The organism is Campylobacter iguaniorum (assembly GCF_000736415.1).
Taxonomy (GTDB): domain Bacteria; phylum Campylobacterota; class Campylobacteria; order Campylobacterales; family Campylobacteraceae; genus Campylobacter; species Campylobacter iguaniorum.
Genome location: NZ_CP009043.1, coordinates 575,510 through 633,180 on the forward strand (window position 1 = coordinate 575,510; position 57,671 = coordinate 633,180).

The 57,671-nt window shown below is 34.7% G+C and carries 54 protein-coding genes and 1 pseudogene (2 of these 55 running past the window's edge); 35 read left to right on the forward strand and 20 right to left on the reverse strand.

All coding sequences use genetic code 11. The features are described from left to right. The 7 genes from cas7b to CIG1485E_RS02980 form a co-directional block, all read left to right on the forward strand. Positions 1–169, forward strand: partial view of a type I-B CRISPR-associated protein Cas7/Csh2 gene (gene cas7b, locus CIG1485E_RS02950; RefSeq protein WP_038453547.1) — the 3' portion only. Its footprint begins 752 nt before the window's first position; only the last 169 of its 921 coding nucleotides appear in the window; its start codon lies off the left edge, out of view; its stop codon occupies positions 167–169. Further along, a complete protein-coding gene (gene cas5, locus CIG1485E_RS02955; protein WP_038453549.1) occupies positions 166–882 on the forward strand; it encodes a CRISPR-associated protein Cas5 in 717 nt (238 codons plus the stop codon). Before cas7b ends, cas5 begins: the two co-directional genes overlap by 4 nt. Continuing rightward, positions 875–3,019, forward strand: a complete 2,145-nt coding sequence (gene cas3, locus CIG1485E_RS02960) for a CRISPR-associated helicase Cas3' (protein ID WP_038453553.1) — start codon at positions 875–877, stop codon at positions 3,017–3,019. Before cas5 ends, cas3 begins: the two co-directional genes overlap by 8 nt. Before the next feature lie 5 nt (positions 3,020–3,024). Further along, positions 3,025–3,522, forward strand: a complete 498-nt coding sequence (locus CIG1485E_RS02965) for a Dna2/Cas4 domain-containing protein (RefSeq protein ID WP_038455539.1) — start codon at positions 3,025–3,027, stop codon at positions 3,520–3,522. A 20-nt stretch (positions 3,523–3,542) separates the two neighbouring features. Then, the gene (gene cas2 / locus CIG1485E_RS02970) at positions 3,543–3,821 is read left to right on the forward strand and encodes a CRISPR-associated endonuclease Cas2 (RefSeq protein ID WP_038453556.1); all 279 of its coding nucleotides are present in this window, start codon (positions 3,543–3,545) and stop codon (positions 3,819–3,821) included. Positions 3,822–3,828: 7 nt separating this feature from the next. After that, positions 3,829–4,827, forward strand: coding sequence for a CRISPR-associated endonuclease Cas1 (cas1, locus tag CIG1485E_RS02975; protein WP_200876044.1), 999 nt, complete (start codon positions 3,829–3,831; stop codon positions 4,825–4,827). A gap of 325 nt (positions 4,828–5,152) precedes the next feature. Then, complete coding sequence (locus tag CIG1485E_RS02980; protein ID WP_038453562.1) at positions 5,153–5,542, forward strand: YbgC/FadM family acyl-CoA thioesterase; 390 nt, start codon at positions 5,153–5,155, stop codon at positions 5,540–5,542. On the opposite strand, the gene CIG1485E_RS02985 is transcribed toward CIG1485E_RS02980, so the two are convergent. The 5 genes from CIG1485E_RS02985 to CIG1485E_RS03005 all read right to left on the reverse strand — a co-directional run bounded on the left by CIG1485E_RS02985 (position 5,485) and on the right by CIG1485E_RS03005 (position 9,551). Further along, the gene (locus CIG1485E_RS02985; RefSeq protein WP_038453564.1) at positions 5,485–6,720 is read right to left on the reverse strand and encodes a hypothetical protein; all 1,236 of its coding nucleotides are present in this window, start codon (positions 6,718–6,720) and stop codon (positions 5,485–5,487) included. The genes CIG1485E_RS02980 and CIG1485E_RS02985 overlap by 58 nt on opposite strands. Next, complete coding sequence (locus CIG1485E_RS02990; protein WP_038453567.1) at positions 6,717–7,346, reverse strand: uracil-DNA glycosylase family protein; 630 nt, start codon at positions 7,344–7,346, stop codon at positions 6,717–6,719. The genes CIG1485E_RS02985 and CIG1485E_RS02990 overlap by 4 nt, the downstream gene beginning before the upstream one ends. A 37-nt stretch (positions 7,347–7,383) precedes the next feature. After that, positions 7,384–7,857: a GNAT family N-acetyltransferase gene (locus CIG1485E_RS02995; protein ID WP_038453569.1), complete on the reverse strand. Its 474-nt coding sequence runs from the start codon at positions 7,855–7,857 to the stop codon at positions 7,384–7,386. A 62-nt stretch (positions 7,858–7,919) separates the two neighbouring features. Next, the gene (locus tag CIG1485E_RS03000) at positions 7,920–9,203 is read right to left on the reverse strand and encodes an ammonium transporter (protein ID WP_038453572.1); all 1,284 of its coding nucleotides are present in this window, start codon (positions 9,201–9,203) and stop codon (positions 7,920–7,922) included. A gap of 9 nt (positions 9,204–9,212) precedes the next feature. Further along, the gene (locus tag CIG1485E_RS03005) at positions 9,213–9,551 is read right to left on the reverse strand and encodes a P-II family nitrogen regulator (protein ID WP_038453575.1); all 339 of its coding nucleotides are present in this window, start codon (positions 9,549–9,551) and stop codon (positions 9,213–9,215) included. 184 nt (positions 9,552–9,735) lie between these two features. Here CIG1485E_RS03005 and rpmH point away from each other — a divergent pair, with 184 nt between their 5' ends. The 14 genes and pseudogenes from rpmH (at position 9,736) to CIG1485E_RS09690 (ending at position 22,544) form a co-directional block, all read left to right on the forward strand. After that, positions 9,736–9,870 (forward strand): 50S ribosomal protein L34, encoded by a 135-nt coding sequence (gene rpmH / locus CIG1485E_RS03010; RefSeq protein WP_038453578.1) that lies wholly within the window; start codon positions 9,736–9,738, stop codon positions 9,868–9,870. Between the two features lie 18 nt (positions 9,871–9,888). Next, positions 9,889–10,221 carry a ribonuclease P protein component gene (rnpA, locus tag CIG1485E_RS03015; protein WP_081867128.1) on the forward strand — a complete coding sequence of 111 codons (333 nt, stop codon included), beginning with the start codon at positions 9,889–9,891 and terminating at the stop codon, positions 10,219–10,221. Next, positions 10,218–10,556 (forward strand): membrane protein insertion efficiency factor YidD, encoded by a 339-nt coding sequence (yidD, locus tag CIG1485E_RS03020; RefSeq protein ID WP_038453579.1) that lies wholly within the window; start codon positions 10,218–10,220, stop codon positions 10,554–10,556. Before rnpA ends, yidD begins: the two co-directional genes overlap by 4 nt. Then, positions 10,556–12,127, forward strand: a complete 1,572-nt coding sequence (yidC, locus tag CIG1485E_RS03025; RefSeq protein WP_038453582.1) for a membrane protein insertase YidC — start codon at positions 10,556–10,558, stop codon at positions 12,125–12,127. Before yidD ends, yidC begins: the two co-directional genes overlap by 1 nt. Then, a complete protein-coding gene (locus tag CIG1485E_RS03030; RefSeq protein ID WP_038453585.1) occupies positions 12,117–13,031 on the forward strand; it encodes a Jag N-terminal domain-containing protein in 915 nt (304 codons plus the stop codon). The genes yidC and CIG1485E_RS03030 overlap by 11 nt, the downstream gene beginning before the upstream one ends. After that, the gene (mnmE, locus tag CIG1485E_RS03035) at positions 13,028–14,341 is read left to right on the forward strand and encodes a tRNA uridine-5-carboxymethylaminomethyl(34) synthesis GTPase MnmE (RefSeq protein WP_038453588.1); all 1,314 of its coding nucleotides are present in this window, start codon (positions 13,028–13,030) and stop codon (positions 14,339–14,341) included. The genes CIG1485E_RS03030 and mnmE overlap by 4 nt, the downstream gene beginning before the upstream one ends. Positions 14,342–14,358: 17 nt before the next feature. Then, positions 14,359–16,548 (forward strand): phosphoribosylformylglycinamidine synthase subunit PurL, encoded by a 2,190-nt coding sequence (gene purL, locus CIG1485E_RS03040; protein WP_038453590.1) that lies wholly within the window; start codon positions 14,359–14,361, stop codon positions 16,546–16,548. Further along, a complete protein-coding gene (locus tag CIG1485E_RS03045; protein ID WP_038453593.1) occupies positions 16,548–17,270 on the forward strand; it encodes a DnaJ domain-containing protein in 723 nt (240 codons plus the stop codon). The genes purL and CIG1485E_RS03045 overlap by 1 nt, the downstream gene beginning before the upstream one ends. Next, a complete protein-coding gene (purH, locus tag CIG1485E_RS03050; RefSeq protein ID WP_038453596.1) occupies positions 17,267–18,799 on the forward strand; it encodes a bifunctional phosphoribosylaminoimidazolecarboxamide formyltransferase/IMP cyclohydrolase in 1,533 nt (510 codons plus the stop codon). The genes CIG1485E_RS03045 and purH overlap by 4 nt, the downstream gene beginning before the upstream one ends. Before the next feature lie 231 nt (positions 18,800–19,030). After that, complete coding sequence (locus tag CIG1485E_RS03055) at positions 19,031–19,393, forward strand: hypothetical protein (RefSeq protein ID WP_038453598.1); 363 nt, start codon at positions 19,031–19,033, stop codon at positions 19,391–19,393. A 9-nt stretch (positions 19,394–19,402) separates the two neighbouring features. Continuing rightward, the gene (locus CIG1485E_RS03060) at positions 19,403–20,587 is read left to right on the forward strand and encodes a hypothetical protein (protein ID WP_038453600.1); all 1,185 of its coding nucleotides are present in this window, start codon (positions 19,403–19,405) and stop codon (positions 20,585–20,587) included. Then, entirely contained in the window at positions 20,577–20,858 is a 282-nt protein-coding gene (locus CIG1485E_RS03065) for a metal-sulfur cluster assembly factor (RefSeq protein WP_038453602.1), read from the forward strand. The genes CIG1485E_RS03060 and CIG1485E_RS03065 overlap by 11 nt, the downstream gene beginning before the upstream one ends. A 621-nt stretch (positions 20,859–21,479) precedes the next feature. Continuing rightward, a pseudogene (locus tag CIG1485E_RS09685) lies at positions 21,480–21,686 on the forward strand (HAMP domain-containing protein); the annotation flags it as partial. A 24-nt stretch (positions 21,687–21,710) separates the two neighbouring features. After that, positions 21,711–22,544, forward strand: coding sequence for a methyl-accepting chemotaxis protein (locus tag CIG1485E_RS09690; RefSeq protein WP_407637582.1), 834 nt, complete (start codon positions 21,711–21,713; stop codon positions 22,542–22,544). A gap of 25 nt (positions 22,545–22,569) precedes the next feature. Here CIG1485E_RS09690 and CIG1485E_RS03075 read toward each other — a convergent pair whose 3' ends face one another. Both CIG1485E_RS03075 and CIG1485E_RS03080 read right to left on the reverse strand, forming a co-directional pair. After that, positions 22,570–23,721, reverse strand: coding sequence for a BaiN/RdsA family NAD(P)/FAD-dependent oxidoreductase (locus CIG1485E_RS03075; protein ID WP_235183857.1), 1,152 nt, complete (start codon positions 23,719–23,721; stop codon positions 22,570–22,572). A gap of 18 nt (positions 23,722–23,739) precedes the next feature. Then, positions 23,740–24,612 carry a D-amino-acid transaminase gene (locus tag CIG1485E_RS03080; protein ID WP_038453607.1) on the reverse strand — a complete coding sequence of 291 codons (873 nt, stop codon included), beginning with the start codon at positions 24,610–24,612 and terminating at the stop codon, positions 23,740–23,742. A 95-nt stretch (positions 24,613–24,707) separates the two neighbouring features. On the opposite strand from CIG1485E_RS03080, the gene CIG1485E_RS03085 reads away from it, so the two are divergent. From CIG1485E_RS03085 to CIG1485E_RS03095, 3 genes are all read left to right on the forward strand, one after another. Beyond that, positions 24,708–25,214: a hypothetical protein gene (locus tag CIG1485E_RS03085; RefSeq protein WP_038453609.1), complete on the forward strand. Its 507-nt coding sequence runs from the start codon at positions 24,708–24,710 to the stop codon at positions 25,212–25,214. 260 nt (positions 25,215–25,474) lie between these two features. Continuing rightward, positions 25,475–25,657 carry a hypothetical protein gene (locus CIG1485E_RS09405; RefSeq protein WP_038453612.1) on the forward strand — a complete coding sequence of 61 codons (183 nt, stop codon included), beginning with the start codon at positions 25,475–25,477 and terminating at the stop codon, positions 25,655–25,657. Further along, positions 25,599–28,991 carry an autotransporter outer membrane beta-barrel domain-containing protein gene (locus CIG1485E_RS03095; RefSeq protein WP_158336106.1) on the forward strand — a complete coding sequence of 1,131 codons (3,393 nt, stop codon included), beginning with the start codon at positions 25,599–25,601 and terminating at the stop codon, positions 28,989–28,991. Before CIG1485E_RS09405 ends, CIG1485E_RS03095 begins: the two co-directional genes overlap by 59 nt. Here the strand turns inward: CIG1485E_RS03095 and CIG1485E_RS03100 are convergent. From CIG1485E_RS03100 to rsmH, 3 genes are read right to left on the reverse strand one after another with little or no spacing between them, the layout of a single operon-like run. After that, complete coding sequence (locus CIG1485E_RS03100) at positions 28,988–30,931, reverse strand: FUSC family protein (RefSeq protein ID WP_038453617.1); 1,944 nt, start codon at positions 30,929–30,931, stop codon at positions 28,988–28,990. The two genes, CIG1485E_RS03095 and CIG1485E_RS03100, sit on opposite strands and share 4 nt — an antisense overlap. Beyond that, complete coding sequence (locus CIG1485E_RS03105; protein WP_038453619.1) at positions 30,932–31,213, reverse strand: hypothetical protein; 282 nt, start codon at positions 31,211–31,213, stop codon at positions 30,932–30,934. After that, positions 31,210–32,133 carry a 16S rRNA (cytosine(1402)-N(4))-methyltransferase RsmH gene (gene rsmH / locus CIG1485E_RS03110; protein ID WP_038453621.1) on the reverse strand — a complete coding sequence of 308 codons (924 nt, stop codon included), beginning with the start codon at positions 32,131–32,133 and terminating at the stop codon, positions 31,210–31,212. Before rsmH ends, CIG1485E_RS03105 begins: the two co-directional genes overlap by 4 nt. Before the next feature lie 118 nt (positions 32,134–32,251). On the opposite strand from rsmH, the gene CIG1485E_RS03115 reads away from it, so the two are divergent. From CIG1485E_RS03115 to ftsZ, 4 genes are all read left to right on the forward strand, one after another. After that, positions 32,252–32,827, forward strand: coding sequence for a class II aldolase and adducin N-terminal domain-containing protein (locus CIG1485E_RS03115; protein ID WP_038453623.1), 576 nt, complete (start codon positions 32,252–32,254; stop codon positions 32,825–32,827). A 141-nt stretch (positions 32,828–32,968) separates the two neighbouring features. Then, the gene (locus tag CIG1485E_RS03120; protein ID WP_038453625.1) at positions 32,969–34,426 is read left to right on the forward strand and encodes a peptidylprolyl isomerase; all 1,458 of its coding nucleotides are present in this window, start codon (positions 32,969–32,971) and stop codon (positions 34,424–34,426) included. A 5-nt stretch (positions 34,427–34,431) separates the two neighbouring features. After that, positions 34,432–35,868 carry a cell division protein FtsA gene (gene ftsA, locus CIG1485E_RS03125; RefSeq protein ID WP_038453627.1) on the forward strand — a complete coding sequence of 479 codons (1,437 nt, stop codon included), beginning with the start codon at positions 34,432–34,434 and terminating at the stop codon, positions 35,866–35,868. A gap of 12 nt (positions 35,869–35,880) precedes the next feature. Then, positions 35,881–37,029 carry a cell division protein FtsZ gene (gene ftsZ, locus CIG1485E_RS03130; protein ID WP_038453629.1) on the forward strand — a complete coding sequence of 383 codons (1,149 nt, stop codon included), beginning with the start codon at positions 35,881–35,883 and terminating at the stop codon, positions 37,027–37,029. Here the strand turns inward: ftsZ and CIG1485E_RS03135 are convergent. After that, positions 37,016–38,959 carry a bifunctional C40 family peptidase/M15 family metallopeptidase gene (locus CIG1485E_RS03135; protein ID WP_038453631.1) on the reverse strand — a complete coding sequence of 648 codons (1,944 nt, stop codon included), beginning with the start codon at positions 38,957–38,959 and terminating at the stop codon, positions 37,016–37,018. The genes ftsZ and CIG1485E_RS03135 overlap by 14 nt on opposite strands. Positions 38,960–39,010: 51 nt before the next feature. On the opposite strand from CIG1485E_RS03135, the gene CIG1485E_RS03140 reads away from it, so the two are divergent. Both CIG1485E_RS03140 and CIG1485E_RS03145 read left to right on the forward strand, forming a co-directional pair. Continuing rightward, entirely contained in the window at positions 39,011–40,315 is a 1,305-nt protein-coding gene (locus CIG1485E_RS03140) for an ATP-dependent DNA helicase (RefSeq protein ID WP_038453633.1), read from the forward strand. Next, on the forward strand, positions 40,312–40,773 hold the full coding sequence (locus CIG1485E_RS03145; RefSeq protein WP_038453635.1) for a hypothetical protein: 462 nt from the start codon (positions 40,312–40,314) through the stop codon (positions 40,771–40,773). The genes CIG1485E_RS03140 and CIG1485E_RS03145 overlap by 4 nt, the downstream gene beginning before the upstream one ends. Here the strand turns inward: CIG1485E_RS03145 and lolA are convergent. Continuing rightward, the gene (gene lolA, locus CIG1485E_RS03150) at positions 40,770–41,285 is read right to left on the reverse strand and encodes a LolA-like outer membrane lipoprotein chaperone (protein WP_038453637.1); all 516 of its coding nucleotides are present in this window, start codon (positions 41,283–41,285) and stop codon (positions 40,770–40,772) included. The genes CIG1485E_RS03145 and lolA overlap by 4 nt on opposite strands. 133 nt (positions 41,286–41,418) lie before the next feature. Between lolA and secA the strand changes: the two genes are divergently transcribed. Together secA and CIG1485E_RS03160 are read left to right on the forward strand one after the other, a co-directional pair. Further along, positions 41,419–43,980: a preprotein translocase subunit SecA gene (gene secA, locus CIG1485E_RS03155; protein WP_038453639.1), complete on the forward strand. Its 2,562-nt coding sequence runs from the start codon at positions 41,419–41,421 to the stop codon at positions 43,978–43,980. Then, positions 43,981–45,165 carry an ABC transporter permease gene (locus CIG1485E_RS03160; protein ID WP_038453641.1) on the forward strand — a complete coding sequence of 395 codons (1,185 nt, stop codon included), beginning with the start codon at positions 43,981–43,983 and terminating at the stop codon, positions 45,163–45,165. It abuts the gene before it with no gap. Between the two features lie 2 nt (positions 45,166–45,167). On the opposite strand, the gene CIG1485E_RS03165 is transcribed toward CIG1485E_RS03160, so the two are convergent. From CIG1485E_RS03165 to mqnE, 6 genes are read right to left on the reverse strand one after another with little or no spacing between them, the layout of a single operon-like run. Then, complete coding sequence (locus CIG1485E_RS03165; RefSeq protein WP_038453644.1) at positions 45,168–45,800, reverse strand: prepilin-type N-terminal cleavage/methylation domain-containing protein; 633 nt, start codon at positions 45,798–45,800, stop codon at positions 45,168–45,170. 21 nt (positions 45,801–45,821) lie between these two features. Then, positions 45,822–47,021, reverse strand: a complete 1,200-nt coding sequence (locus CIG1485E_RS03170) for a membrane protein (RefSeq protein WP_038453645.1) — start codon at positions 47,019–47,021, stop codon at positions 45,822–45,824. After that, positions 47,002–48,150 carry an MFS transporter gene (locus CIG1485E_RS03175; protein ID WP_038453647.1) on the reverse strand — a complete coding sequence of 383 codons (1,149 nt, stop codon included), beginning with the start codon at positions 48,148–48,150 and terminating at the stop codon, positions 47,002–47,004. The genes CIG1485E_RS03170 and CIG1485E_RS03175 overlap by 20 nt, the downstream gene beginning before the upstream one ends. Before the next feature lie 10 nt (positions 48,151–48,160). Then, positions 48,161–48,601 carry a phosphoribosyltransferase gene (locus CIG1485E_RS03180; RefSeq protein ID WP_038453650.1) on the reverse strand — a complete coding sequence of 147 codons (441 nt, stop codon included), beginning with the start codon at positions 48,599–48,601 and terminating at the stop codon, positions 48,161–48,163. Between the two features lie 8 nt (positions 48,602–48,609). Continuing rightward, entirely contained in the window at positions 48,610–49,941 is a 1,332-nt protein-coding gene (locus tag CIG1485E_RS03185; RefSeq protein ID WP_038453652.1) for an NCS2 family permease, read from the reverse strand. A gap of 9 nt (positions 49,942–49,950) precedes the next feature. Next, entirely contained in the window at positions 49,951–51,036 is a 1,086-nt protein-coding gene (gene mqnE, locus CIG1485E_RS03190) for an aminofutalosine synthase MqnE (protein ID WP_235183863.1), read from the reverse strand. Positions 51,037–51,148: 112 nt separating this feature from the next. Here mqnE and CIG1485E_RS03195 point away from each other — a divergent pair, with 112 nt between their 5' ends. Genes CIG1485E_RS03195 through CIG1485E_RS03205 form a run of 3 tightly spaced genes read left to right on the forward strand, consistent with a single transcriptional unit; the run spans position 51,149 to position 56,408 of the window. Beyond that, positions 51,149–53,671 carry a [protein-PII] uridylyltransferase family protein gene (locus CIG1485E_RS03195; RefSeq protein WP_051870907.1) on the forward strand — a complete coding sequence of 841 codons (2,523 nt, stop codon included), beginning with the start codon at positions 51,149–51,151 and terminating at the stop codon, positions 53,669–53,671. Between the two features lie 29 nt (positions 53,672–53,700). After that, complete coding sequence (gene glmS / locus CIG1485E_RS03200; RefSeq protein WP_038453657.1) at positions 53,701–55,518, forward strand: glutamine--fructose-6-phosphate transaminase (isomerizing); 1,818 nt, start codon at positions 53,701–53,703, stop codon at positions 55,516–55,518. 32 nt (positions 55,519–55,550) lie between these two features. Continuing rightward, positions 55,551–56,408, forward strand: coding sequence for a cache domain-containing protein (locus tag CIG1485E_RS03205; RefSeq protein ID WP_051870908.1), 858 nt, complete (start codon positions 55,551–55,553; stop codon positions 56,406–56,408). On the opposite strand, the gene CIG1485E_RS09585 is transcribed toward CIG1485E_RS03205, so the two are convergent. Together CIG1485E_RS09585 and CIG1485E_RS03215 are read right to left on the reverse strand one after the other, a co-directional pair. Then, complete coding sequence (locus CIG1485E_RS09585; RefSeq protein WP_038453659.1) at positions 56,388–57,530, reverse strand: sensor histidine kinase; 1,143 nt, start codon at positions 57,528–57,530, stop codon at positions 56,388–56,390. The genes CIG1485E_RS03205 and CIG1485E_RS09585 overlap by 21 nt on opposite strands. Then, positions 57,523–57,671, reverse strand: partial view of a response regulator transcription factor gene (locus CIG1485E_RS03215; RefSeq protein WP_038453662.1) — the final stretch only. It continues 511 nt past the right edge of the window; only the last 149 of its 660 coding nucleotides appear in the window; the start codon falls outside the window, past its right edge; it ends in the stop codon at positions 57,523–57,525. Before CIG1485E_RS03215 ends, CIG1485E_RS09585 begins: the two co-directional genes overlap by 8 nt.

Genomic DNA, 57,671 nt, shown 5'->3' on the forward strand with positions numbered 1-57,671 from the left:
TGAAGCAATTAGAAATTTGAATGATTTTAGCATAAATTTTGACAGATTAAACGCAAAATTGAAAAGTTATTCTGATAATATAGAAAAAATAGAATACATCGCAGATAGCGAATTTGAAGCATTAAATAAAAATGCTATTGATGATAGTTGGATTAAGTTAAAGTCATGAATAGTGATATAATTGCATTTAAGCTAACAAGCGATTATGCACATTTTTCTCATCCGGCGACTATTTATTCCAGTCTTACCTATCCAGTGCCGCCAAAAACTGCTATTATGGGTTTTCTTGGGGCTATAATCGGGCTTAGTGAGTATTGGAAACTTGAAAATTTACTCTATAGTGTAAAGATAAATTCTCAAATTAGAAAAAAGATATTTATCTTTAATGGCATTAAATTTGCACTTGCAACAAATTTTAAACTTGAAGATGGATATCAAAATTCTAGTGAGAAAAAGCAGTTTTATAGAGAGCTTATTTGCAATCCTTCTTATACTATATTTTTAAATTTGCAAAATATAGATGATGAGTTTAAACGGCAAATAATCTTAAATTTAAAAGAGCACAAAACTGCCTTTACGCCGTATTTGGGTATAAACTTTTGTATAGCTGATTTTGAGTTTATAGAGGTAAAAAACTGCCAAAAGATTACGAGCGATACGCTAAAAGCATCAAGCTTTGTTTTGCAAGAAGATTTTATATTTGAACAAGATAATTATGAAGCTAGGCTCACATCTGTAAGAATGGCTTGCAATGTTGAAAAAGGCAGAATATTTAAAGACTTCAAAGATTTTGTTATCGAAATAAATGAAGGTAAAACATTAAATGCAAAAAATAGCGGAAATGCCTATAATATTGATAATGAGGTAGTTTGCTTTGTCTGATTTTTTATCTCATCCTGATAAACCTTATATCGATCATATAAAACGTATGGTTGATATAAGCGATTCTAAGCTCGAAAAAGAAGTCAAAGCTTTTCACGATGTAGCAAAGCTAAAATCTACATTTCAAAAATATATCCAAAATCTAGATGTTTTTGTTGAAAACAAAAATCACGCTTTGCTTTCAGCCTATATGTTTTTAGAAAATTGCGTTAATGACGAGTTAGATACGGTTTTTGGGTTTTTAGCTATTGTTTTGCATCACAAAGAGATTTGTGATTTAGATGACATTAATGATTATTTTTGTCTAAACGAAAAAGAGCTTAGCTTTGCTAATGAAGTTTTGCAAAATGCAAAAACATTAGACATATATCAAAATATTTCATTTTCTAAAGATGATTTGAGCAGTAAAACTAAAAACCTTGAACGTTTTTTGATGAATAGAAAATTTAGACATAAGTTTGATTATGATGATTTTGTAAATTTTAAAGGGCTGTTTTCAAATTTAATCTACAGTGATAAATATGAAGCTATTTTTAGTAGCGAAAAAATTAAGTCCAAAAATGTAGATATAGCACTACTAGAAAATTACATAGCAAACCTAAGTCCACACAAAAAACGAGATGAGTTTAGAAAATTTGTTTTAAATAATTTCGATGAAAATCACCGACTTTTTACTCTTACTGCGCCAACTGGATATGGTAAAACACTTACAGTGCTTAACTATGCACTTAAATTTAATAAAAGTAGAATCATTTTCACACTTCCATTTACCACGATTATAGATCAAACTTATGATATTATTAGTGAAATTTACAGCTCACAAAATAGTGTGTTTAAAATCCATCATAAAACAACTATAAATGAAAATGTAGATGAAGATAGATATTCTGAGATAAAATTTCTTATGAATTCATTTAGCGCAGATATTAATGTTACTACCTTATATCAGCTGATATTTGCGATGTTTGGCAATTCAAACAAAGACAATGTCAAATTTAATCAGCTTAAAAATAGTGTGATTATCATTGATGAAGCCCAAGCCATACCATATACGCTCCGCAAGGATTTTATAAAACTTTGTGAGATAATTTCACAAAGATTTGATAGTGTTTTTATATTTATGTCCGCGACTATGCCTATTATAAGTGGTGGTAAATTCAAAGAAATATCAAATTTGGACTATTTCAAAGATCAAAAACGATACGATATTTGCTGGCTAGAGCTAGAAAATGAGGCGGCTTTGTATGAAAGCATTTCTAAATCAGCTATGAAAAATCACACTTTAGTTGTTGTAAATACCGTCGAAAAAGCTCAAGAATTATTCTATAAGTTCAAAAGTGATTTTAAAACATACTCTCTAACAAGCTATATGAGCGATGAACATAAACAAAAAACAATATCTTGTATCCAAAATAAATTAACCAAAAACGATGAGAAAATTTTGCTTATCTCGACTCAATCTATAGAAGCTGGTGTTGATGTGAGCTTTGAAGTCGGCTTTAGGGAGGTCGCACCAATAAGCTCTATAATCCAAACAGCGGGCAGGATAAATAGACACTTTGGTGATAAAAAAGGGAAGTTATATGTCTTTGATGACATAAGCGGACACACAGATGACATTTATGGCGATTTAAAGATGATAAGCGATCCTATTATCTCCGATATGCTAAAAAAGAGTGATATTTGCGAAAGTGAAGTTCTGGAGTTTTCAAATGCTTATTTTGAGAAAATTTATACCAATTTAGAATCTTATATTTTGGAAAAAGATATGCAAAATTTAAAGTTTGCATCTACAAATAAGAAAATTAGCGAGATAATGAATGTAGAAAATGGTAAAACGATGCTTGTTATCGAGCCTTATGATGGTTTTGTGGATGGGCTTAAAACTAAGTTTTCTGAGATAAAAAATCAAAAAACTGATAAATTTAATCAGATGAATAAAATAGACAAACTTATCATCAAAGAACTAATAAAACATAGCATAAATATATCTAAAAGCGATCAAGAAAAGATAAAATCAATAAATTTAAAAGATGTTAATTTTATTCATGATGTTAAGTTTTTACCATTTAACGCTCGCGAGTATAATGATGAAGTTGGGTTTAACAAACTCTTTATAGATGAGATTTTTAGTTGATAAATATGTTTAACCAAGATCAAGTTTCTGGGACGTTGGTAAATTATTTTACTACTTGCAAGCGTGAAGCATGGCTTTATGCTCATCAAATTCACGCTAGGCAAGATGATGAAAATATACTTATGGGAAAAGCACTAGCCAGTATTAAAGAGCCAAATCTGCAAGATTTTCCATTTTCAAATCTCAAATTTGATAAACTCTCAAAGCTAAAAGGCCACTATCAAATCACCGAATACAAAAAGACGCTCAAAAACAAAGAGGCCGCCATAAATCAACTACTTTTTTATATGTATATTTTAAAAACAAATTTAAAACTAAAGCTTATTAGCGGGAAAGTGATTTGCGGTAAAACTGTGCTTAGTGTAGAAGGAAATGATGAAAACTTTGTCAAAATGAAATTAACGATAGAAGATATTGTGAGTTTGGTAAATGAGCCAAAAGCTCCACCGCCAGTCGCAAAGAAAATTTGTAAAAATTGTGCATACAATGACTATTGTTTTTGATAAGCATTATAAGGAAAAAGATGTTTGTGATACTTTTTTATGATATACAAAATGCTAAAGAAAAAGAGAAAAATAATGCTAGAAAAGTTCAAAAATTAGTGGAAAAATATCTTGCGCGCGTGCAATTTTCTGTATTTGAAGGAGAGATTAGAAAGAGCGATCTCAAGCTGCTTACTGATAAGTTGAAAAAGGCTTGCGTGCAAGAGTTTGATTCTATTATCATCTACTCTTTTGAAAACCAAAAATACTCATATCGCACAGTTATAGGGGTGGATAAAAATGAATCACTTTTTAGCTAAAGGATAAATTTTGAAAAACGATAGAACGCATTTTATTTTAAATAATGGCTTGTTGCGTCGCAAAGATGATAACTTATATTTTGATAAATTTGATAATGATGAGCAAATTTGCGATACCAAAATTATCCCTATAAATGCAATCGATGAGATATATTTGCTTACAAAAGTTAGTATTGATAGTTATACTTTGGCATTTTTGGCTGATCAAAATATATTGCTTCATTTTTTTGGCCCTTTTGGGAGTTTTCGTGGAAATTTTTATCCAAATACACCAAATTCAGTCAATAAAAGTGGTTTTGTTTTATTAGAACAGCTTAGAAGTTTTGATGACGTAACAAAACGAACTTATATAGCAAAGCAAATTACGGTAGCTAGAATGCAAAATGCGGCTAAAAATTGTCATAAATATGGTATTGATTTTGATGAAAAACCGTTTTTAAATGCACTTGAAAAAGCAAATAATAATCTTGAAATTATGGCTTGTGAAGGCGGTTTTGCTAAAGCGTATTTTGAGTGCTGGAATAAAATCATCAAAGATAATAAAAGTTTTAAATTTACCATTCGCTCAAAGCGTCCGCCACTAGATAAGATAAATGCTTTTATAAGTTATGTAAATACGCGGATTTATAATGTTTGCTTAAGTGAGATTTATAAAACAGAGCTTGACCCAAGGATTTCGTTTTTGCATGAGCCAAATTATAGAGCTCTTAGTTTGCATCTAGATCTTGCAGAGATTTTTAAGCCTATTATTGGTGATAATTTGATATTTTCAATGCTAAACAAAAAAGAGATTACGGCTAAGGATTTTGCGAGCGATGCTGGGCGTTTGCGTTTTACGAATGAAGCGATAAAAAAGATTGAAATGCAGATGATAGATAGGCTATCTCGTACTTATAAGATCGGCGAACAAACGTTTACAATGAGACAGGTTATCAGAAAAGAAGCAAATAAAATTAAAAGATGTATTTGTGAAAATTCACCATACGAAGGGTTCGTGCTTGCTTGAATTCATATATAGATATTAATAAAGCTATTTTTAAGAAATATTGAATCATGGCATTTTTATGGTATTTTGCGACGTGCTGTTGTTTGTAAATTTGTGGTTAAACTTATTTAAAATAGAATAATAACCTTGCATAAGTGCTAGATGTCTATAGCTGGAATGTTTGATTGCTGTGCAAATTTATTCTTGCAATGAATGAGTTAAAGCACTGTATTTTATTAATTTTTTTGAGCCAAGCAATATAAAAGCTAGTCATTTGTATAATTCAAAGCACGCTTTTGTTTTGGATATGCTAAATTCATCCAAAATACAATAATTAGGAATAAATATGCAAATACGAGTTTATTATGAAGATACGGACGCTGGTGGGATAGTTTATCACGCCAACTATATCAAATTTTGCGAGCGCGCTAGAAGTGAGTTTTGTTTTAATGCGGGGGTTAAATTTAGTAGTGACTATCATTTTGTGGTTACAAAAATAGTCGCAAACTACATCAAGTCAGCAGTTTTAGGTGATATTTTGGAGGTCAAGACTAGCGTTAGCAGAATCGCAAAAGCAAGTATGGTTTTAGACCAGAGTATTTATAGAGTGTCAAATTTGGATGGCGCCAAGCAAAATGAGCTGCTTTTCACAGCTCAAGTTACAGTCGCTTTTATGCTTCATGGCAAGGTCGGCAGACTTGATTCTAAGCTAGTAGAGCTATTTTCATCTATATAAAAGCCAAATTTGTTTGCTCTCATGATTTTTGTATCATAAATGACTTGATTATTCTCTACTTTGTCACTTAGAAGTGGCGTAGCTTCTTGATTTATGAAGTTGGTATATAGATAATCAAACCCAAAAGTAGTCGAGTACGCAACCCAGTCATAAGTGATATTTTGTCCCATTATTTCGTTGTTTGCAGTGATTTCATCATCGATTTGAGAGATTGAGTTTGCTATATACATATTTTTTCTATCAAGTGGTTGAGTTAGGCTAAGAAGGGCGTTGTTGTAGTTTATTTGTGTGGATAAAACTGCGTTTGGATTTAGATCAAACACCCTAAATTGCGAGCTTAAAAGGGCTGTTTTGATGAGCGGAGTGTTTAAAAATATTGATGCGTTTTTGAGTCTTGAGTTGTTATCAAGCATACCTTTTAAATTTAGTTTATTCCCACTAATTTCTCTTATATAGGTGTCTGGAGAGTTTTGTAAAACATAGCTATTTAGCATACTTCCAAGGCGACTTCCATCGTAAAATGCTGCTATTTTGTGGTTTGAACGTTCTAAGAGCTTTTGTATTTGCTCGTTATAATCAATTCCACCGTATATTAAATTTGAGTTTTTATACGGGCTTGAGTTTATGTTTATGGTCGGTATGTAAAATAGTAAATCTGAGTATTTTGGGTCTGATATGACGCTTAGCGATGTGTTTGTGACTGGTGCTATGACAAATTTAAACCCTTCGTTTTTGATGCTTATCATAGCGGAATTTAGGTTCGCGCTAGACTCATCTTCTGTGAGAAAAAATTTGATATTGCTGTTTAAAGAGCGTCTTATAGAGTATGAAAATAGGGCATTTGTCACGATCAAAGAGTAGCTTTTGATGACTTTTTGAGGGACCAAAACAGCTATTTTGACATCCGAGCCTGCAGTTGCTATCCTAGAAGTTGGCACGATATCTTGACTAAGCAAGGCATAAGCAGATTCAAGCCCAGTATTTGCGTATTTTGGTTCATATCTAGTAAGAAAACTTATGAAATACTCTTTTTCTAAAAGCTCTTCAAGGCAAGCCGTGTCGCAAATCTCTGGTTCTAAATTTATATAAAATATCTTTGCTGGCGGGATTGGTGAGAGAATTTGGTTATTAGCAAAAAGCATTAATGAGCTTAGCATCAGTGCTATAATTTTTTTCATGCATATCCTTTTAATTTTTCTAAATCATTGTTGAAATTTGGCAGCAAGCTTGGATTTTTAGCCACAAACTCCAAAGAGTAAGTCGGCAAAAGCAAGGCATTTTTAAATTTAAAAATCCCACCACGTACGCTGTCAAATGCGCAGTTTTTTTCATTTGTGATATTTAAAAAAACATCTTCGCCAAGAGCCAAAATCACTTTTGGGTTTACTAGTCTTAGCTCTTCTCCAAAGTAATATTGACATTGCCTAAATCCTAAACTCATATATGTCAAATTTGAAGAAGGCTTGCATTTTAGCAAATAAGTAAAATAAATATTCTCATTTTTTATACCTATTTGCTCAAGTTTTTGCCTAAAATCTTCATCTAAATTTGCATATCCAGCTTTATCGTCGTTTGAATCTGGATGGCTAGAAACTATCATCAAATTTGGCTGCTTGCTTCCACTGCCAACGACTGATTTAGTTCTAGTTTTGCAAAGCTGGCAAAGATTGCAACTTCCAATATCTTGATTTAAGCTCTCAAAGCTCAAAACTCCATTCTCACTTTGTGAAAAAAAACTATCAATATCGACAAATTTATATCCAATTGCCTTGTAAAAATGCAACTTATATAAAATATTACTCACTGCATACTACCTAAAAGCTAGTTAAATAAATATAAATTTATAGGTTTGCTAAATTTGATAAAGCGTCACCATCTACTCTTAGGCTGACCCACTCATCAAGCGTTTTTGCGCCGATTTTTTTGTAAAATGCAAGGCTTGGTTCATTCCAGTTTAGGCACGCCCACTCAAGTCTGCCGAGATTTTCATCTATACATTTTTGGGCTAGCAGTTTTAAGATTTTTTTACCAATTCCTTGATTTCTAAACCCTTTTTGGATGTATAAATCTTCAAGATAGATCCCACCACGTCCCAAAAACGTAGAAAATGAGTAAAAATATATAGCATATCCTATGATTTTTTCATTAGTTTCGCAGACTAAAATATTTGCATATTTTTTTTCAAAGATTGATTTTTGGAATTCTTCTTGGCTAAAGGTGATTTGATCTTCTAAATTTTCGTAAATTGCGAGTTCTTTTATCAAAGATAAGATAGCTGGCAAGTCGTTTGAGCTTGCATTTCGTATATTAAACAATTTGTAGCCTTTATTTTAATTAAAGGCTACATTATACATTATATTAATTAATGTAAGTAAATTTAGCCAAGTCTTTCACCGTGGCAGACTATATCTAAGCCCTCTCTTTCCTCATCTTTACTTACTCTTAGACCTATTGTTTTATCTATGATTTTAAGAATTACAAAACTCACAACCCCACTATATACTATTGTTATCAAAACTCCTATGATTTGAGCTGACATACTAGCCTCAGCCCCGCTTATGGCCTTGTCACAAAATACTCCAGTCAAAATAGCTCCGACTATTCCGCCGATCCCGTGTATGCCAAATGCGTCCAAACTATCATCATAGTTAAGTTTTCTTTTAATAACTGTTACGAAATAATAACAAACAATTGCAGTTAGTATTCCTATTATTAAAGCGCCGCTTGGATTTACAAATCCAGCTGCTGGAGTGATTCCTACTAGCCCACACACAGCACCACTGGCAAATCCAAGAGCCGACGGTTTGCTTTTATAAATTATTTCAAAAACCATCCATGACAAGGCTCCAGCTGCTGTGGCTATTTGGGTTGTAAGCATAGCCATTCCGGCTCTTGCGTCTGCTGCGACTGCGCTTCCAGCGTTAAATCCAAACCAGCCAAACCATAAAAAAGCAACGCCAACTAAAGTCAGAACTAAGTTATGTGGTGTCATCGCCTCTTTTTTGTAGCCAACTCTTGGTTTTAACATGATAGCACCAACTAGCCCAGCGATTCCTGCGTTTATATGCACTACTGTTCCGCCTGCATAATCAAGTACGCCGTGATTTGCAAGCCAGCCGCTTCCTTCCCAGACCCAGTGTGCAGTAGGAGCATATACTGCTAAAATCCATATCGCTATAAATGCCACCAATGCTGAAAATTTCATTCTTTCTGCAAAAGCTCCAGTTATTATGGCGCTCGAAATTATCGCAAATGTCATTTGAAATACAATAAATACAGACTCTGGAATAGAGCTTGCATTTGGATGTACGCTTAAAGTGCTATCATTTGTAACAACGCTTAATCCATTTAAAAATAGTCTTTCTAAGCCCCCTATAAATGGACTACCTGGTGTAAAGGCTACGCTGTAGCCCACAATAACCCAAAGTATACTAACTATCGCAACTATTATATAGCTTTGCATCATTGTTGCAAGTATATTTTTCTTTCTTATCATACCTGCGTAAAACAGTGCGATGCCAGGAAGAGTCATGAAAAGAACCAAAGCAGCACTTATAAGTATCCAAGATGTGTTGCCTGTATCGATTTTATCAAAGCTACTCATCCAGTCTAAAGCAAAAGCTGGGACGCCAAATAAACTTAAAAGTAGATATTTTTTCACTGTTTTCTCCTATAATGCTTTCTCGCCGCGTTCGTTTGTGCGTATTCTTATAACCTCTTCAAGATTTTTTATAAATATCTTTCCATCGCCAGTTTGACCTGTTTTAGCAGCTTCTATGATTGAGTCTACGACTTTTTGGACGTCGCAGTCATTTACTGCTATTTCAACCTTAAGTTTTGGTATATAGTCTATGAGATATTCATTTCCTCTGTAGTTTTCTATATGTCCTTTTTGTTTTCCATATCCTTTTATCTCTGTTATGCTGATACCAGATATGCCTATTTTGTCTAGATTACTCCTAACATCCTCTAGCTTATGAGGACGTATGATTGCTGTTATAAGCTTCATTTTACCACCTTTCTAAAATTAATTTATGAAATTGTAGTAAAAATTATATAAAAGAAAACTTAAATTAAAAAAAATAGATAGATAATTAAAAATTAAGTTTAAAACCAAGAAAATAAAACTTAAAAGGTTTTTTAAGTATATTTCTGATAAAATCCAAAACTTAATTTATAAAAGAAGGAAAGTTATGAAAAGAACTTATCAACCACATAAAACTCCTAAAAAGAGAACACACGGTTTTCGTGAGAGAATGAAAACTAAAAATGGTAGAAAAGTGTTAAATGCTAGACGTGCTAAAGGCAGAAAAAGACTAGCTGCGTAATAAGTTGGATAGGCAAACTTGATTATCGATAGGTTTGGCTCTATTAGCGATAGCAAAGAGTTTATATATGTATATCAAAATGCTAAAAAATGGCATTGTGATTGTGCGGTTATATATTTTTTAGAGTCTGATACTACTAAATTTGCAGCAGTTTCTAGTAAAAAAGTCGGAAAAGCAGTCATTAGGAATCGTACAAAAAGACTACTTAGATCTGCTTTTCATAGCTTTACTAGCGAGCTTAAGGACGGCATTTATATTATGATAGCAAAAGTTGGGCTCGAAAAATTACCGTATGCAAAAATTCAAAAAAGTCTTAGGTGGTCTCTTGGTAAAATGGACTCCTTTAAATGAAAAAGATTTTTTTGTTCCCCATTATTTTTTATAGAAAGTACATTTCTATTGCTCTGCCTACATCTTGTCGCTATTATCCAACCTGTTCTGAGTATGCCTTATGGCAATTAAAATATAATAAAATTTTTTATGCTTTAATTGCTATTACTTTAAGAATTTTAAGGTGTAATCAACTCTTCAGAGGTGGCATAGATTATCCTATTGTAAAACGAAAATTTACGCCTTATGCTATCTTTTTAAAAAATGAGCGTGGCAGACTGAGCTTTTGGTTTGTTCCTTACAGAGAAGATAGATTTTATGTTATAAAAGTATTTGATTCATTAAAGGAAAACTAGTGTTAGATAAACTTTCAACCCAAAAAAGACTCCTTATAGCTACGGTTATTTCTATATTCTTTTTTATTGCTTATGACTATTTTTTTGTACCAAAACAACAAATCGTAGATGTAAACCAAACAGTAGCAACAACTTCAAACGCTCCACAAGCAGATACAAAACTTAATCAAACTATAGAACAAGCTCCAGTTCCTACTAGCAAAAGTATAGTTAATATCAAAGGAAAAACTTATAACGCTACTATAGATGAGCTTGGTAGAATAAGTGGTTTTGTGCTTGAAGAAGCTAAATTTAAAGATGAAAATGAAAAACAAATTTCATTATTAAATCAAAAAAACTCTCCATTTCCACTTGAGCTTAGATTTTCAAACTCAAAATTAAATGATGAGGCTTTTAAAGTATCTTATGTAAGTAGTGCAGATAATATTGATGCTTCAAATTCACCAGCTACAGTTGTTTTAACTCAAAATCTAAACGGACTAACCGTTACAAAAACTATTACATTTTATCCAATCGGAGATTATGATATAGATGTCAAACTAAGCCAAAATGAAGATTATTTCATAACTCCAGGATTTCGCCCTGATGTCGTAGTCGATGGATATACAGTTCATGGCTCACTTCTTAGAAAATCAGACGGTAGCCTTGAAATACTTGAAGATGGCGATGTAAAAGGCGATGAAAGAGTAGGTGGCGTGGATATCGCTGCAAGTAGCGATAGATACTATACAACTCTATTTTTTGAGCCAAACAAAACTTTAGACGTGTATATGCAAAAAGATCTTAAAGATAACTCTATAATCTTTATAAAAGGCACTCAAAATTTCTTTGCCAAAGGCTATATCGGACCAAAAGATCATAAAATATTAGCATCAATAAATCCAAATTTAACTGATGTTGTAGAGTATGGCTGGTTTACATTTATAGCTAAGCCTATGTTTTTGTTTCTTAGCTGGCTTCATGGATATATAGGCAATTGGGGTTGGGCTATTGTTGCTATGACGCTTATCATAAGAATTGTATTATTCCCACTTACTTATAAGGGGATGGTATCTATGAATAAGCTTAAAGATCTTGCTCCTAAAATGAAAGAGATCCAAACAAAATACAAAGGCGATCCGTCTAAACTAAACGCCCACGTTATGGAGCTTTATAAGAAAAATGGTGCAAATCCGATGGGTGGATGTCTGCCTATACTTATCCAAATTCCAATTTTCTTTGCTATTTATAGAGTTTTGCTAAACGCTATTGAGCTAAAGGGTGCTGAATGGATACTTTGGGTAAAAGATCTAGCCGTAATGGATCCATATTTTGTATTGCCAGTTTTGATGGGTATAACAATGTACGTCCAACAAAAAATCACTCCTACAAATTTCACAGATCCTATGCAAGAAAAGATTATGAAATTTTTACCGCTGATATTTACATTCTTCTTTGTTACATTCCCAGCTGGTTTGACACTATATTGGTTTATAAACAACCTATGTTCAGTTGCTCAACAAGCAGTTGTAAACAAAATATTTAAAAAACACAAAGAACAAGCGGCTTTGGAGAAACGCCATGAAAGCTAAAATACAAGCTCCAAATTTACAACAAGCCTATATAAAAGGCGCCGAAGAGCTGAAATGCTCTGTTACAGATATGGATGTGAAGATTCTTCAACATCCAAGATCTGGAATATTCGGATTTTTTCAAAGAGATGCTATCATAGAAGTTAGCACGACTATGAGAAAACCACAAAAAGAGTATAAAAACGATACTCAAAAATCAGAGCATTTCGATAAGAAAAAAGATAAAAAGAAAAAGCCACCAAAACAGCATTTTAACAAAACAGAAGAGAGTACTCAACCTCAAAATAATCATCAACAACTTCCAAAAGAAAGCACTCATCAACCAAAAGAAAATATCCCTGCTAAACCAAAAAAATTAGAGATAGACAACTCTATATTTGATGCTTTTCACAAAGGTGCTGATGAAGAAGAAGCGCAAAAACCAGAGCAGGCTAAAAAAGAGATAAAACCAGAAATTATAGAAGAGATCAAAACCGGCTTAGATAGAGTCTTTAAGGCTAGTTCTTTTAATATAAATGTTATTGATGTCGCTGCGTTTGATAGTGAAACTGTATTTGTGAAGCTTGATGGGGAAGACGCTGCGCTTCTTATAGGAAAAGAGGGTTATAGATACAAGGCAGTTTCGTATCTTTTATTTAACTGGATAAACTCAAAATACGATCTTGGTATCAGACTTGAAATAGCTGAATTCCTTAAAAACCAAGAAGCTGGCATCGCATCATATTTGGCTGGAGTTATAGATAGAGTAGAAAACAGTGGCAGAGCCCAAACCAAGCCACTTGATGGCGTTCTTGTCAAAATCGCGCTTGAGCAGCTTAGGGAGCGTTTTCCAAATAAATATGTTGGGATTAAAAACGGCGATGATGGTCGCTATGTAGTAGTGAATGATTTTTACAAAAAATGAATATCGTAGCACTTGCTACTGCGCATGGCGTAGGTAGTATTTCTATAGTTAGATTAAGCGGAAATGATGCTTATACGCTAGCTAAAAAACTTTGCAAAAAAGAGCTAAAACCACGTTATGCTCATCTTTTAAATTTGTATGATAAAGAAAATAACTTCTTAGATGAAGCTATCGTTATTTATTATAAAGCACCATTTAGTTTTACTGGCGAAGACGTAGTCGAGTTTCAGACTCACGGTGGCTTAGTGGTCGCAAATTTGATTATAGATGAGCTTCTAAGCATTGGAGCAAGAGCTGCAAATCCTGGAGAGTTTAGCAAAAGAGCCTTTATAAATGGCAAAATGGATATGCTAAAAGCTGAAAGCATTCAAGCTATTATAAATGCCAAAAGTGAGGGTGCTGCTAGGATTTTAGCTAGAGTGATGAGCGGGGATTTGGCTAAATTTGTAGAAGATTTGAGGCAAGATATCATCAAAATCCTTGCATATACTGAGACTTGCATAGATTACGCTGACGATGATCTGCCAAGCGATATATTAGACAATGCAAAGTTAATGTTAGTCCACGCTTCAAATGCTCTTGAAAAAATAGTGGATATTTCAAACTCAAAAAGAGGCTTGATAGATGGATACAAAGTAGCTATCATAGGTAAGCCAAATGTCGGCAAAAGTTCTATTTTAAACTCTTTATTGCATTATGAAAGAGCCATTATAAGTGACACGGCAGGCACTACAAGAGATACTATAGAAGAGCAGATAAAAGTGGGCTCTCATTTGGTTCGTATCATTGACACAGCTGGCATTAGAGCAGCCGATGAAGAGATAGAAAAAATCGGTATAGAATACTCAAAAAGAGCGGCAAACGAAGCTGACATTGTGGTTTGCGTGTTTGACGGATCGCAAAAAAGCTCAAAAGAAGATGAGGATATACTAGCTCTTGCCTCTAATCTTGATAAAAAAATCATTTTTGTTTTAAATAAGTCTGATTTGGAGTTTAAATTCGATCTAGGTATTAAAGGCATATCAATATCAGCTAAAGATGATGCAACTCTTCTTAAAAAAGAGCTTGAAGATTATCTTGATTCACAAGATATAAGTGATATAATGCTTAGTTCAAATAGGCAAATTCTAGCTTGCCAAAATGCAAATAGTGCGATAAAACGCTCGCTTGATTTGCTTGATGCTAGTCAGCTTGAACTTTTTGCTTATGAACTAAATTTGGTTATAAAAGAGATCGGAAGTATCACAAAACCAGTTGAGAACTCTGATTTATTGGACGCTATGTTTAGCAATTTTTGTTTAGGAAAATAACTTTTTAGGGGTGGAATATGGATGAAAAAACTATAAAAGCACATAAGATTAGCGAAGATGAGTATGCTAAGATATTAGAGATTTTAGGTCGCGAGCCAAATTTACTTGAGCTTGGTATATTTTCTGCTATGTGGAGTGAACACTGCTCATATAAATCAAGCAAAAAATACCTAAATGGCTTCCCGACAAAGGCTCCTTGGGTCATACAAGGACCTGGTGAAAATGCTGGAGTTATAGATTGTGGGGACGGCGTGGCTGCTGTGTTTAAAATGGAAAGTCACAATCACCCAAGTTTCATTGAGCCATTTCAAGGCGCTGCGACTGGTGTGGGCGGAATCTTTAGGGATATTTTTACAATGGGTGCAAGAGTTGAGGCGAGTTTAAATTCGCTAAGATTTGGACAAGTCGTAGGCAACTCAGCCATAAACAAACACCAAAGATACCTTGTAAAAGGCGTAGTAAGTGGAATTAGCCATTATGGAAACTGCATGGGCGTGCCGACAGTTGGCGGTGAGACTACATTTGATGAGAGTTTTAATGGCAATATACTTGTAAATGCCTTTGGTCTTGGGCTTTGTAAAAGCGATGAGATATTTTATGGTAAGGCTGAGGGTATAGGAAATCCTGTGATGTATGTCGGCTCAAAGACTGGTAGGGACGGTCTTGGAGGTGCTGTTATGGCAAGTGATAGCTTCAATGAAGAAAACAAAAGCCTGCGTCCGACCGTGCAAGTAGGAGATCCTTTTGCTGAAAAACTTCTTATGGAAGCTTGCTTAGAACTATTTAAAAAAGATTATATCGTTGGTATTCAAGACATGGGAGCTGCTGGACTTACTTCAAGTAGCTTTGAAATGGCAGGGCGAAGCGGAAGTGGTATGAAGATGTACCTTGACCGCGTACCTATGAGAGAAGAGGGCATGACTCCTTATGATCTTATGCTTAGTGAATCTCAAGAAAGAATGCTGATTTGTGCTAAAAAAGGCTGCGAAGAGAAGATAAAAGAGATATTTGCCAAGTGGGATATGTCAGCTCAAGTCATTGGCGAGGTTACTGATAGTGGCGTGATGGAGCTATTTTGGCATAATGAATTAGTCGGAAGTATTCCAATCGATCCACTTAGCGAAGCAGCACCTATCCTTGATAGACCAGTTAGCAGACCAAAATATCTTGATGAGATAAAAAATATAAAGCTAGAAAATTATCCAAAAGTTGCTAATGAAGAGGCGTTTATAAAGCTTTTAAAAGATCCAAACGTCTTAAACAAATCATTTATTTATGACCAATATGACGCAAATGTAGGCACAAACACTATCAAAAAACCAGGATTTTTGGGTGCAACTGCTATAAGAATCAAAGAAAATGGCAAGGCTGTGAGCATGGGTATGGAGTGCAATACAAGATTTAACTTCATAGACCCAAAAAATGGTGCAGCAGCAGCAGTGGCAGCAAGTGGCAGAAAAGTAGCTATGAGCGGTGCTACTCCTTTAGCGATCACTGATTGTCTAAACTATGGCAATCCGCAAAATCCAGAGGTTATGTGGCAATTCGCACAAGGTTGTGCAGGTATCAAAGAGGCTTGTGCGGCGCTAAATACTCCAGTAGTAAGCGGAAATGTGAGCTTGTATAATGAAACTGATGGCATAAGTGTTCAGCCAACTCCAGCTATCGTAACTGTAGGTGTAAACGATGACGCGAACAAAAACTTAACTAGTATTTTTAAAAATAGTGGCACTAGCGTTTATTTGCTTGGCGAGACTAGTGGCGAGTTTTGTGGAAGCTTGTATATGAAAGTCTTGTATGACGCAATTGGCGGAGAGATGAAAGGGCTTGATTATAAGGCTGAAAGAGCGCTTTGGGATTTGGTTATCGAAGCAAATAAAATAGGCATCTTGGAGTTTGCAAACTCTGTTGGTATCGGCGGAGTGGCGATAACTTTAGCCAAAATGAGTGCCGTGTCAAATTTAGGTTTTGTGGGTAAAAGTGAGCTTGGAAACAAAATCTTTGATGAGAGTAACTCAAGATCGGTTGTCGGCGTAAAAGATGAGACTAAATTTAGCGAACTAGCTAACAAATATGGCGTCAAATTTAGCAAAATCGGCGTAACTGGTGGCGATAAATTTGAGCTTGATGATGTCAAAATGCCTTTGGGTGAGCTAAAAAATATATATTTTAACGAGTTTAACGCAGTTATCAAAAGCGAAGAGTAATGAATGTCTTTTTAATCCTTATAGCGGCTATTGTTATTTTTTACGCTCTTAGCAAAGGCTATCTGAAAAATCCAGCCTTGCAAGGAGCGTCTAAATTTGACCTAAATGATGCTAAATACATCATCAAACTCCTAGCAAAAATAGCAAAAAGCGATGGAAATGTAAGCAAAGAAGAGGCTTATTATATATCAATCGTGCTTGATGATATTTGCTTGAAACTTGGAAACAGTGCTATAAGGCAAGAGCTAAAAGATACTTTTAACACTGCAAAGCAGAGCAAAGAGAGTGCATTTGGCATAGCTTTAGAGTATAAAACTCTAAAAAATTTAGATACAAGATCGTCTGTAAATTTGATAATATTTTTACTAAATTTAGCTTACGCGGATGGCGAATTTAGCAGTGCTGAAAGAGATATTTTAAACGAAATTTGCGATGGGCTTGGTGTAGATAAATACACAAAAGAAGGGCTATTTGCAGAATTTGACAAAGAGTTTAAGGTTAAATTCCAAACTCAAATTTCAAAAGATCCATACGAGATTTTAGGTCTATCAAAAGATGCTAGCTTTGAAGAGATTAAAAAACAATATAGAAAATTAGCTAGAGATAATCATCCAGATTTTTTAGCTGGAAGTGGGGCTGATGAGAAGCTTATCAGCGAGGCTACAAAAAAACTTCAAGAGATAAATGAAGCTTATGAAATTTTAAAGAAGGAGAAGGCATGAGAGCACTTATCAGCGTAAGTGACAAAAGCGGTATAGTGGATTTTGCTAAAGGTTTGCAAAATCTTGGATGTGAGATTTTAAGCACAGGTGGAACATATAAAACTCTAAAAGATAATGGCATAAAAGTAATCGAAGTCAGCGAATATACAAACAGCCCAGAGATGTTTGAGGGTCGCGTAAAAACTCTTCATCCAAAGATCCATGGCGGCATACTTCACAAAAGAGATGACGCTAGTCACGCTGCTCAAGCCAAAGAGTTTGGCATAGGCGGGATTGATTTAGTGTGTGTGAATTTATATCCATTTAAAGAGACAACTATTCGCACTGATGATTTTGGCGAGATTATCGAAAATATCGACATCGGTGGACCTACAATGGTAAGAAGTGCAGCTAAAAATTTCAAAGACGTTATCATAGTCACTGATGTGAATGATTATGATATGGTTTTAGAAAAATTAGAAAAAAAAGAAGATAGCTATGAGTTTCGCCGTGATATGATGATAAAGGCTTTCGAGCACACTGCAAGCTATGATTCGATGATAGCAAACTACATGAATGAGAGATTTAACGGTGGTTTTGGTGCTAAGAGATTTATATCTGGAAGCAAGGTATTTGACTGTCGTTATGGCGAAAATCCACATCAAAAGGGCGCTGCTTATGAGTTTGATAGCTTTCTTAGCTTAAATTTCTCTCAAGTAAAAGGCGAGGCAAGCTTTAATAATATGACCGATATTCACTCAGCAGTTGCTATAGCTTCTAGCTTTGGCGATGCGCCAGCAGTTGCTATATGCAAACACGCAAATCCTTGCGGTTTTGCTATCGGTGAAAATGAACTTGATAGCTATATAAAAGCTCTAAAATGCGATCCAATAAGCGCATTTGGTGGAGTTGTAGCGATAAACGGAACTCTTACAAAAGAGCTAGCTCTTAAGACAAAAGAGATATTTATAGAAGTGATAATCGCTGCAAATATTGAAGATGGCGTTTTGGAGCTTTACAGCGATAAAAAACGCACAAAAATCTTTACTCAAAACAATAAATATCTAGTCCAAGCTGGCGACAAATGGGATTTCAAGCACATTGATGGTGGGTTTGTCTTCCAAGAAAAAGACTATGTAAATGACGATGAGGTAAAAAACGCAAATTTAGTAACAACAAAAAAAGCAAACGATAGTGAGCTAAATGATATAAAAATCGCTTGGAAAATAGCAGCGCTTACTAAGTCAAACTGCGTAGTTTACGTAAAAGACGCAACTCTTTTAGCTATTGGTATGGGTATGACAAGCAGAGTAGACGCGGCGCGCGCTGCAGTGGCAAAGGCAAAAGATATGGAGCTTGACTTAAATGGCTGCGCACTTGCTAGCGAGGCGTTTTTTCCATTTAGAGATAGCATAGATGTAGCTAGCAAAGTAGGGGTAAAAAACATCATCCAACCAGGTGGAAGCATACGCGATGATGAGGTTATCGCTGCAGCTAACGAGTATGGAATGAGTATGTACTTTACTGGTGTTCGCCACTTCTTACATTAAAAATTTTCTAACTCTTTGGCTTTTATGGGCTTTGTGAAATTTGCTTTTTAAACTAAATGTTTGGCTTATTTGACATTGCTCATTAGCCTATTTCATTATTATTTTAATTTAACTTCAAAATAGCATAAAATCATCTTTTAATATACAGCATTTATTTTGTAAATTCTTGAGCGATATCAACTTTTAAATTTCAAAATATTGATATAATTTCTCAAAATTCAAGGAGAAAAAATGAGTAAGTATTTTGAAAATTGGGAGAAATTTAGCGTAGATGGCTCTAGCGTGGATTTTTTCAAAAAGATTGATGGCGACACCACTTATATAGGATTTGATAGCTCGTCTCTCACGCCTCCAGAACCTATGCTAAACGCATCTCTTGCCATAAATTTAGTAAAAGATACTAGCACAAAAATCATGATGATAAACCATAAATTTCCAGTTGGTCTAATACCAAAGATAGAGGGCAGCTTTAACTACACAAACGAAGAACTAGACGGGGGCAAAGTAAAGCTAGTTTTTAGCTTAAAAGAAGGCAAAGAAGTAGAAAAAATAGATGGAAGTTGTGGCTCTTTTGCTAGTGGAATGTCGTATTAAAGCCTTGCCATGCCAAAACTTCTAAATACATTTGCACCACCATTTAGCTTGGTTGGTGCTTATTTTTTTGTAGCTATAATCTTAGCCATGATTAGCGTTTTTGTCTATTTTGGTGCTGATTTTGGGGCGTTAATGTCTTTGAAGACGGCGTCATTTTTTCACCTATTTTTGGTTGGTTTTGTGATGAGTATTATCATTGGCTCACTTTATCAGCTAAGCTCAGTTATACTTGATAAGCCTTTTTATAGCTTAAAAGGATCGTACGCAAATTTGGTTTTTTACATCATTGATTTGATAGTATTTGTGGCTGGTTTATACTCGCAAAATATGGTCTTAATAGGCTTTGGCGGTGTAATGCTATTTTTAAATTTGACCTATTTTGGGCTAGTTTATATGTTAACATTTTTAAATGTAAAAGAGCTGAGCTTTGCTGGGATTTGTCTTTTTGTATCATCTGTAATGCTGATAATTGGTCTATGCCTTGGGCTTTTGCTTGTTTTGATTTTGGTGCTAAATTTAGACTTTGATTTTGTTAGGATTTTGGATTTACATCTATATTTTGTATTTGGATTTATATTTTTTGTGGTGCTTGGAGCATCTAGCGTTTTGCTTTCTATGTTTAGCTTAGCTCATAATGTGAGCTTTGGCTTTTATTACTCTAGTTTTGGGCTGTATTTGCTGGCTGGATTATTGCTTTTGTTTCGTAGCCAGGACACTATTATGGCTATCATATTTGCTGCTTTGATGCTTGTAGCTCAGTGCGTGATGATACTTAGAAATAGAGTTAGAAAGGCGTATGATTACTGGAGCATAAATCTTATAATAAGCTTTATATCTTTGGTTTGCTCTGCCATAATGTATAAATTTGGCAGCATAAATTCGGCGATAATTTTGCTATTTTATGGGGCGTTGTATCCGTTTATCACAGCTCACATATACAAGATTATGCCATTTTTGATTTGGTATCATTATGTTGCTAAATTTGTTGGTAAAACAAAAGTTCCTATGCTCGAAGATATGGTTATAAAAAAATTTACTTATATAGCTATTTTATTTGATCTTTGTGGGATAGCTATTGAGCTAATTGTGAGTAAATTTGGAACATTTTTTATAGCGGTTAGCATATTTTTTGTTATCTTAAATATGCTTAATTTTATAAGATATACTAAATTTGGAGTACAAAATGATAGATAAAATTTATAATGAGCTTAGCAAGGTAGTCGATCCAGAAATCGGATTTGATATAGTTTCGCTTGGTCTGATTTATGATGTAAAAATGCAAGGAGATAAAGCTATAGTCACGATGACGTTCTCTACAAAGAGTTGCCCTTTGCATGAGCTTATCTTAGAATGGGTGCAAAATGCTGTGCAAAATGTCGCAAAAGAGTGTGAGATAAATTTGGTCTGGGAGCCAGCTTGGGATATAAGTATGGCAAAAGAGGAGGTCAGAAATCAGCTAAGATGAGGCAGTATAATAATTATTTAAGTTTTAATTTATAACCCATTAAGTTTTTATTTTGTATGATTACATATTAAAAATTGCTTAAAAAGGTGCCATATGAAAATAGATACTATTGGTAAGAAGATAGCATTTAGCATGATTGCTGTTTTGTTTGTCAGCTTTGTAATCATGCAATTTGTAATCGTAGCTCAGTTTAACAATTCAACTATTCAAATAACTAAACAAAACCTAGATATGCTTAGCAAATCTATTTTTCAAACGGTTCAAGCATCTATGAATACAGGCGATCCAGCAATCATAGAAAAGTCGATCAAAGACGCTGGTAGCATAGATGGCGTATCATCTATAAAAGTTTATAGGTCTGATGAGTTGTCTGAAAGTTTTGGATTATCAAAAGTCAAACCCAAAGATAGCGTGATAGAAAACCAATTTTCTAATCCAAAAGTTCTTAGCTTTGATATCAAAGAAGAAAACAATCATATGCTAAGACTTGTAACGCCTATCATAGTAAAAGATGAGTGTCTTGCTTGTCATGGCACTTCAAAGGTCGGCGATGTGCTTGGTGTCATGGATTTGGAATATTCATTTAATGAGATAGACGCAGATATGCAAAACAAACAGCTTATGTTTTTATCTATATTTATAGCATCTTTGATTATCACGACTTTGATCGTTCTTTTTGTGCTTAAAAAAGTCGTTATAAAACCAGTTTTAGAGCTTCTTGGAAAGGCAAAAGATCTATCAAGTGGCGATGGCGATCTAAGTGCTAGAATCACGGTAAGCAACGATGATGAGATAGGTCAAAGTTGTAAAAACATTAATGCCTTTATAGAAAGAATCCAAAGCATAGTAAAAATAGCCCAAAACAGCGCAAAAAGTGTAGAAAACGAGACTTTAAATTTAAACAAAAGTGCGGCTGAGCTATCAAATAGCGCTGATGAGGGAAAAGAACAAGCCAAAAGCTCATACGAGATAAGCCAGCTTGTAAGTGATGAGCTTCAAGAATCAAGACAAATGGCATATAAAGCTTCTGAGGTAAATAAAAAATCTTTTGATGAGCTTGGAGATATGATAAACTCATTAAAACAAGTCGTCGATAATCTCAATCTATCAAATGTCAAAGAGCAAGAAGTCGCCCAAAGAACAAATTTGGTCGTCAAACAAACTGAAGATATGAGAAAAGTCCTTGACGTCATCGGCGAAGTGGCAGATCAGACAAACTTGCTTGCGCTAAACGCAGCTATAGAAGCAGCAAGGGCTGGAGATATGGGTCGTGGATTTGCGGTGGTCGCTGAAGAGGTCAGGGTGCTAGCTGAAAGGACAAATGAATCGCTAAAAGATATAGACGCAAGCGCTCAAAGTATGATAAATGGCGTAAGAGAGCTTGGAGTATTGCTAAATGGAAACGCTAAAAATATATCTTCACTTAGCGAAGAGGCAAATATGCTTATGACTCAAGCTAAATCAACCCAAGATATAACAACTGAATCTATGAATATAGCCACTGAAGTCGCAGCAAAAAGTATAAATATAAATGTCAAAATAGAGCAGTTGCTAGAACGCTCTAAAATATCTGCAAATCTACTAGATAGAAATGCGAAAATAGCAAGTGAGTTCATAGAAGTATCTCAAAGTCTAAAAGATGTGGCGCTAGACCTAGAAGAGAATCTAAATAAATTTAAAACTTGATAGCAAGGCTAAAAGGCTACTTATTTTAGTAGCCTTTATTTAGATAGGTCGATAGCGTAAAAGCACTAGCAAATGCAAAATGTATATTAAATCCCCCAAGCATTCCGCTCACGTCCAAAACTTCACCGATAAAAAATAGCCCATCTATATTTTTGCTCTGGAAATTTGAAGTAAGTTCATCAGTTTTTACTCCACCTTTTGTGATCTCAGCTCTTTCAAAACCAAAATTTCCAGCAGGTGCGAAACTGTAAGCTTCAAGCTTTTTGATCGTTTGCATTTCAAGATTATTGTATTTATTTACAGGCTTATCGGCTAATTCTTGCGAGAGTAAGAACTCTTTTGTGAAGCGTTTTGGGGTCGGCAAAATAGTGCTGAGTTGCTTTTGCGAGTTTTTAAATTTATCTATTTTAAAATCAGGCAAAAAATCCAAAACAATCTGACCTTTCTCCCAAAATAAAGAACAGTTTAAGATAAGTGGCCCACTTATGCCTTTATGAGTAAAAAGAAGATCTCCGCTAAGCTCCTTGCTAGCGATATTTGCCTTTGCAAAAAAAGAAACCCCACTTAAATTTTTAAACCAAAACTCATCTTTTTGAACGCTAAATCCCACAAGAGCTGGGAGTGGTTTTTGGACACTATGCCCGAAGCTTTGAGCGATTTTGTATCCCACGTCACTAGCGCCAAGTGCCTTATAGCTCATTCCGCCGCTTGCGATAACTACATTTTTGGCTTTGAAATTCAAATTATTTGTTTGGATTTTGAATAAATCACCATTTTTAGTTATATTTGTGACATCGCAACTAGTAAATTTATCGCAGTGATTAAGACGCTTTAAAAGTGCATTTAAAACGTCTTTTGAAGAGCTTTTACAAAAAAACTGATTATTTTTTTCTTCGCTAAATTTAAGCTCACTAAAAAAGTTCAAAACATCTTTATGGCTCAAATTTTCGGTTGCATTTTTTATAAATTCATAGTCGCCTAAATATTTATTGGCGTTTATAAATTTATTTGTGATGTTACAACGCCCGCCACCGCTTGCGAGAATTTTTTTGCCAAAGTTTGCGTTTTTTTCTAAAATAGCGACGCTTTTTGAGCGTAAATTTGCAGCCAAAAACAGCCCAGCAGCGCCACCTCCAACTATTAAAATATCATAAATTTTATCTTGAGTATTAATCAAATTTAACCCTCAAAAAAATCATATCAGCCCAGCTTCTTTTTTTAGTTTAGTAGCGTAAAGCTCTCTTAGTTTTGGAGCGTATTTGCCTACTTTGCCGTCGTTTATCAGCTTGCCGTCTGCTTTGATAACTGGCAAAAGTATCAGCGTCGCAGCACTGATAAAGACTTCATCTGCCCCATACACTTCATCCATACTAAACTTTCTTTGCTCTACTTTTAGTCCCACTTGCTCAGCAAGTCCAAGTAAAACTTTACGACGAATTCCAGGCAAAATTTCGTTTGAGAGTGGCTTTGTGATGAGCGTGTCATTCTTGATGATAAAGGCACTGCTACTACTAGCCTCAGTCACGTAGCCGTCTTCTACCATGAATGCTTCATAAACTCCAGCTTTAGCCGCTTCATTTTTAGCGTAGCATTGAGCTAGAAGTGATATGGATTTTATATCTCTTCTTTTCCACCTGATGTCTGGAGTGCTGATGATACTGATGCCAGTGTCGGCAAACTCATGGTCAAAAATCTCTTGAGAGTATATAAAAGCCATGATTGTAGGCTTAGTACCTTTGACAAATTTAAACTCACGCTCGCTAGCACCCCTTGTGACTTGCATATATATTCCGCCCTCTTTGATGCCGTTTTTTTCTATCAAAGCGTAAAGCACCTTTTCAAACTCATCTTTTGCCACTGGTAAGCTAAGATCTATTTGAGAGAGGCTTCTTTCAAATCTTTCCCAGAAATCAACCCTATCAACTAGCTTTGAGTTTATCACAGGAACTACTTCATAAATCCCATCGCCAAATATAAATCCGCGATCAAAAATGCTGATTTTAGCGTCGTTTTTATCCATAAATTCGCCATTTAGATACACTATTTTTGAGGCACTTGGAACTGCCATTTTCTGCTCCTAATAAAAAATTTACTCTTATTTTATCTACATTTGACTTATTTTTGATATAATATATCACTAAAAATACGTAAAAAAGTAAAAATATGCTAGAAAAATTTAAAAGACTGATTTTTGACAAATTGTTCGTAGTTTCAAAACAACCAGTTTTGTTCAAAGACCTTTTAGAGGTAAATTGCTTGTTTAATGAAGGTATGCTAGTAGATCCATCGAAGCTAAATTTCAGATTTAGAAACGGTAGATTATACGTGATATATGGTATAGCTTGTCTGTTTAGCTTGTCTATTCTGATAGTCATTTTGCATAAATTCTTTGAAAAAGTGGATTTCCACTACTCTATCATCGCGACTATGGTTATGACTGCACTGATTTTTGTGGGTTTTGACTTTTTTAAGATTTGGGCTAGAAAAAGCATAAGCAAAGAGCTTATTGAGAAAGCTTGGAAGGTGCATTTTCCATATTTTCCTTATGAAAAATACTCATCAAAGATAGAAATCATCTACAATGAAGCTATTAAAAAAGAGATACCTAAAAAAGATTTAGAAAAATACGTCCTTGACCAGCTAGTCCTTAGCGTATCATCTGAAAAGTAAATTTACATACTCAACTCCATTAACATTACAAGATGGTTATAATTTATTGTAATTTTAAGTAAACTTATAACTATCTTGTAAAATATAAACATTTTTTATCAAATTTTCCGATTTATTATATACATTTTATTTACTAAGTGCTATAATGTGCTTGTTAATAATAAAGTTTATTAACAAGTATAAATTTAGAAAATCAAATTCTATTGTAGTAATCCATGAAAGCATGGGTTTTATAATAAGATTAATTTTAAAGGATCAATATGCAAGAAATTTTATATTTCAAAAGCAGGAGTGACAGATTTTTTGTAGCCACGAGTTTGGCTGTTTGTATGTGTATTTCTGGCTTGCAAGCAAATATTGCTATTGCAGATAAGGATTATGTTTATGATTCTACCACATCGAATTATACCGAAACTGGTGGTGGGGGGGGCAGTCGTCCTTGATTCTTTGCCAGATGACCTCGTTATAAGTGGGGTAAGCTCGGTAAAAGCTCCTGCTTTAAATAAGAGGGGTGAATTTAATATTATAGGTGCTTCTGGGAGCAAACGTATCACTTTTAATAGCGGTTCGACTGTCACTATAGAAGCTGATGGCACTAATACTGGTAATACGCGCCTTATTTTTGCTAGTAGTTACAATACTGTCAATTTCAACGGAACAACAAATTTAATTAATAATGTTAATACAGATAGAGCTAGAACTTTACATCTTGAAAATAACTCTAGGTTAAATTTAGGTAGAGGCTCTGAAACTACTGTTTCTACTGCTGGTAATGGATACGGAGTTGTTATCAAACAAAATACCAACCTAGATGCCGATAATGCAAAACTAACTATAAATATGCAAAAAGATGATAGCGTAGGACTTGAAGTCAATAAAAACTCATATGCATATCTAAAAAATGGCTCAAATTTAAACATCACAACCACTGGAGCTGGCTCTAAAGGTGTAAATTTGATTTCAGATAGTGCGGCATCAAGAGGTACGCTAGAATCAGATATAAACTCTAATATAAATATAAATACATCAAACGGCAACGGAACTGGTATATATATCGAAAGAGGCGCAGTAGTTGCAAGAGGCGACGTAATCATAAATAGTGGAACCGGCACTGCAATAGACCTTAAAGATGCAGCATATACTAATGATTTTTATAGTTTCGTAAATATAAGTAGCGGCACAAACAGCGCAGACCACTCACTAGTCCAGATAACTGGAGATATAAAAAACCAAAACTCTAAGGGTGCTGTGCAAGTGCAATTTGAACGAGCTGGGTCTTTTTTTAACGGTGATAATTATATACTATCAGACGGTAGAGGTAATTTTCGTTTTTACAATGGCGCTACTTGGACTGGAAATAATACAGTAAGTGGAACCGGAACAATGAATATATTATTAACCGGTACTACTCAGTGGACTGGCAATAACGAAGTATCAAATGGTGAAAATACGATATATTTGGCTGATAACAGTGTATTTAAAGGAAATAACACTACAACTGGCGGAATCAATAGTATATCAACGTCTCAAAGCTCTATTTGGGAGTCTGGTGAAAACAAAGTATCAGGCGGAAAGGCTTATTTGGTTCTTAACGCTGATTCTAAAATGAATGCAAATACCACAGTAGATGGTGGAAATAGTATTATAAGAGTTCGCGATTCATCAAGCTATACTGGAGATATAAAAGTCACTAGTGGAACTAATGATATGGAAATATCTAGCACTGGTAAATTTAGCGGCGATAGCACTACGACTGGTGGATCAAATTTGATAATTTTTTGGAACGGTGCTACTTGGGAAGCCGGCACGACACACACAGTAGATGGAGGATCGGCGTCTGTAGAATTCAACAATTATTCTGTAGGAAATGTAGATACTGTGGTTAATGGTGGAGATAGCAGGATAGACATAAATGATCGCGGATCGTACACTGGAGATGTAACAGTCAATAACGGAGATAATGGAATAAATTTATACGACACTGGTAAATTTAGTGGTAACAGCACTACAACTGGTGGAATAAATATTATAGATCTAAATGAAAACTCTACTTGGGAAGCCGGCACGACAAATACCGTAACTGGTGGAGCAGCGACTGTAAAACTTGACGATTACTCTGTAGTAAATGCAGATACTGTAGTCACTGGTGGAACTAGTACGATAAACGCTAATGGATATACGAACTACGCTGGGGATATAGAAGTCACTGGTGGGACTAGCAATGCGAATTTCTATCATGCGGCATCTTTCAATGGGGATTATATAGCTAGTGCTGGAACAAGCAGCGTCGATATGCAAGGTAGCTCAAAATGGCAAGGAGATATAAAAATAACCGCCGATAACTCAAAAGTAACCCTTCGTCATGATTCTAGATGGCAAGGTAGTGCACTAGAGCCATTAGCCACAACAAAAGCAAATGTGGATATGTTTAATGATTCAGAGTGGAAAGTGGCTCAAAATAGCTTTGTTGATAAGCTAAATTTAAACGACACCGCTCATGTCGTTCTAGCTAACAACTACAGAACACCATACTCAAATCCACGCACTTATGAGACCTTGACAGTTAAAGAACTAAGTGGAAATGGCGGAAACTTTGTATTTGATACTGATCTAAATAGCGCAGTTGCTGGAAGTGAAGAGACATACGGCGATAAACTAATAATCACAGGTGGTATTCCAGCTGGAGTACATGGGGTGCAAGTAGCAGATGAGAGTCTATATACTGGAGCAGAAGTAACTGGAGTCAAAAAGCTTTTGCTTATCACTGATGAGAATGACGTTGGCTATGAGTTTGTCGGTAAAGCATTAAATCAAGGTGGCTTATGGCAGACTAATGCTCCTACGTTTTTCAAAGAGGGAAATAAATGGTATCTAGCAAATTTCACCAAAGAAGCAAATAACGATACTACAGTAATACTAAGCGATAGACAAGTAGCAGTCTATAACCAATGGAATAGGATATCAAATGACTCACTTCGTAAGCGTTTAGGCGATTTGCGTTATGATGATAGTAAGCAAGGCAGCTGGGCTAGGGTTTATGGTGGTAGATTTAGTGGAGAGGGATATAGCCAAAACTACTACACCTTGCAAGCAGGAATCGACAAAGCTATAGATAACCACATATATGGACTATTTATAGACAGCCAACACAGCAACCAAGACTATACTTATGGTAAAGGCGATGGAGAAAAAAGAGTTGTCGGTCTATACTATACAAACTATTTAGATAACGGACATTATCTTGATACGGTGCTAAAATACGGTAAGATAAACTCAAAATACAATACAAGCGGTGACTTCCCAGACCATGCTAAATACGGCAGTTTGGCTTACGCTGCTAGCTTGGAGTATGGCAAGACTATAAGATTTGAGAACAATTCGTTTATAGAGCCTTTAGCTCAACTAACCTACTCAAATATCGAATCAGAAAACTACACTACTGATAGAAATACGATTGTAAAAGAGAGCGCTATAAAAAGCTTAATATCTAAGCTTGGATTTAATGCCGGAAAACAGATCGCAGATGATAGCGACGTGTATTTCAAGGCGTTTTGGATGAGAGAGTATAAAGCAGATAGAAATGTAGATCTAAAATCTGCAAATGGCGAGATCATGAGCTTTGGCGAAAATTACAGAGATAGCTGGGTAGAAATAGGGCTTGGACTAAACAAAAAAATCGGCGAAAAAACACATCTCTACGCCGATCTAGAAAGAAGTCTTGGAGCAACCATACAAAAAGACTGGCAAGTAAATGTCGGCTTTAGGTGGGAGTTTTAAATCAGATCCATGACTTTGGTTTGCTTTGAAGCAATCAAATTTAGAAGATAAGTTATAGTCTTATCATGACACATTAGCTTATCTTCTACACTATCGTAAAAATAATAAGGAAGCTTATTTAGCTTCTTTTCTATCATCTCAAATCTTGTGGAAATTATCTTTATATCGGACTCCAATGCTAGCTTGATGAGGTCTAGCTTGTCATGCTTTATGGATTTGATATAGTCTTTTAAATTTATAATTAAGCCGTTTATCTCTTCAAGATTTTTGTAAATTTCTAAAGATGTTTTAAAGTATTTAAACTCTCTTTTATCATTTTCTAAAATAGCTTTTTTGTAGATATTTAAGCTAGTTAAGACGCTTTTTTCGCTGATTATGAATTTAGCCTTTTGGCTTTGGCTGAAGAAATTTGATAGTTCATTAAGCTTTGCTATGACTGAGGATAAATTTGAGTTTAGCTTTATGGCTGAAGCCTTTCTAAATAGCAAGAACGTCACCCCAAAAGCAACAAAAAATCCGATCAAAATATCGGCGAATCTAGCCACTACAAGCTCCAAAAAATCAGCTTTTATCTCTGAAAATACAAGTGTAAAAGTCGCCATAAACACAGATGAAAAATATATAGTAGGAAATATTTTAAGATAAAATGTTAAAAATATAAAAAGCATTATGAGTGGCACGAAGATCACGGTTGATTTGAGCGTATAAATGAGAGCAAACGCTATGCAAATGCCGATCATTGCGCCTTTTATGTTGTCAAATCCAACGACTCTAGTCATATATGAAGTGGCTCTACTCACGCTCAAAACTCCTATGGCAATCCATACTCCATGGTCGATTTTTGTAACTTGAGTGATGAAGATAGCTATGGAGACGCCAAGCGCGAGTTTGAGAGAGTTTATGACTGTATCGTTTTGTAAATTTATCTCAGATATGATACTTTTTAGGCTTTTTGAACTCTTTTTTTCTAGTTTGATTTTGTCTTCGCCACCATTTTTTATAAGCTCAAATTTAGAGTATAAGACCTCAAGAGATGCTGCAAATATACTAAATTTAGAGTTTTGGATCTTGTTTAGAGCCTCACTTTTTAAGCTTACCTTTTCATCTTTAAATATATTTTTTAGCTCATTTAGGTTGTGGAGAATTTCTTTTTGTACCTCTAAAAGTAGTGAATTGTCCTTGATATTGATAAAATATCTCTTTAAAGATATTAAAGAATAAAATATATCTTCTGTTTTATATAAGTAAAATATTGCCTTTGAGTGGTGGATGATTAGCCTTGCGTCTTTGAGATTTGCACTTTGGTTTGCGAAGATTTTTTTGATACTGTCTATGTGGTTTGCGCATTGCAGGGCAATTTCGTCAAATGTTTTTTGATCGAAGAGATTTTGAGCCATTTTTGTAGTGTCGTTTAGAAGCAAATTATATGTTTTTTTGGTAAATTTACCATAAGTTCCGATATGTAAAACTCTCAAAGTAGAAGCTATAACCCCACCAACGATAACTCCATAAATCGAGCTTTGAATGTCGAATTCACCGTTGCTTTGGACGATTAAAGCGACTAAGCCAGTCATATTGACAATGGAGAGGACTTTGTTTAAATTTGGATTAAAAATCGCGCAAATCCCAACAAAACTCATCCACAAAAAAGTAGGCACTACAAGCCACCATCCAAGCTCGTAAAAATACGCCACAAAAGGCAGAGCGAGGCAAGATAAAAATATATAAAGATATAGGTATTTTAGTTTTGCCTTGTCATTGCCATCAAGTGAGTTTATAAAAAATATACTTATAGACGCGTTTGTGGCAAAGACTGTGGCATGAAATCCAAAAAAATAGTAAGATACGCTAGCGCAAAGTATGAATGATATCGACGCTTTTAGAGCGTATGTCAGACCGAAATTTGCCGGATCGTATGTTTTGATAAAATTTTTAAGCATTTAGTAGCTCATATTGTCTATGATTTGGTTTTTATACCTTATTTTTTCTAGTTTTGAGTTGAGTTCTTTGTTTTCTTCAAGTAAGACATTTAGCTTGTTTCTAAGCTCTGCTATATCCCTACTTGTATAATATATTTCATTGCTTATATATATTTTTGGCAATGTCACTGCAAGGATAAGAAGTATCATCAAATACGCAGTTAGTAGGTGCTGAAAAGATAGATTATGCTCTTTTTTTAGCTCTTCATCGTGAGTTTGGAGGAGTTCGTCTTTGTCGCTCATCTTTGCCTTTCTATCTTGAAGCTTCTTAGTTTAGCACAGCTACTTCTTGAGTTTTGTTTTATCTCTTCATCTGTGGCTTGAAGTGGTTTTTTAGTGATGATTTTGCCTATGCAATGGTTGTTGCCGCATTCACAACGGATAGCAAAACTAGGGCAAATGCAGCTTTTCTCCCACTCTTTGAACTGGCTTTTTACTATTTTATCTTCTAATGAATGAAATGAAATAACGGTTAAAATAGCGTTATTAATGTTTGAGTTTTTTATAGAAGTTAGTAAATTTGTTAGCTCATCAAGCTCTTTATTGACTTCTATTCTTATGGCTTGAAACGCAAGTATAGCGATACTTACGGAGCGATTTTTTAAATTTGATTTGCCTATTATGTTTGTTAGCTCTTTTGCACTTGTTATAGGTGAGATTTTTCTTGCTTCAATGATTTTTTTGGCTACAGTAGTCGCATTTGGAAGCTCACCAAACTGGACAAAAATACGTTCTAGCTCACTTTGGCTATATGTATTTACAAGCTCTTTCGCATCAAAGCTTTGATTTTTATCCATTCTCATATCAAGAGTGCTGCTATTTAGCCCAAACCCACGTTCATCTAAATCAATCTGCAAAGAGCTAACTCCGATGTCTGCTAAAATCCCTTTAATATCACTTAAATCTATCAAATTTATGATATTTGCGAAGTTGCTTTTATAGATAGAAATCCTATCTCCATAATCTTTAAACTTTTCTTTGCAGAAATTTATCGCAGTATCATCTCTATCACAGGCTATGATTTTTAAATTTGGATTTGCGTCGAGCAGGGCTTTTGAGTGTCCGCCATATCCTAATGTGCAGTCTAAAATAGTGCCTTTTTCGATGCTTTTAAATGAGCTTATTACTTCATTTAAAAGGACTGGGATATGAGGTGATTGCAACTGATTTCCTTGGGTGTAAATTTAGGCTTTATAATAACATAATAGATTTTAAGTTGGAATAAAACTACTTTGAGCGACCTAATTTTATGTTATAATTCATAAAAATTTAGGACTAATTATGAATGTAGAATACTCAATAAATGAGATTAAAAGAATATCTAGCTCGATGTTTAAGAAAAACTTTTTTGGTGTATTTCATGGCTCAATTTCTGCTAGAATCGAGCATAATCAGTTTGTTATCAATAAAAAAGATGCGATTTTTGACGGACTTAGCAATGATGATTTGACACTTTTATACTCAAAAAAAGATTATAGGTGGAATGATGCGAGCATAGACAGTGACATTCACTTAAACATATACAAAAATATAGGCGAAGCGAAATACATCTGCTACGCGATGCCGCCATATCTCACGGCTTATAGCATAGATCACGTAAGCATAGAGCCAAAGGATTATTTTGGTTTTATGAAATTTGATAATATTTTTGTTTATGATATCAAGCAGTTTGATGACTGGTACGAAAGAGCACCATCTGAAATAGCTAGATTTATGATCGAAAAAAATACAAACGTAATGGTTATAAAAGGTTATGGAGTGTATGTATATGAAAGGACAGCTTACGACCTTGCTAAGACTGTCGCACTGCTAGAAAATAGCTGCAAATTGCTTTATTACGCAAAAAGTTTTAATTAATCCAAATTTGGTTAGTAAAAGTTAGTAAAAAAGTTAGTAAAATTTTACAAAATTTCATTTTAAGGCTTGTTTTTAAGGTATATTAAACAGAATTTTGATAAAATTGTGATGTTTTATAGTTTTTTATAATAAAGGAAATTTATGATTACTTGGATGCAAAAGCATAAGAAATATTTGGTTATAACTATTTGGATTAGCACTATTGCGTTTGTGGGCGCTGGATTTGTTGGCTGGGGTGCTTACGATATGAATAACAATAGAGCAAAATCTGTTGCAAAAGTTGGAGATAGAAGTATAAGCATTCAAGAATTTCAACAAACTTATTCAGAATTATACGCTTATTATTCTAATTTATCCAATGGGCAATTTACTCAAGAAAAAGCCGATGAAATGGGCTTAGACAAGATAGCTTTAGATAAAATCATACAAGATACAATGCTTCTAAATTTCGCTGATAGCTTAGGACTTAGCGTGACAAATGAAGATATGATAGCAACAATAATTGCAGATAAAAACTTCCAAGTAAATGGCAAATTTGATAGAGCCACATACGAAGAGGCCTTAAGAAGATCTAGAATCTCTCCAAAAGACTATGAAAATGGACTAAAAAATAAAATCTTGCTAAATAAATTATTCAGTGCTTTAAATTTAAAAGCGAATACTGAGGATATTGATATGCTAGGATCTAGCTACTTTATGCAAGATAGAGTTTCTATCCAAGTTTTAAAAGCCGATAAAACTTCTGTAAGTATAGATGAAAATGAGCTAAAAGAGCTTTGGGAAAAGACAAAAAACAACTACCTAACAAAAGCAAAATATGATATGGATACGACTTTTATAGAACCTGTAAAAGTAGATGCAAATGAGACTGTTTTGATGGAGTTTTACGAAGAAAATAGGGGCGAATATAGAGATAGCTCAGATAAACTTTTATCATTTACAGATGCTTTAGAAAGTGTAAAAAAGGATTTTGCACTTAAAAATACTAGAAAATTTGCACTTGAAGAGTATTTAAAAATTAAAAAAGGTGAATCAAATCCAACATCTTCAATGAGCGTTTTAGAAGATAGCACAGAGTTTCCTGTCGCTGAGCTAAAAGATGCAAAAGCTGGTGATGTCTTAAAACCTTTTGAGTATAAAAATGGCTATTTGATAGTAAAACTAAAAACAGTAGCTACACCACAAGTTATGAGCTATGAAGAGGCAAAAGCTAACGTTATAAAAGAGTATGAAAAGATAAAATCCAAAGGCGCCCTTGAGGCAAAAGCAAAAAGTATGGTTGATACATCTAATGGAACAGATATAGGATTTATTAGCAGAGATACTAGAAAAAGCGTAAACGGACTAAGTGACGCTGAGTTTTTGGAATTTGTTATGAGGCTGTTTGAAACTACTAACAAAAAAGGTTATATAGTTTTAGAAGATAAAGCCGTTATTTACAACATTATGGAACAAAAATTGCTTGATTCTAACAAGATTAAAGAGTATAACGAATTACTAACAAAAAACGCCGATGCGATCAAAAACGGACAATTGGGTCAAGATTTATTAATGGCCTTGCAAAAGCGTTATGATGTAGAATTGTACTATAAAAGGTAATAGTTGTGGGAATAAAGATACTAGGCATTGATATTGGGTCTACGCAAATTTGCGCTGTTATGGCTGAATGCGAAAATAATAGCACAAATATAGAAAATGCTATAAAAATAATCGGAATTGGCACTGTCAAATCTCAAGGGCTTAAAAAAGGTTCTATAACAAACATAGAACTAGCATCAAGCTCTATAAAAGCAGCAGTTGACAATGTGATGAGAACTGCTGGAACAAGATATGATAAGGTAATCGTATCGATATCTGGAAAAGATGCGAAAAATATAGACTGCAAAGATGTTATAAATATTCCAGAACGTGAAGTAAATATAAAACAGATCGAACGCGCCATAAGCTCAGCAGAATATAAAGTCAAAATCCCGCATGACTATGAAATTATACACACTTTACCATATAATTTCAAAATAGACGAACAAGATAATATAGAAGATCCTCTTGGAATGAATGGTACGAGATTAGAGGTTCAAGCCCATATAATTGTAGTCCAAAAATCAGCTCTTTTAAATTTGCGAAAAGCTATAGAAAAGGCTGGACTTAAAGCAGATAATGTTGTACTTTCTGGATATGCATCTTCTATCGCCACACTAAATGAAGATGAAAAAGCTCTCGGAGCTGTGCTTATAGATATGGGCGGTGCTAGTTGTAATATGGTCGTTCATTCTGGAAATTCTATACGATATAATGAATTTTTAGGCGTTGGCTCATCAAATATAACCATAGATTTATCGACTATTTTACATACTCCACCTACTAAGGCTGAAGAGATAAAAGTAAAATATGGCACGCTTAAAAATCAAGAAAACCAACTCATAGTTTTGCCAGATCTTGGGGATGAAAACTCAACCCACGAAGTTGGAATAAGCGTAATAACAAAAGTTATATATATGAGAGTTGAAGAGACTTTGATGATACTTGCTAAAATGCTTAGCGAGAGCAATTATAAGGATCTAGCTGGCGCTGGAGTTGTCTTGACTGGTGGAATGACAAAGCTAGATGGGCTTAGAGAGCTTGCATCTGCTGTGTTTGATAGTATGCCAGTTCGTATCGCTAGACCAAAGGAATTTGATGGTCTTATAGATGTTTTAAGAGATCCGGCAAATTCTTGCGCTATTGGACTTTGTCTTTATGGGGCTGGATTTTTTACTCCTTATGAGATAGATTCTGAACGCAAACTCAGATACAAAGAAGAGCCTTTAATAAAAAATCAAGGCTTGATTTCTATAAGAGAGATGAGAGATGAGATAGATAATGATTTTGAAACCATAAAAGAAGAACCTATCATAGCGCCAACGCAAGATCAAACGTATGATAGTTTAGATTTAAAAATAGATAAAGAAGATTTAAAAAATAATAAACGTGATATTGGCGATATAAAGGATAAAATAAATCCTTTTTCTAAATTTATTAATTACTTAAAAAACCTGTTCTAAGAGGGAGATGATATGGGCGATTTTACCGTAGAAGAAAATAAAAATATTTATGGAGCTAAGCTAAAAGTTGTTGGTGTCGGCGGCGGTGGCGGCAACATGATAAATCATATCGTAAGAGAGGGTATAAACAATCAAGACGGTATGAAAACAGTTGATTTAATAGCTGCGAACACCGATGCTCAAGCTTTAGAAGATTCAAGTGCAACTACTAGAATTCAGCTTGGTGAGAAAAAAACTAGAGGTCTTGGTGCTGGTATGGTTCCAGAAGTCGGCAAGGACGCTGCTTTGGAGAGTTACGAAGAGATTAAGACTACTTTAGAATACTCTGATATAGTATTTATCGCATCTGGTTTTGGTGGTGGTACTGGTACTGGAGCTGCTCCTATAATCGCTCAAGCAGCAAAAGAAATAGGCGCTTTAACAGTAGCCGTTGTCACAACCCCATTTTCTTTTGAGGGCAAAAAAAGAATGAGGCTTGCTCTTGAGGGTATTGATGAGCTTAAAAAAGAGTGCGATAGCATAGTCGTCATCCCAAACCAAAAACTTATGGGTATCATCGATAAAAAAGCAGGTATAAAAGATAGCTTCAAACAAGTTGATAATATACTAGCGCGCGCTGTGAGCGGTATGAGCTCTATAGTTCTTAGCTCAGGAACTAGCGATATAAACCTAGACTTTGCAGATGTAAGAACTGCAATGAGTCATAGGGGTCTGTCTCTTATGGGCGTTGGCGAGGCTGAAGGTGAAGAAGCAGCTCAAGAAGCACTCAAAAACGCTATCCAATCTCCGCTTTTAGATGATATGAATATAAAAGGCGCTATGGGCGTTTTGGTGCATTTCAAATTTCACCCAAGTTGCCCTATGAGCGATATCAGCGAAGCTATGGAAATAGTCCAAGATAGTGCTGATGAAGATGCAGATATATTCTTTGGAACATTATGTGATGAGTCTATGAGTGAAGGTAGGGTTCAAGTAACACTTGTAGCTACTGGATTTGCAGATAAAAACGAAGCCAAACAACCTGAAATCACTCAAGAAGTTTTGCCAGAGAAAAAAGAGCAAAGCATATTTGGCTCATACAGAAGAGCTTCTGGATATGATATAAATATCGATCCAGATGAGCTAGATAAACCAGCAATAAATCGCTTTAAATTAGATTAAAACTTTCTTGCCTAGAGTTAGTATATACGCTAAACTCTGGGCGATACTCAAAATGCATTGTATCAAAATGCTGCCATCTTCCTCCCCAGATAAATCCGTGTTTTTCGAAGATTTCTACTATCTCTTTTGGGATTTGATTTTTGTATTTGCCATCTTTGCTCCACTGCCAATAATCGCTTAAATTTGTATTTATATCTATTGCGATACCCCAGCTATGAGCTGAAAGACGGTTTGTTTTGGCTATTATTCTATAGTTAAATGTGCCTGATGGATTATCTAGATATTTTTTAAATTTAGGCTCATTTTGCACCAAAATATCTAGCTCGTTGCTGACTTTTTGCAGTGCTTTTGCAGCTCCATTTTTAGAGTTAAATTTAAACTTTTTATTCACGCTATTTTTTAACCAAATTATTTCAGTTAAATTTGCTTTTACGCTCTCTTTATCCATGCCGTAAATTTTATTAAAAAACTCACTATTTCTAAATCTTCCAGCGTCGCTTAGCAGCGAGTTTAGTGGCTCTAGCAGCGGATATTTATAAGCTAGCATATCTTTAATGCTTGGATTATTTAAGTATTTATCATAATTTTTTGTTTGATTATCATCAAAGCTCATTTGCGATCCATCTTCAAATTTAAGCGTATTGCCATCAATTTTTATATTGTAAGCCATCTCAAAAGCTGATTTTTCATCTGTGATTATTGTATTCATGGATTTGATTTTTGAGAGCAAAAGGGCTTTTTTATTGATGTTTGGCTCATCTTTGCCGATTTGTAAATCAGTTATTGCGATACCACCTATCATGGCTCTGCCATCATCCTTTGTCCTTATCCCCCAAGCATCATGCACGGCTACTAGCGAGCCATTTACTTCTCCAGCGTAAAGCATTATGTGTCCTGGCATATAGAGTAATGTCAAAAATGGAATTGCATATTTTTTTATCATTTTTTCTTTTTCCTCATTGTTTAAATTTGACAGGTTGATTACCTGACCTATTTTGCCTTGCTCTTTTGAGTTTCTTGGTAGCCATATTCCAAATGAAGCAAAGTAGTCTTTTAAGAATAAAGAGCAATCCCTTAGTCCATTTTCGCCACCCCAGCCGTAGTTTTGACCGAGCATATTATTTAATCTAATTTTGATATTTTCATCGTTTAATTCTTCAAATTTACTAGAAAAATCTTTTGAAATTATAAGTTGATTTTTTAGCACAAAATGCGTTTTATTTTCATCATTATATGGAAAAATCCCGCCTATACGAGAGCTAAATTTAAACTGGTTATTTGTGTCTAAAACCGGAAAATTATCAAACTTAAACGCACCAAATTTATAATTTTTAAACTCACTAACTTCATTTTTTGTTAGCACTTTTAAATTTATAGTAGGCACAAATCCCCAAATAGCGTCACTTCTAACAAATGCAAAAGCCTTGTCTTTGCTATAATGAGATATCAAAACTGGGCTTAAAGCTGGAATAATCGAGTCTTGAAGATAGTCAAATGGATATCCTTCCCCAGCTTGTTTGACATTCAAAAATAACTTGTCAAAGGTCGGAAAATTGCGAATGACGGTGTTTGTTAGTGTTAGCGCTGGTTGCAAAATCGTTTTAAACTCATCAAAGTTCGCATTTTGCTTTTGTTTTTTAAACCACTCCTGGCTTCTTGGAAGTCCACTTTCGCCATAATAAGTCTTTTTGGAGCTGTTTTTATACGTTTTAAACGCCCACATCAAATCACCCTGATTTTGCGTGATTTCTTCACTCCAGACGCTAAAATATTTGCTTAGCAAGACATTGTGATTTATAGTGATATTGTCTTCAAATTTAGGCAAAATTGTTGCATTTTGCTCAAAACCAAGATCCAAAATTTGTTGTTGCTGTTTTAGGCTGCAACCACACATCAAGATGACGCTTATGATAAAAAATATAGGTTTCAACTTTTTCCTTATGATTTTTTTGTATAATTATAACAAAAAATAGGAACTGTTTTGCTATATGAGATTTTAGAAATTTTAAGTCGTTCAAATTTGTTTTTAACTGGTGGCGGTGGTGTTGGCAAAAGCTACATCACCAAAGAGATCATTCACGCATACAAAAAAGCTGGAAAAAACATAGTCATACTTGGAAGTACTGGCATAAGCGCAGTTGGGATAGGTGGCGTGAGTTGTCATAGCTTTTTTAAATTTGGAATATCTTCAAATTTCGAAGAGCTAAAACTGCTTGACCGCAAGCAAAGAGGAAAATTAAGCGAACTAAAAAAGATAATAGAAAGCTGCGATTTGCTTATCATCGATGAAGTTTCTATGATAAGTAGCGAGCTTATGGAGATGATAAATTATAGGCTGATTTCGTTTAAATTTAGGGGTAGGATTTTGCTTGTTGGGGATTTTTATCAGCTTCCGCCAGTGAAAAAAACTGATCCAAATGCACTTTTTAGTTTTAATTATGCTTTTAGTTCATCTGCTTGGAATGGCTTAAATTTATGCAATGTAGAGCTTTTGCTATCTAAAAGAACTAGCGATTTGAAGTTTTATGAGCTACTTTCACGCATTAGAATAGGTGAGATTGATAGTGAGATTTGTGAGTTTTTAAATAGCAGACTTGTTGAAGAAATCCCAAATGATATGACTGTACTTTTTGGTAGGAATTATGACGCCGATAGACTAAATGAGCAAAGGCTTAGCCAAATAGATGCCAAGCTTGAAAATTTAGTCGCTAGTGTGGATATTTACGATACCAAGTTAAGTGATCAAGCGATTGATAAATGGATAAATAATCTAAACTCACCTTATGAGCTGAAGCTAAAAATAGGCGCTAAGGTGATGTTTTTGGCTAATAAATGGGGCGAATATTTTAATGGCGAGCAAGGCGTGGTTGTGGATTTTATCAAAAATGAAAATATAATTCAAAGCATACTAGTCAAAAAGGATAATGACGTTATCATCGAAGTGGAGCCTTGTAAATATGAGCTTTATGATTTTGGATTGGACGGCGATGAGGTTACGCAAAACATTAGAGCGAGTTTCATGCAATTCCCACTAAAACTAGCTTACGCCATTACGATACACAAATCTCAAGGCATGAGCATAGAGCGTTTTGCTTGTAGTTTGGATCATATATTTGCCAACGGTCAGCTTTACGTGGCGCTTTCAAGAGCTACTAATCCAAATGGGCTTTATCTTTATTATGGCAAAAGTGCAAATTTTCAAAATTACTTAAAAAGCGTTGTTAAAATCGATAATGAAGTTAGGGATTTTTACGAAAATACTAAATTTATAAAGGAAAACATATGAAAAAAATTCTTTTATCGCTATGCGTGGCAATATTTGTATCGGCAAACACAATCAGCATAAATGACTTTCAAAGTGATTTGTACTCAAAATCTGGTGCAAATAATATGAAAAAAATCTCAATGAGCCTAGATATACAAACAAGACATGATGACGCAAATAAAGCCGCCTTGCTTGATAGTATAAATATCATAGTTAGTAGCTTTTACGCTGAAGATATGCTAACCTCGCTTGGCAAGGAAAATTTCAAAAAAACACTTATAAAATATGCTTCAAAAAAACATGGAATAGAGATAGAAGAGATCTATATAATCAGCCTAAAAATCGTAAATGAAATAGACATAGAAAAGATAATCAAAGCTATAAAAGATAGAGATTTGTGCGGTGAAAAGACGTTAGCTCCAAATGACATAACAAAGGAGCTAAATAAAAATTTTGGTAATGATTTTGGTGAGAATTAGTTTGTTAAAATATCATAATACTCTGGAATCTTTGGCTCTAAAAGCCCCTCATTTATGGGTTCGTCTTTTCTAGTTTGGCTAAGGGAAATATCTACTTTATTGTCTAATTTATCAGTGTAGCTTATTCTTGCTGGAAGAGAGTTTTTGACTGTGATAATGTACTTTGTATCATCATACAACGCTTCAAATTTATCATTTGAGATTTTTTTCGCACTTGATAAAATATCGGTTAAATTTGGAGAGTTTTTAAGATCAGTTAAGATAGCTTGCTCTAGCTCTGGTTCTAGTATAGTCACTCTTCCGTAGTTGAAATATATAAGCTTTTTGATAGGTTCTTTGTAATGCCAAAATGCTCCAATATCTTTTTTAGCTACAAAATATCCACTATATGTTATCTTTTTTGTTTGGCTTTGGACTGTTTGAGTAAAGTTGCTAGAAAGTGTTGTGAAGCTAAGCTCGTTTGCTACTAACCAGCTAGCTAAGACGCATAAAACTACTAAAAATTTTTTCATTTTTTACCTTATTTATTGATTTTTTAAATTACCATATTTTACCCAAAATAACCTAATAAAAATAGCCATAAAGAAAAAATTTAACCGTTTTTAGATAAAATATCAGACTATAAATTTAAAATAAGGTTGAGTGATGATAACAGCTATTGCAAGAAAGATTTTTGGCACTAGAAATGATAAGGAAGTAAAGAAATATTTCAAGCGAGTCGCTTTGATAAATAACCTTGAAAACAAATATGCAAATTTGAGCGATGATGAGCTTAGGGCTGAATTTGACAAGCTTAGAGCTGATTTAAATAGTGGTAAAGTAACAAAAGATGATATATTAAACAATGTATTTGCGATAGTCAGAGAGACTAGTAAAAGAACTTTAAATATGCGTCATTTTGACGTGCAATTAATAGGTGGTATGGTCTTAAATGATGGCAAGATAGCTGAAATGAAGACTGGTGAGGGTAAGACTTTGGTTGCCACCTTGCCAGTTGTGCTAAATGCTATGGACGGCAAAGGCGTGCATGTAGTGACAGTGAACGACTACCTTGCAAAAAGAGACGCCACTCAAATGAGTGCGATTTATAACTTTTTAGGTCTTAGCGTGGGAGTTGTGCTTGGTGGCGAATATGACGATGAGAAGAGGAAAGCTGCCTATAATAGTGATATAACCTACGGCACAAACAATGAATTTGGCTTTGATTATTTGCGTGATAATATGAAATTTGAGCTTAGCTCAAAGGTGCAAAGAGAGCATAACTACGTAATCGTCGATGAGGTCGATAGTATCTTGATCGATGAGGCTAGAACGCCACTTATCATCAGCGGACCAACGAATCGCACACTTGATGGATATATCAAGGCTGACGCAGTGGCAAGACAACTAGTAAAAGGTACTCCAGCAGCCACTCCACAAGAAAAAGCAACTGGAGATTTTACTGTAGATGAGAAAAACCGCACCATAATGATAACAGAAGCTGGTATCTCAAAAGCAGAAAAGCTCTTTGGCGTGGAAAATCTCTATGACCTTGATAATGCCATTCTTAGCCACCATCTAGATCAAGCTTTGAAAGCTCACAATCTATTTGAAAAAGACGTGCATTACGTAGTAAGAGATGAGCAAGTAATAATCGTAGATGAGTTTACAGGACGTTTGAGTGAGGGAAGGAGATTTAGCGAGGGTCTTCACCAAGCACTTGAGGCAAAAGAGGGTGTCAAAATCCAAGAAGAGAGCCAAACTCTAGCCGATATTACATTTCAAAATTACTTTAGAATGTATGAAAAACTCTCAGGCATGACAGGAACTGCCCAAACAGAAGCTACTGAGTTTTCTCAAATTTACAAGTTAGATGTTATATCAATCCCAACAAACGTACCGATAAAAAGAGTTGATAAAGATGACCTGATTTACAAAACCGAAAATGAGAAATTTAAAGCTGTAATTGAAGAAATCAAAAGAGCAAATGCCATAGGTCAGCCTGTGCTTGTAGGAACTGCAAGTATAGAAAAGAGTGAAGTTTTCCATAAAATGTTAGCCAAAGAAAAAATCGCTCACTCTGTTTTGAACGCTAAAAACCACGAAAAAGAAGCTCAAATCATCGCTGAAGCTGGTGCAAAAGGCGCAGTAACGATAGCTACAAATATGGCTGGACGTGGTGTTGATATCCGTATAAGCGATGAGATTAGAGCTATAGGTGGGCTTTATATCATAGGAACTGAACGCCATGAGAGCCGCCGTATCGATAATCAGCTAAGAGGTCGTGCCGGACGTCAAGGTGATCCTGGAATGAGCCGTTTTTACCTAAGTTTGGAAGATAGTTTGCTTAGAATTTTTGGTAGCGATAAGATAAAAGCTATCATGGATAGGCTTGGCATAGAAGAGGGCGAAAGTATCGAAAGCAGACTTGTCACAAGAGCTGTTGAAAACGCTCAAAAGAAAGTCGAGAGCTTGCACTTTGAAAGTAGAAAACACATACTTGAGTATGATGATGTGGCAAATGAGCAAAGAAAAACAATCTATAAATATAGAAATGAGCTTCTAAATCCTGAGTTTGATCTAAAAGATAAGATTATTTCAAATAGAGATGATTTTGTAAAAACACTGCTTGATACTGCTGAGATATTTGACGGTGCGTTAAGTGATGAATTTGATCTAAATAAACTTGTAAATGTGGTTTATAGCGAGACTGGATCACAGCTTGGTGAAGATGAACTAAAGGGGCTAACTCACGCAGAACTAGTCCAAAAGGTCGCAGACAAACTAGCGAGCGATTATGAAGAAAAGATGTCACCTATAGATGATGAACAAAGAAAAAATATAGAAAAAGTTCTTTACTTGCAAGTCGTGGATAACGCTTGGAGAGAGCATTTGTATCAAATGGATATATTGAAAACAGGCATAGGACTTCGTGGATATAACCAAAAAGATCCGCTCACTGAGTATAAAAAGGAGAGCTACAATCTATTTATGGAGCTTGTTAGCAGGCTTAAAAATGAAAGCGTTAAAACCTTGCAAATCATAAGATTTAAAGCAGCTCCTGCGGCTGAAGAAAATCAAGAAGAGAGCCAAAGAGAAGAAGCCGGTAAAGAAGAAGCTCAAAGCTCAAAAAAAATAGCTAGAAATGATCCATGCCCTTGCGGAAGTGGTAAAAAATATAAAGAGTGTTGCGGCAAAAGTGGCCCTAAAAAAGGGATTTTTGCTTAAATGGTAAAGTATTTACTCTTAAAATATCTAAGATTTGATAAAACACAGCCTTTTATCAGCCTTTCGGCTTTGCTTGCGTTTTTAGGCGTAAGCATTGGGCTTATGGTGCTTATCGTGGCTATGGCAATAATGAATGGTTTTGATAAAGAATTTGAGCGAAAACTCTTTACTATGAACTATCCTATCACAATCATGAGCCACTCTAAGGCAAATATAACAAATTTAGATGTAGAAGAGTTAAAACTAAAGTTTCCAGAGCTTAAATTTAGCCCATACATAAATGCTCAAACTATCGTAAAAAGTGGCAACTCTATGGAGGGTGGGCTTGTTTTTGGTGTGGATTTTGAAGATGAAAGACAGATAAATTCAGTCATAAATGAAGCCTTAAAAGGTCAAATTCCAAGTGGTTTTGAAATCATCATTGGTAAAGGTATGAAAAATGAACTTGGAGGCGATGAAAAGGTCACTCTGATCTTTATGCAAAACGATCCGAGCGGGTTTTCTGTCGTGCCTAAGATGAAGAGATTTAGCGTAGTTGGCGACTTTAGCTCAGGTCTTATAGCTTATGATAAGGCTTATAGTTACACTGATGTAAATGCACTTAGAAAAGTCCTTGGCTATGATTATGGGACTTATGATGGCATCCATATTTACTCACAAAATCCAAGAGCTGACATAAAAAAAATAAACGAAACTCTTCCTATAGGCAAAAGAGCCATAGGCTGGTGGGAACAAAATGGAAACTTTTTTAGTGCTTTGGCGCTTGAAAAACGGGCACTTTTTATCGTTTTGATGCTGATTATACTAGTAGCAAGCTTAAATATCATAAGCTCACTTCTTATGACAGTGATGAATCGTCGCCAAGAAATAGCCTTATTGTTAGCCTTAGGAGCTAGTAAAAGCGAGATAAAAAAGAGCTTTTTTGCTCAAGGATTAGTGGTTGGCGGTAGCGGAATAGTTTTCGGTCTTGTGCTTGGGCTTTTTGGAGTGTGGTTGCTTGGAAGTTTTGATATAGTAAATTTGCCAGCTGACGTGTATGGAAGCAGTAAGTTGCCTATGGAATTATCGCTAATAGATCTTGTGATGATAGTGGTTGGAGCGATCTTTATCGTTGCTTTTTCATCATATTACCCAGCTAAAAAAGCCAGCAATGTCGATATCTTAACAACTCTTAGAAATGAGTGAGTTTATAGGGTACATTTAGCAGTATCAATATAAGCATAGCCGGTTCTTGATGTAACTTTTATATTGATACACTCTGTTTTTGTTGAAATTTTGATTGAGCAATCACTTGCAGCATTTTGATATGCGTTTGAATTTGATTTTATATTTCCTTTATACGGTCTACCTAACTCATCAAATGTTATTCTTTTACTTCCACTTACAGAGCAACCGCTAGAAAGAGTAATATTTGTTATTCCATATTTTTTAGTTAAATTTAACTCTGGACTTGGATTTATGGTAGAAATTCCAGAGTGTCCAATTGTAAGCATTTGATCTGGTTTCAGTGGATTTTTAGCTATCTCTTTACCATCTGGATTTCCACTGTATGTCGGTGAATCTGAAAATATAGTATATGTTTGCTCCCCATTATAAGTATTAAAATATATTTGCCATCTTGATTTATACCAATTCGCATCTACTGGATTAAATTTATCATCAACCATAGCAAGGTGCTGAGTGTAGCGAATATGGCTGAGGATCTGATCGGCTGCTAGCTGGAGATTATTTCTATCAAATCTAGGCATAGCAACACTTGCCAACACGCCGATTACCACGATGACTACAACTAATTCTAATAATGTAAATGCTTTTTTCATAATCTCAAGTATATCATAAATTTACTGGGCTTTGCAAATGTAATATCTGGCTATGACTTTGTCAAATTTAGTGATTTTGATTAAACTATTGTCGCAACCATCTTGCCTTTTTTGGCTAAGGATATATTCATTTCCTTTTTTGATACCGTAAAACTGGAGTCTGATAGCCATATCGTAGTTTGTTTTCACAGCGTGGATCCTAAGCAGTTTTAGCCTATTTGCAAGGTCTTTTGCGACATCATATTTATAAACAAAATGTTTTTTGGGGTCATCTAAAAACAGATATATGACGCTATGAAATATACTCGCAAATGAATTTATGGCTAAAAATGATAAAACTATAATGGTGCAAATCTTATGTTTAATCCTAAATTTAGGCAGTCTAACTCTATATGAGTTGAAAAAAACTTTCACCATGAGTGGGGTTAAAATCACGCAAAATGGCAAGAACATTTCTAGGCTCTGTTTTTGTCTGATAGATAGCAAGGAGCATACACAAAATGCAGTCGTGCTGATAAACCAAAGTAGATTTTTATCTTCTTTTATCCAAATTCTATAAGTCGTGTAGATAAAATACAAAAATACTAGTGGCGAAAACACAGCGGCAAAAACGCCTAATGTGTCTATCAAATACCCTTTTGGTTTTCCATCAGTTTCTAATCCAAAAAGCCAAAACCAAATAACAGCAGCGATAATTCCAGTTGCGAGGCTTAGTTTTTGTTTTTTGTATAAGCCAAATAGAGCAAGTCCTATGTATAAGCTCACAAATGATTGGCTGATAAAAAATGATAAAACAATGCAAACAATCATTAGTATAGGCAAACTTTTTTGCTCAAAATATATAATCAAAAGTGTGATAAGTATGATAAAACTAGCTTCATTTACAAGTATCGCGCTGGCTAGTACTCCTGGTAAAAACATATATAAAACAACGCAAATTAGCCTATCTGTGTATCTTTTGAGATATAAATTTGAGATTTTGTATAGCAAAATGATATTAAAAAAATGAGCTATGAGAAATGGAAGCCTTAAGGCATAATCGTTTTGCCCAAAATAAGTGGTGGATAAATTTATGATTTTGTGTAAAAGAGTGTCGCCTAAAAAAAATATTTTTGCTTCATCATAGCTTATGCTAAGGCTTGAAATACTAAAGAGCAAAAGGGCTAAATTTAACCCTATAATCGCAACTAACCATAATAGATTAAACGCTCTGTTTTGCATACTTTAGCACCAAAATCATGACAAGCGACAGACTACTAATAGCTGTGATAAGCGTAAGAAACGCGCCCCAGCCGCTTTGCATATAAATAAATCCTGGCAAAAAGCTACCAAGCGCCCCGCCAGCGTAATAAAAACTCACATAAAGCCCGTTTGAGATGCCTTTGTGTGACTCTGCCATTTTGTTTATAAATCCACTTGCTACAGAGTGGGCGATGAAGTTGCCGATACAAAATACAAGCATAGCCACGAACATCACTAAAAAACTCTCAAATCTAAAAATTTGAAGAGCGATTAAGAATACTATAATTCCAAATATTATGGCGTTTTGAGCCGTGCGAAAAACTGCGACTATTTTTTTTAGATTAAATGATATCAAAACTCCAAGAACATACCCGAAATACATCATTCCAGTCTTGCTGCCACTGTATTCGTTGCCTAAATTTGTAAGCTCAAATGGTATGAAATTTAATATAGCTTGAAATGAGAAAAAGATACCAAATATCATCATGTAAATGTATAAATTATGTTTTATTTTTAGTATGTGGATTATGTCTTTTAGTTTTGGTTTTATGAAACTAGCGCTGATACTGCTGCTAAATTTGAATACCAAAAATGCAGCTAGCAAAAGTAAAATCCCTACCATTATAAAAAACACTCTCCAGCCAAACAAATCTGTAAAAAATCCGCTAAAAAATCTACCTAAAAATCCGCCTATGATAGTAACGCCTATGTAGGCTCCTATGGCACTTGCGACGTTTTCTTTGGTTGATGCAGTAGAGATATAGCTCATGATTCCAGTCAAAACCGCTGGGACTAAGAGCCCTTGAAATCCACGGATATTAAGCATCCAAAAATACGAGCTTGAAAGGCTAAAAATAATCTCACTAACCCCAAGAAGTAAAAATGCTAAAATAAGAAGTTTTTTGATCGCCACTCGCTCAAGAATATATCCATAAAATATGCTTGCAAAAGCAAGTGGCGTCATCATAGAAGTCGTAAATAGCGTCGCCTCAGTCCTACTTATGCCAAGCTCGACTTCAAAAACCGGACCTATTGGCTGAGTTGCATAAAGCACGCACAAAGTAAGCCCTGTGCAAAAGTACATAACCAATAGTTCTAGCCTATTCATAACTATCCTTTTAATCTATTCTTTCCCAAAAAAACTCTATCCAGTCATTAGCCTCTTTGACGCTGTAGTCTGGTATGAGAAGTGCTTTTGACTTGTAAAAAATAGTAGCGATTTTTAGCTCTAAATTTGGATATTTGCTTAAAAGCTCTCTTTTTATAGCGACAATACTCTCTCCGCTATCTACCATATCATCGACGATAAGCACTTTTTTAAATTTACTTAGATCTGGTACATTAAAAATATTGATAGTGTCAAGTTTTTTTGTATCTTCATAGTGAATTGAGTTTAGACAAAAGCAGTTTCTATTATTTAGCTTCATACTTATAGCGTGAGCTAGAGTCAGTCCACCCCTTGCCACTGCTAAGATAACTTCTGGAGCGAAGTCATTTTGGATTTTACTAGATAAGACTTTAACGTCTTTTTCAAATGATGAGTAACTATAATATGTCATAAATTTCCTTAATTTGCACCGATTAATTTACCAAAAAATGCTGGTGCTGATGTAACTAAAAATGCTAATAAGCTAATAAGTGTTAGAGTTATGATACCTGAGTTTATATCTTCCCACTTCCTAAGGACTAGTTTTACAATAAAATACGATATGAAACCAATGCTTAGACCAACTGTGATAGAGTAGGTAAGTGGCATAAGCAAAACTGTCAAAAATGTAGAAACACAGATTGCTGGGTCATTATAATTTACCTTGCCAAGTTCGCTAAACATAAGCACGCCGACCATCACAAGAATAGGATATATGGCATTTGCTGGAATAGCGCTAAATAGTGGTAACAAAAATAGCGTAAATATAAATAAAAGTCCAGTAAATACTGCTGTTAGTCCAGTTTTGCCACCAGCTTCAACACCGCTTGCACTCTCAGCAAAAGCTGTAATCGTGCTAGTTCCTACGATAGAGCCAGCCACGCTTGCTATGGCGTCGCTTTCTAGGTTTTTAGCTAGTTTGTGAGTGCCTTCTTCATTGTGTTCGTCAAATAAATTTGCTCTATTGCAAACGCCTGTAAGCGTGCCAACTGAGTCAAAAAGGTGAGTTACAAAAAATGTTATGATAGCTGGAATGAGAGCTAGTTTTAATGCATCTAGTATGTCAAGCTGCATAAAAATAGGGCTTATTGAAGCTGGAGCTGAGAAAAACTCTTTTGGAGCGTCATAAATCCCAAAAACCCAAGCAAAGATAGAAGTGACAATAACTGAAAGTATAAATCCACCTTTAAGCTTCAAAGCCCAAAATGATATGATAGAAATAAGCCCGATGATACCGACAAAAACCTTTGGATCGCTAACGTTTCCTATAGAAACTAAAGTCGCTGGATTATCTACGATGAAGCCCATTTGCTTAAGCCCGATAAAGCAGATAAAAGCTCCGATACCAGCACTTATAGCTCGTCTTAGATCGATTGGGATGTTTTTCATTATCCATATACGAAAATTTGTAAAGCTAAGCAAGACAAATATAATCGCACTCAAACAAACTACGCCAAGAGCTGTTTGCCAAGGTATTTTCATGCCTATTACAAGTCCATAAGTAAAGTAAGCATTTAGCCCCATTCCAACGCTCAGTGCGACTGGAGTGTTTGCCCAAAAGCCATTAAATATACAAGAGATTATCGTGATAACCGCAGTTGCTGTCAGAAGTGCGTCTTTTGGCATTCCAGCATCTCCCATGATAAGCATATTTACTGGCACAATATACATCATGGCTAGAAATGTAGTAAGCCCAGCATTGAACTCTTGCTTGACAGAAGTATTATTTTCTTCTAGTTTAAAAAAATTCACTCATTCCCCTTAACTATAAATTTTTATCTCATTATACAAGCTATCGCGTTCAACTGGCACAAAGCCACTTGTTTGAATAAGCTCTATAAAAGTCTTGATATTTTGTCCGTTTTTGCTTTTTGCTCCTGCGCTGCTTTGGATACTTTCATTTTCTATCGTACCGTCCAAATCATCAGCGCCAAATTCTTGGGCTACAAGGGCTAAATTTAGAGTAGAAGTCGCCCAATAAGCCTTTATATGTTTGATATTATCAAGCAAAATCCTGCTAATTGCCATAGTTTTTAGTATTTCTGCCGAGCCCAAAATCCCGTCTATTTTTAAGTAATTATTATCTCTTTGATAAACAAGTGGGATAAATGCGTTAAATCCGCCGCCATTTTGTCTTTTTAGGCTCTCATCTTGCAAATCTCTAAGCCTTAAGATATGATCTATTCTATCTTTTTTACTTTCTATGTGCCCAAAAAGCATAGTAGCGTTGCTTTGGCGACCTTTTTGGTGCCACAATGAATGGATTTTTAGCCAGTTTTCGCTACTTACTTTGCCTTTGCAGATTTTTTCTCTTACATTTTCGGCAAATATCTCAGCACCACCGCCAGGCATGCTATCTACGCCGTAACTTATCATCAAATTTATAGTCTCTTCATAGCTTAATCCATGTTTTCTTTTGAGATAGTCGATTTCGGCTGCGGTCATTGCTTTGACATGCAAAAATGGATATTTAGTTTTTATCATTTTAAAGATTTCAAGATACCATTGCCAAGTTACAAATGGATTGTGAGAAGATACGATGTGGATCTCTTTTGTACCGTTTTTGACGGTGTTATCTACGATTTGCATTATTTCTTCGTGGGTCATTGTGTATGGATTATCATTTTTGCGGTGAGCTGAAAAAGCACAAAATTTACAAGTATCAGCGCATAAATTTGTAGGATTTATATGGCGATTGATGTTAAAATAGACCTTATTTGAGTTGTATTTTTGTCTTATGGAATTTGCATATTTACCAAGTGTAAAAAGATCCATTTCATAAAGCTCTAAACCATCATCAAGACCTAATCTAACGCCATTTTCAAGCTTATCAATTATATTCATTATTCAAATTTACCTTTTTAAATTTAAGGGTTAATTATACGCTAACCCGACTTAAAAAAGCTTTTTTTTTGGATTTTTTTGATAAAATTTCTGAAATACATTTTGGCGGGGTTAAATGGCTAGAATAAGCAGTATAAAACTTTTAAAATCAAAAGATGAAGACGATATCTTACAAAGCTGTAAAGATAATGTTTTAAGGTGTAAAAATAACTTAAAAAAACAGTTTGCAAAGCTTGGCGGAAGAAGCTTTGGAGTGTACCAAAGCAAAGAGATAGATAACTTTTTTAAGTGTGCGTTTGAGGCTGTAAAGATAAAGTATTTCGACTCTTTTGCTCCAGATGATGACCAAATTCCAATAACAGTTATAGCCATAGGAAGCTATGGAATGAATGAAATGAGCGTTAAAAGTAGCATAGATTTTTTTATCTCATACAAAAATGTTCCAGGATATAATGTAAGGCTTATAGTAGAAAGCTATATCAAAATTTTAAAAGATATAAATTTATATATAAACTATAAAATTTATGAGATAGATGAGATGTTTGATCTGCTAAAAGGCGATATGGAGCTTAAAACTATGTTTTATCAAATCCGTTTTGTCTGTGCGTCAAAACAGCTTTATAAGCTCACAAGAGATAAGATAAATGAACTAAAAGAGTACAAAAAAGATGAATTTATCAAATTTCATTTAAAAGAATTAGCACCTTATGACAGGATTAAACTCCTAAACCAAAAGCCAGATTTAAAAAAAGGTTATGGTGGATTTTACGATTATAAAAGGATTTTTTGGCTTTTAAACTCAATTGATGATAATACGCCAAAATCACACGCCCTAAAAGTCATAAGCGAAAAAGAGATTAGCGAGATAAATTTAGCTGCTGATTTCATAAGCTCACTAAGATCGGCTCTTCATATAAGTGGTGGAAGCGACGAGCTAAAGAGTGAGTTTTTGCACGAGGTTTGCGATGTCATGCAAACTAAAGAAAAAAAGATGCTAGGCACTGATATTTTGCTAGTTACGAAGGCATTAACTTGTATGCAAACTATCGGCGTGTATTCAAGATACCTTGCAAAATCACTTTTTTACACTCATTTTAGTTCAAATTTAAGCTTTTTCCAAAAAAGAGCTTCTAGGCTCAAAAACGGCTTTTATAATATTTCAAGCACGGTTTATGTCCCAAAACACGCAAAATCAAAAGAGATAGGTGCTCTGATAAAAGATATAAACAGACTTCCAGATATTGAGCTTAAATTTGATATAACAACCATATTTTATATGAAAAGATCGCTCATCAAAAAAGATAGCATAGAAAAATCTTTGCTTGAGTTTAAAAAGATATTTCATAGACAGCACTGTTTTGGGATATTAAACGCTTTGCTTGATGCTGAGCTTTTGTTTTTGTTCGTTCGTCCAATGGAGCATACAAGGCATTTAGCGCAGCTTGATGACTATCATAAATACAGCGTTGATGAATATAGCTTGCTTTGCGTTTATCATCTTGAAAACATAAATGATAAATTTATAAAAAGCTTGCATGATGACCTTTGTAGCGACGGCAAAACGCTGATAAAACTTGTCGCATTGATGCACGATGTGGGAAAAGGGCTGAGTGGCGATCATCTCATAACTGGAGCAAATATCTTCAGAGCTTACGCAAACAAGCTAAAACTAAGCCCAAAAGCCATAAATATGGGTATCACGCTCATTAAAACTCATACTTTGATGAATAACGTAGCAAATAGAGAAGATATTTACAATGAGCAAGTTATACTGAATTTCATCTCAAATTTCCATGACAAACAAGCTATAAAATTGCTTTATATCCTTACTTATTGTCAGATTAATGCGACAAATGATGGCTTTTACAACTCATATAATGCAAAACTTTTAAGAGAGCTTTACGAGATAGCAATGAGTAGTTTTGATAAAAGTGAGGCAAATTTGCTTGATGAGGCTTCAAGAAGAACCAAAAAAATCGCTCTTATCAAAAAGCAAAAAGAGTTTTTGGAGCTTAGCAAAGATAAGCAAGAACTAATATTTTCTATACCTTCAAATTTATTGTTTATCAAATACCCGCCAAGCGAGATTATACGTATAGCGCTTTTTGCTGATAATTGCAGCAACATAGCCATAAACACAAATAACAAAGATGGCTTTTGTATAGAAATCATCACCAAACGTGGCTGGAACGTGTCTATGGTGCTAAGTAAATTAGCCCACCTAGACCTTGCTTATATGGAGATATTTGAGCTATTTGATAACAAATGCTTCGTCAAGCTTGAGTACAACAATCCAGCAAGCATAGCTGAAATGCAAAATTTAGAAATCATCATTATGGCAGCACTTTGTGATAAGCAAAGGGCAAATACCACAAAGCCAGTTATTTTGGAAAATGAAATTAGCTTTGATATTAATCATTCTGAAATTTATGCTAAAATCAACATCAACGCAAAAGATCAGCGTGGTTTGATGGCTTATATTTTAGAAGTGTTTGAGGAATTTGATATTAAGGTTGCTAATGCTAGAATTCAAACCATTAAAAATAGAACCAGAAATCTGTTTTTGATACAAAAAAGCGATAGCTTAGAAGCAAATTATAAAAAGATCTTAGACTTGATAGTCACAAAAGATCAGTAAATTTAAGTAGATAGATAAAAAGGAAATTTATGTGTGGAATAGTTGGTTACATAGGATCTAAAGAGAAAAAATCAGTCATAATAGGCGGCTTAAAAGAGCTTGAATACCGTGGGTATGATAGTGCTGGAATGGCCATCATGAGTGGCGAGTGCTGCAGTGATATACATTATTTTAAAGCAGTTGGAAAGCTTGAAAATTTATCAAATAAAATGAGCGATTTTAGCAGTGAGGGTTTTGGTGTGGCTATAGGTCATACACGCTGGGCGACGCACGGCAAACCAACAGAGATAAACGCCCACCCACATCTTGGCGAATATAGCTTCGTGATACACAATGGCATAATAGAAAATTATAAAGAGTTAAAAGATGAGCTTGAAAGCCAGGGGGTTAAATTCATCTCTCAAACAGATACTGAAGTCATCGTTCATCTTTTTGAGAGATACAACAAAACAGCTAAAAGCCCATTTGAAGCCTATAAACAAACAATAGCAAGACTAAGGGGAGCTTACGCTACTTTGCTTATCACAAAAGCAGCTTATGGTGAAGTGTTTTTTGCCAAAAATGCAGCTCCGCTTATCGTAGCTAAAAATGGCGATGAGATATATTTTTCTAGCTCAGATGCGTCACTTATCGGTCTTGGAAAAGAGGCAATGTACCTTGAAGACGGCGTCATCGGACACGCTAAACTAGGAGCTATTGAGATTTTTGATAAAAACCTAAAAGCCTTGCAACTATCATTTACAGAGCTACCAAAGGACAAAGGATACGCTCAAAAAGATGGTTATAGATTTTTCATGGAAAAAGAAATTTACGAGCAAAGTCAAGTCATCAGCGAATGTTTGATGGGTAGAGTTAAAGATGATAATGTAAATTTAGAAGTGAGCGATGATGTTTTTGATGGTATAGATGAGGTTGTGCTTTGTGCTTGTGGTACGAGCTATCATGCCGCAATCACTGCTAGTTATTTGTTTGAGAGAATTGCCAAAATCAGAGCCAAAGTCGAAATCGCAAGTGAGTTTAGATACAAAGAGCCGCTTTTAAAACCAAACTCACTCTTCATCGTCATATCGCAAAGTGGCGAGACAGCCGATACCCTTGAGGCCTTAAAAATCGCAAAGGAGCATGGCTTAAAAACAATGGCGATTTGCAATGTTGATAACTCAAGTATAGTTAGGCTCGCTGGTGAGGTTATGCTGACCCGTGCTGGAATAGAAAAGGGCGTAGCAAGTACAAAAGCGTTTGCTACTCAAGTCATTTGCCTATGGCTTTTGAGCTTAAAATTAGCCAAACTTAGAAACGTGATAGATGAAAAAACAATGCTTAATGAGCTAAAAGCACTTAGAAATATTCCAAGCGTGGTACACTTTGATCCAAAACTTCAAGAGAGGATTTACAGACTTGCTAAGCATTATTTGCATGGTCATGGATTTTTCTTTATTGGGCGTGATATATTTTATCCGCTTGCCTTAGAGGGCGCTTTAAAGCTAAAAGAGATAAGTTATTTGCACGCTGAGGGCTATCCTGCTGGAGAGATGAAGCATGGGCCAATTGCCTTAGCTGATGATGGCCTTTATACTATAGCACTTTTGCCTTCAACTCTTTTGTATGAAAAAACCAAATCAAACGTCGAAGAGCTAGCTGCAAGGGACGCGAATATCACAGCTATTAGCCCAGTTGCATTTGAGCTTAGTGATGATTTTATTCAGACAAATACGTATGAGCACCCTATGAGTGAGTTTTTTGAGATGATGATAGTGCTTCAGCTTTTTGCTTTAGAGATTTCTATCAGACTTGGAAATGACGTGGATATGCCAAGAAACCTTGCAAAAAGCGTTACTGTAGAGTAAGATTATTTGTGAGATAAATTTAGGAGAAGAGATTGGGTAAACTTTTTAAAATATTTTTTATTTTTATATCTGTTTGCCTAGTCGTGTTGTCTGTTTTTTACTATGGTTATTTGCAATCACAAAAAGAGCAAACCATAAAAAAATACTTTGATTTTAACTCAGAACTCATGGCTAGATCTTTAGAAAATGAACGTCTAAATGCTCTAGCCATATCTATACTTCTTTCAAAAAGTGATACTATAAAAAACTGCTACGTTACACAAAATCATGAGATATGTATGAACGCCGCAAAAGAGTTTATCGGTATCATTGGACATATTCCAAAGTATAAAGATGTCAATATACATATGCATAATGCAGATGTCATAAGCCTTGCAAGAAGCTGGGATGATACTAAATTTGGTGATAATCTTAGTGGCTTTAGATATATGCTAAATGATATCAAAAACAATATGCAGCCACTTTCTGGCATAGAAGTCGGAAGATGTGGAATGTTTATACGTGGGATTTCTCCTATATTTTTTGAAAATAAATTTATGGGGAGTTTGGAAGTAATGCTGAATTTTTCAGCCCTCGATGATGTTGCTAAAAATCAAGGACTAAATATATTCATACTTTTAGATAAAAGCTTTGATAGTGATTGTATACAAGATATAGATAAAAATTTGCTAAAAAATCATTATATATTAAACCAAAATATATCAAATGTAAATTTACTGCCAAATTTACGGAGATTTAACTATGAAAATCTAAAATTTTCTAGACTTGGCGATGATTATTTCTACTCAAAACCACTAATAGACATATCTAATAATAAAATTGGATATATAGTCTTGCACTATAATGATAACGTCATATCCACTTCTAGACTAGAGAGAATTCTTAACTAAAGAATCGATAAGTTTTTCTTTGAATAAAGAGATTTTATAAGTAAATTTGCTACCTTTTGTTGGGATTGATTCGACATTGTATTTTATGTTGTATTTATTGCAAATATTTAAAACTATATTTAGTCCAAGACCAAACCCGCCTTGAGATAGATCCTCTCTCGCATATCTTTGCCATATAATTTTAGTATCTTTTATGCCTTTTCCATAGTCTTTTACTGTAAATACTGCTTGATTATCTATCTTATCTAGATAAATTTCTATTTTATTTGCGCTTTTTGAATATTTTATAGCGTTTGATATATTGTTGTCTATGAGTCTAGTAAGCTCTATCTCGCTCATAAAAACTTTTAAATTTGGAGTTATTAAATATTTGATTTCTATATTTTTTGACCTTGCTATCGTGGTTAAAAATCTAACTCTTTGTTCTAAAAACTCTGAAAAGTTTATAACTTTTTTTGGAAAATTTTCGTATGAGTGTTTGATAAAAAACTCAACATCTTCATAGGTTATCTTCATCTGTTTTAGAGCTGATTTGATTCGATGTGTATTTTTGTTTTTTAGTTCTAACATCTCTAAATTTATGGTGGCTACTCCAAGTGGAGTCTTTAACTCATGCATTGCGTCATTAAAAAATGAGTCCATTATCTTTTTTTGTTTCTCGTGAATTTTGAGCGTACTGTGATATACGAAGTATACTGATATAAAAATAACGATGATCGTACTAACAAAAAGCAAGGCGCCAATAAGGGCTATTTTGTACCAGTTTTGCTTTTTTGCTACAACCAAAAAATGTAGTTTTTTATCTAAAAATAGGGCAGTTTTATAGTATATAAATCCACTATTTACCAAGACTTGGAAGTTTAAATTTGCTGGATTTTTGCTTAGTTTTGAGATGATGATATTTTCGTTGCAGTCATAAAGGGCAAACTCATATATCAAGCTATCTTCATTTTTTAGATTTTGTATATTTTGCTCTAAATAACTGCTTTTGTTTGTAAGCAAGATTATGTCTTTGTTTTGCTCGTTTTTTATGCTTAAATTTATGGTTTGAATACCTTGCGCTACAAATAAAAGCATCAAAATAAGCGTAGCAAGGATTGGGATTTTTATCTGATTAAACATTTATCTTATATCCCATGCCTCTGTGAGAGATGATAAAATCATCACTTGTTTTATTTCTTATGTTTTTTATATGCATTCTTATTCCAGCATCGTCTATCTCTTTATCTTCCCAAATTTCGTATTTTATATCATCGATACTTG

What these genes read in the sequence shown, in the direction of transcription:
- CIG1485E_RS03030 (WP_038453585.1), top strand. Translation starts at nt 12,117, where the DNA reads ATGAAAGCTAAAATACAAGCTCCAAATTTACAACAAGCCTATATAAAA.
- CIG1485E_RS03145 (WP_038453635.1), top strand. Translation starts at nt 40,312, where the DNA reads ATGAAAAAAATTCTTTTATCGCTATGCGTGGCAATATTTGTATCGGCA.
- mnmE (WP_038453588.1), top strand. Translation starts at nt 13,028, where the DNA reads ATGAATATCGTAGCACTTGCTACTGCGCATGGCGTAGGTAGTATTTCT.
- CIG1485E_RS03120 (WP_038453625.1), top strand. Translation starts at nt 32,969, where the DNA reads ATGATTACTTGGATGCAAAAGCATAAGAAATATTTGGTTATAACTATT.
- CIG1485E_RS03055 (WP_038453598.1), top strand. Translation starts at nt 19,031, where the DNA reads ATGAGTAAGTATTTTGAAAATTGGGAGAAATTTAGCGTAGATGGCTCT.
- CIG1485E_RS03085 (WP_038453609.1), top strand. Translation starts at nt 24,708, where the DNA reads ATGCTAGAAAAATTTAAAAGACTGATTTTTGACAAATTGTTCGTAGTT.
- CIG1485E_RS02985 (WP_038453564.1), bottom strand. Translation starts at nt 6,720, where the DNA reads ATGAAAAAAATTATAGCACTGATGCTAAGCTCATTAATGCTTTTTGCT.
- CIG1485E_RS03095 (WP_158336106.1), top strand. Translation starts at nt 25,599, where the DNA reads ATGATTCTACCACATCGAATTATACCGAAACTGGTGGTGGGGGGGGCA.
- purL (WP_038453590.1), top strand. Translation starts at nt 14,359, where the DNA reads ATGGATGAAAAAACTATAAAAGCACATAAGATTAGCGAAGATGAGTAT.
- CIG1485E_RS09585 (WP_038453659.1), bottom strand. Translation starts at nt 57,530, where the DNA reads ATGTTTAATCAGATAAAAATCCCAATCCTTGCTACGCTTATTTTGATG.
- CIG1485E_RS09405 (WP_038453612.1), top strand. Translation starts at nt 25,475, where the DNA reads ATGCAAGAAATTTTATATTTCAAAAGCAGGAGTGACAGATTTTTTGTA.
- CIG1485E_RS03170 (WP_038453645.1), bottom strand. Translation starts at nt 47,021, where the DNA reads ATGCAAAACAGAGCGTTTAATCTATTATGGTTAGTTGCGATTATAGGG.
- CIG1485E_RS03060 (WP_038453600.1), top strand. Translation starts at nt 19,403, where the DNA reads ATGCCAAAACTTCTAAATACATTTGCACCACCATTTAGCTTGGTTGGT.
- purH (WP_038453596.1), top strand. Translation starts at nt 17,267, where the DNA reads ATGAGAGCACTTATCAGCGTAAGTGACAAAAGCGGTATAGTGGATTTT.
- lolA (WP_038453637.1), bottom strand. Translation starts at nt 41,285, where the DNA reads ATGAAAAAATTTTTAGTAGTTTTATGCGTCTTAGCTAGCTGGTTAGTA.
- CIG1485E_RS03065 (WP_038453602.1), top strand. Translation starts at nt 20,577, where the DNA reads ATGATAGATAAAATTTATAATGAGCTTAGCAAGGTAGTCGATCCAGAA.
- CIG1485E_RS03160 (WP_038453641.1), top strand. Translation starts at nt 43,981, where the DNA reads ATGGTAAAGTATTTACTCTTAAAATATCTAAGATTTGATAAAACACAG.
- CIG1485E_RS03005 (WP_038453575.1), bottom strand. Translation starts at nt 9,551, where the DNA reads ATGAAGCTTATAACAGCAATCATACGTCCTCATAAGCTAGAGGATGTT.
- CIG1485E_RS03175 (WP_038453647.1), bottom strand. Translation starts at nt 48,150, where the DNA reads ATGAATAGGCTAGAACTATTGGTTATGTACTTTTGCACAGGGCTTACT.
- cas5 (WP_038453549.1), top strand. Translation starts at nt 166, where the DNA reads ATGAATAGTGATATAATTGCATTTAAGCTAACAAGCGATTATGCACAT.
- CIG1485E_RS03180 (WP_038453650.1), bottom strand. Translation starts at nt 48,601, where the DNA reads ATGACATATTATAGTTACTCATCATTTGAAAAAGACGTTAAAGTCTTA.
- yidD (WP_038453579.1), top strand. Translation starts at nt 10,218, where the DNA reads ATGAAAAAGATTTTTTTGTTCCCCATTATTTTTTATAGAAAGTACATT.
- CIG1485E_RS03100 (WP_038453617.1), bottom strand. Translation starts at nt 30,931, where the DNA reads ATGCTTAAAAATTTTATCAAAACATACGATCCGGCAAATTTCGGTCTG.
- cas2 (WP_038453556.1), top strand. Translation starts at nt 3,543, where the DNA reads ATGTTTGTGATACTTTTTTATGATATACAAAATGCTAAAGAAAAAGAG.
- rpmH (WP_038453578.1), top strand. Translation starts at nt 9,736, where the DNA reads ATGAAAAGAACTTATCAACCACATAAAACTCCTAAAAAGAGAACACAC.
- glmS (WP_038453657.1), top strand. Translation starts at nt 53,701, where the DNA reads ATGTGTGGAATAGTTGGTTACATAGGATCTAAAGAGAAAAAATCAGTC.
- CIG1485E_RS03165 (WP_038453644.1), bottom strand. Translation starts at nt 45,800, where the DNA reads ATGAAAAAAGCATTTACATTATTAGAATTAGTTGTAGTCATCGTGGTA.
- CIG1485E_RS03195 (WP_051870907.1), top strand. Translation starts at nt 51,149, where the DNA reads ATGGCTAGAATAAGCAGTATAAAACTTTTAAAATCAAAAGATGAAGAC.
- CIG1485E_RS03105 (WP_038453619.1), bottom strand. Translation starts at nt 31,213, where the DNA reads ATGAGCGACAAAGACGAACTCCTCCAAACTCACGATGAAGAGCTAAAA.
- ftsZ (WP_038453629.1), top strand. Translation starts at nt 35,881, where the DNA reads ATGGGCGATTTTACCGTAGAAGAAAATAAAAATATTTATGGAGCTAAG.
- CIG1485E_RS02965 (WP_038455539.1), top strand. Translation starts at nt 3,025, where the DNA reads ATGTTTAACCAAGATCAAGTTTCTGGGACGTTGGTAAATTATTTTACT.
- secA (WP_038453639.1), top strand. Translation starts at nt 41,419, where the DNA reads ATGATAACAGCTATTGCAAGAAAGATTTTTGGCACTAGAAATGATAAG.
- CIG1485E_RS03080 (WP_038453607.1), bottom strand. Translation starts at nt 24,612, where the DNA reads ATGGCAGTTCCAAGTGCCTCAAAAATAGTGTATCTAAATGGCGAATTT.
- CIG1485E_RS02980 (WP_038453562.1), top strand. Translation starts at nt 5,153, where the DNA reads ATGCAAATACGAGTTTATTATGAAGATACGGACGCTGGTGGGATAGTT.
- CIG1485E_RS03045 (WP_038453593.1), top strand. Translation starts at nt 16,548, where the DNA reads ATGAATGTCTTTTTAATCCTTATAGCGGCTATTGTTATTTTTTACGCT.
- CIG1485E_RS03115 (WP_038453623.1), top strand. Translation starts at nt 32,252, where the DNA reads ATGAATGTAGAATACTCAATAAATGAGATTAAAAGAATATCTAGCTCG.